This is a genomic window from Vibrio pomeroyi (assembly GCF_024347595.1).
GTDB classification, from domain to species: domain Bacteria; phylum Pseudomonadota; class Gammaproteobacteria; order Enterobacterales; family Vibrionaceae; genus Vibrio; species Vibrio pomeroyi.
In genome coordinates this window covers 403,701-461,371 of record NZ_AP025506.1, presented here as the reverse complement: position 1 = coordinate 461,371, position 57,671 = coordinate 403,701, and the positions used below count along the sequence as shown (strand labels likewise).

The window sequence follows — 57,671 nt, the reverse complement described above, 5'->3', positions numbered from 1 at the left end:
CCACAACCACTACATTTTGAATATTTTGCCAACGTTCCATTTAAACAAGATGCTCTTAATAGTTTTAAAGAGCCTCTATGACAGAGGCTCAATAGGATTAACGAACTTTCAGTGTCGCTAGACCAACCAGTACTAATACCATTGAGATGATCCAGAAGCGCACGATGACGCGCGGTTCAGGCCAGCCTTTAAGCTCGTAGTGGTGATGAATCGGTGCCATACGGAAAATACGTTGACCACGCAATTTGTAAGAGCCCACCTGCAGGATTACTGACAAGGTCTCCATTACAAACACACCGCCCATGATAACCAGTACCAACTCTTGGCGAACCAACACAGCAATCACACCCAGTGCACCACCCAGTGCTAAAGAGCCAACATCGCCCATGAATACTTGTGCTGGGTAAGTGTTAAACCATAGGAAACCAAGGCCAGCACCCACGATAGCAGTACATACCACAACCAGTTCAGAGGTATATGGGATGTATGGAATGTGTAGGTATGCCGCGAAGTTAACGTTACCTGTCGCCCAAGCGATAACAGCGAAGCCAGCCGCAACCATAACCGTTGGCATGATCGCCAAGCCATCTAGACCATCCGTTAGGTTTACCGCATTACTGGTACCCACAATAACAAAGTAAGTTAGTACAATGTACAGTAAACCAAGCTGTGGCATCACATCTTTGAAGAAAGGAACAACCAATTGCGTTGCAGCGGTGTCGTGTCCGTGAGCATACAGAGCAAATGCCACAACCAATGCAATCGCTGACTGCCAGAAATACTTCCAACGCGCAATCAAGCCATCGGTGTTCTTACGAACGACTTTACGATAGTCATCAACAAAGCCAACCGCACCGTAACCGCCAAGAACAACCAACACTGCCCAAACGTAAGGGTTTGAAAGGTCAGCCCACATCAATACTGTAATAATGATGGCAGCAAGTATCATCACACCGCCCATGGTTGGCGTACCACGTTTGCTGAAGTGAGATTCTGGACCGTCATTACGAACAACTTGGCCAATTTGTAGCATTTGCAGACGCTCAATTAAACGAGGTCCCATCCACAGCGACAGACATAAAGCTGTCAAAATACTCGCGATTGCACGAAACGATAGGTATTCGAACAAACGGAAGAAAGAAAAGTGTGGCTGTAGTAGCTCTGCAAGCCAAATTATCATGAAAAGTTCTCCTTTAAAGCAGCGGCTATTTTACTCATTCCTGCACTATTCGCGCCTTTTACCAACAAGGTATGTGACACGTTTTCTGGCAAGCTTAAGTGCTGCTCTATGTGCGCGATCATCGCTTGATGCGTTGCAAAGTGAGTCCCATTACAGACCTCACTAATCACCTTGGTATCATCACCGTAAGTGAGTACATGCTCAAAAGCGAATGGGGCAGCATATTCACCGACTTGACGGTGAAGTGCAAGGCTTTCGTCGCCTAATTCAGCCATATTGCCTAAAATCAACCAACGTTGACCTTTGAAGCTCGACAGCAATTTTGCTGCGGCCTTCATTGCAGGTACGCTGGCGTTATAACTGTCATCTATCAGCTTGATATTCTGACTTAATTGTTGAACTTCAACTCGACCTTTAACCGAGATAAGGTTCGCTAAACCGCTTTTGATTTCCTCAAGCGTGGCACCAAATTGAGTACTTAACGCTGCAGCCGCCAACGCATTTGCCACGTTGTGCTGACCAATAATGCCAAGTTCGACTGCCATTGCACCTTGCGGTGTCTGCATATCAAAGCAAGCTTCACCCTGCTCATTAATGCGAATATTCTTAGCAAAGTAATCCGCCTTGCTGTCACTTTCTGAAAATGTCAGTACGCTTTTATCTGCAAGTACGTCATTCCAAAAGTCACCACCGTTGCTCTCTAGATTAACAATAGCAGTATCACCAGCAGCAAGCCCCTGAAAGATTTCACCTTTCGCTTGCTTAACACCATCGATAGAACCAAAACCTTCTAAGTGTGCCGCTGCGACATTGTTCACCAAAGCAACCTGTGGTTTCACTAGCTGAGTGGTGTAGGCAATTTCACCGATATGGTTAGCGCCTAGTTCGATCACCGCATAGTCATCGCTTGGCTCACTGCGTAGCAGAGTTAGCGGTACACCAATATCATTATTGAAGTTACCCGCTGTAAACAGCACCTTGCCACGTTGTTGTAAAATACTTGCGACCATCTCTTTAACGGTCGTCTTACCGCAGCTACCTGTAATAGCCATAGTTGGGACGTTACATTGCTCGTGAATCCAAGCACTTAGCTGACCTAAAGCAAGTTTAGTGTCTTCAACAACAACTTGAGTAATATTTAGGTCAAGTTTTCGTTCGACTAACAACGCGCTCGCATTAGCCTCTACCGCTTGATGACAAAAGTCATGCGCATCAAAACGTTCACCAACAAGAGCAACAAACAGTGCACCTTCTTCAACGCTTCGAGTGTCAGTAGAAACCGCATTAATAACACTATTGCTCGACTTGCCAGCCTCAATCAGCTGACCGCTCACCGCTGAGCAGATCTGCTCGAGTGATACATCAATCATTATGAAATACCTAAAAGTTGGAGCGCAGACTCTCGATCCGAATAGTGGATCGTTTTGTCTTTCAATACTTGGTAATCCTCATGGCCTTTACCAGCCAAAAGAATAATGTCACTGCTGCCAGCCTGCTCTAGGGCAAATTTAACCGCTTGATAGCGATCGTGCTCGACGAATGCAGATTCAGGTTCGCTTAAGCCAGCTAGCATGTCTTTAACAATCAAAGCAGGATCTTCGCTGCGAGGATTGTCATCTGAAATAATAATTTTGTCGGCGAACTGCTCAGCCGTTACCGCCATCATTGGGCGCTTGCCGGTATCTCGATCACCACCACAGCCAAAGATTGCCCATAGTTTTCCAGAGCAGTGTACACGCAGTGCCGCCAATGCTTTCTCTAGTGCGTCTGGTGTATGTGCGTAATCGACAACGACTTTTGCTTTGTTTGGTACTTGGAACAGTTCCATGCGACCAATCACAGGTTGAAGCTGAGGCGCGGTGTCGACCAAGATTTGCTTGTCGATGCCCAGTGAAAGCAGAGTCGCGAAAGCAACCAACACATTTGATGCGTTGAACTGACCAATTAAAGGAACCGAAAGCTGACCTTGCCCCCAGCTACCATCAAAATTGAGTTTGATGCCTGTCTCTGCATAAGCGACATCAGAGGCCCACACCGACTGTTGGTAACCAGACAACGGAAGCAATGAAACCGCTATCGCATTGGACAAGTCTGACATCCACGCTTTACCTACTTCATCATCTACATTGATCACTGCATGTTTGCATTTATGTTGAGTAAACAGGCTTTTCTTAGCCAGTGCGTACTCTTCCATCGTGCCGTGGTAATCAAGGTGATCACGGCTCAGGTTAGTAAATACACCAACCTCAAAATCCAATGCTTTTACTCGGCCTTGAACCAAACCATGAGAAGAGATTTCCATCGCGGTATAAACGGCTTTTTCTTCAGCCAACTCACTCAGCGTGCGCTGTATTTCAATCGCGCTGCCGGTAGTGTTCGCTGCTGTTTTTAGATTATCTAAGAAGCCATTACCTGTAGTGCCCATTACCGCAGAGCGTTGACCAACGAGATCTAACCACTGAGCAATCAATTGAGTGATGGTGGTTTTGCCATTGGTGCCAGTAACACCAATCAGTTTGGTCGCTTGAGAAGAATAAACTCGACCAGCTAGTTCAGAGAGAATTGAAATTAGCTCTGCTACATAAACAACAGGAACTTCATTTAACCACTCAACCAAGCCATGAGCTTTATCATCACCAGCCTGTGCAATAACGGCTTTCGCACCTTGAGCGACGGCGTTGTCGATAAAGCGACGACCATCAACGGCATGTCCAACAATGGCAACAAAGATATCACCGTCTTTGATAGCACGGCTATCCAACTCCAACTGCTCAACAGCAATCGCATCTAGCTCAGAAGAACTGAAGTCCCCCCAAGGAGAAAGTAAAGATGACAGCGTGAGGCTATTACTCATATTGAATCCTGATTGGCTCTATTCTTGAAATTTGTTTTCATCAGCAGGGACATTGAGTATTTGCAGTGCCCCCTTCATGATTTCAGAAAAAACGGGGGCTGCAACTGAACCGCCATAGTAAAGGTCACCCTGAGGCTCGTTAACCACAACAACCAACGCGACTCTTGGGTCACTAACAGGGGCAAAACCTGCGGTAATCGCAATGTATTCATCACTGTATCCGCCCGCTTCAGCCTTACGAGATGTACCCGTTTTGGCTGCAACTCGGTAACCTGGTACCGCAGCTCTCGTTGCCGTACCGCCTTTTTGAGTCACCCCTTCTAGCATATTCAAAACCAGTTCCGCGTTCTCGCGCTTGATGATCTGCTTAGAAAAGTCTTGGTCGTTACTCTTAATAATATGAATCGGTTCATACATGCCTTTGTTGGCCAACGTCGCATAAGCATGCGCTAACTGCATCGGCGTAACCGACAAGCCATAACCGAATGATAAGGTAGCAATTTCAAACTTAGACCAACGACGTCGATTCGGGAAAATACCACTGGTTTCACCGATTAAGTTCAGACCAGACATCTCGCCCAGACCAACCGAGCTGTACATTCCAAGTAAGGCTTCAAGCGGCATGTTGAGTGCTAATTTCGCCACACCAATGTTGCTCGACTTCTTAAGGATCAAAGCTAAATCGGCCTTACCCACTTTAGAAGAGTCTCGTACACGGCTACCACCGATCTGCATAATGCCATTGCCAGTATCAATAACGATATCTGGGTCTGCGGTACCGTTCTCTAAGGCAGCCAAAACCACAAACGGCTTTACTGTAGAGCCTGGTTCCATCGCATCGGTAAGCACGCGGTTACGCATTTTGAAGCTTTGTAAGTCAGCACGATTGTTCGGGTTGTAAGACGGAGCATTAACCATGGCTAACACGGCACCGGTTTTTACATCCAATAAAATTGCAGAGCCAGAAGTCGCCTTATGATCGGCTACGGCCTGTTTAATCGCTCGATAGGCAATCGCTTGTAATCGTTGATCGATCGTTAATTCAAGAGGCTTACCCTCTTCACGCTCTTCTAGTGCAATATTTTCAACAACACGACCGTAACGGTCTTTACGGATGGTTCGCTTACCCGCCTCACCCGTTAGCCATTTATCATAGCTGCGCTCAACGCCTTCTAGGCCGTGACCATCTATTCCAGTCACACCAATAAGGTGCGCACTGACTTCGCCTGCTGGGTAGTAACGTCGAGATTCAGCTTTAAGGCCAACGCCCACCAGCTTTAGCTCACGAATATATTTAGCCATAGCAGGGCTAACTTGTCTTTGTAGATAAATAAATCGGCGGGATTTGTTGCTAGAGATCTTGTCGATCATCGATTGACGTTCTAAGCCAAGTACATCGGCTAAGGCATACCAACGATCAATTTGAGCCATGCCATTCTTATCGAAAATGGTCTTAGGATCGGCCCATACCGCTTCAACTGGAACACTCACAGCAAGCGGTTCACCATTGCGGTCAGAGATAATACCGCGAGCGGAAGGAATAGCTTTAACACGTACCGAGCGAAGGTCGCCCTGACGAATTAAGTTATCTGGTTCAATGATTTGGATGTAAGCCACACGACCTACGAGTGCAGCAAAGGCAAGAAACACGAAAGCAATAACAACGTTAAAACGCCATTTAATCAGAATGGGATCCGAATCCTTTTCGCTCTTCACACGCTCTTTCGTTGGTTTCTTAACGGTTTTCGCGGGTGCTTTTTCCTTTTTACCGGTCATTTCAGTGTGATCACAACTTCTTTATCAGAGTCTGGACGTTTCATGTCTAGCTCTCGTTTTGCCGATGCTTGAACGCGGCTGTGTTCAGCCAGAGCCGTCTCTTCAAGCATTAAATTTCGCCACTCATCATCAAGCTGTTCTCGCTCCACTAATGCCATGTCTTTTTGCGTGATCGCCTGACGTGACATATGTGTCGTGAGAACGACCCCCATCGCACTCGCAAAGATACAGATAAGAAGCACCAATGGGACCTTGCCCACGGAGATCAAATCAAAAAATATTATCTTGGCTAAGTTTGGCTTGGAGGTCTTCATTGACTATAGCTTTTCTGCGATTCGTAATACTGAGCTACGTGAACGAGTATTTTCATCCACTTCGCCTTTAGATGGTTTGATCGCTTTACCTACTGGCTTAAGATCAGCACTGCCTAGCGCTTTGATCTGCTCTTCAGTCAAAGGCAAGCCGTGTGGAACTTGAGGGCCTTGGCTCTCTTTACGGATAAAGCGTTTCACCATGCGGTCTTCAAGTGAGTGGAAGCTGATAACAGACAAACGGCCTTCAGGAGCAAGAATGCTTGCCGCGCCTTTTAGTGCCGTATCGATCTCTTCAAGTTCACTATTGATATAGATGCGGAATGCTTGGAAAGCACGTGTCGCTGGGTGCTTTTTCTCTTTGAAGCTTTTTGGAGCCACATCAGAGATAAGCTTAGCCAACTGGCCAGTACGTGTTAACGGTTCGTTCTCTTCGTTTTCTTGATAAGCAATAATGCCTTTCGCGATACGACGAGCATGTTTGTCTTCACCGAACTCACGAATAACCCATGTGATGTCATCTAGGTCCGCTTCAACCAACCACTGAGAGACAGGAATGCCTGACGTTGGATCCATACGCATATCAAGCGGACCATCTTTCATAAAGCTAAAGCCACGCTCAGCATCATCTAACTGTGGTGAAGAAACACCTAAATCCAGTAAAACGCCATCCACTTGACCGACTAAGTCGTAACGCTCTGCATATTCAGCCATACCTGAGAAAGGGCCGTGAATAATCGTAAAGCGAGGGTCATCGATCTTTTGTGCTTCTGCAATCGCTTGTGGATCGCGGTCGATACTAAAGAGTCGTCCATTCTCGCCCAGTTTAGACAGGATTGTACGGCTGTGACCACCACGGCCAAAAGTACCATCGATGTAGGTACCGTCAGGTTTGATCGCAAGTCCGTCAATAGATTCGTTAAGCAATACTGAAATATGTTTGAATGCTTCTGTCATAGTCTTCTCAGTGAGTGGATTGAGCCAATAGTTCGGCAATAATTTGTTCTGTTAACGTTTTAGTGTACTGATTTCGCGCTGTATCTCCACCATATTGTGTATAGGCTTTGGGAATTTTTGACCCAAGCTCATATCAGGATGAAGGATTCTAAGGAAATCTAAATAATTTACGTCAATATAAAGCAAAAAACCCATCACTACCGTTAAGTAATGATGGGTTCTTTAGATAGGTGGAGTTGACACATACGCCGGGTTCTGTTCCGCTTGCGCGGCGGTAACCATTCGTCTAGGCCTGCAATCGCTCACAGGCTCAAGCAATCTACCCGCCCCCATACGCGAGCAACGCAATGTGAGGGCCTATTTGATCTTGCTCCGGGTGGAGTTTACCTTGCTACGAACTGTTGCCAGTCGCACGGTGCGCTCTTACCGCACCCTTTCAGCCTTACCTGTGCCTCTTCCGAAGAAATGAGGCCATCGGCGGTCTTCTCTCTGCTGCACTTGTCGTGGGCTCGCGCCCCCCAGACGTTATCTGGCACCCTGCTCTATGGAGCCCGGACGTTCCTCCCCTCTACCAGTCTCCCGAAGGACTTCAACGTCAGTTTCCCGAAGGACCTCAACGTCAGTCTCCCGAAGGACATCAGCAAAGCAGCGATTACCCGTTCAACTCCGAGGGCGGATTGTATAGAGATTAGTGTGCAGTGTCTAGCGAGATCACAAATATGCTGCAAACCGCTAAGTAAACGCATGAATTTCACACAATCCAGACAAAAAAAGAGGAATGAAGGCATTGCCCTCATTCCTCACAAGCTTTGAAATAGCGCTCTGGCGACTTATCCACAGCGCGACTATTTATCTATTTATCTATTTATCTATTTATCTATTTATCTATTTATCTATTTATCTATTTATCTATTTAGAGCTAGCCATCTAGGTGCTCAAGACCCCACTTGTATAACGCGTTCTTTTTCAGGTTGTAGATTTCGGCAGTCATTGCCGCCGCTTTTTTAAGAGGTAACTCTTTGGTTAGGATACCTAGCGTGCGAGTCGCTTCATCTGGCAGTTCAGTGCTCGCTTCTTCACGGTGACCATGAATCAGTAACACCATCTCACCGCGCTTACGGTTCGAATCTTCTTCAATCCACTCAATAAGCTCACCCAGTGGCAATCCTTGAATGGTTTCGAAAGTCTTCGTTAATTCACGAGCCAAGACAACTTCGCGATCTGGGCCTAAGATCTCAAGCATGTCTTGTAGAGAGTCAGAGATGCGGTGCGGTGATTCGTAGAAGATACACGTGCGCTCTGCTTTCGCTATCTCTAGGAACTTATCTTTACGACCTTTGCTCTTTGGCGGTAAAAAGCCTTCAAAACTGAAACGATCAGACGGTAAACCAGACGCACTCAACGCGGTAATCACAGCACAAGCACCAGGAAGTGGCACAACTCTCACACCCGCTTGACGACATTGTGATACAAGATGGTAACCTGGGTCACTGATTAAAGGTGTACCCGCATCAGAGACTAATGCGATAGACTGACCTTCTAATAACCTTTCGACTAGAACTTGCGCTTTAGTTTGTTCATTATGATCATGTAAAGCGAACGTTCTGGTTGATATATTGAAGTGAGCAAGCAGCTTACCCGTGTGGCGTGTGTCTTCGGCTGCAATAACATCGACACTTGATAAAATTTCAATTGCTCTTTGAGTGATATCTCCCAAATTTCCGATTGGGGTTGGCACAATGTAGAGAGTTGGGCTCTCTGTGAGCAAGGTTTTGTTATCTGTCATTTGTTTACCATCACTTCAACGATTAATATAGATACAAATTTATACGGAATTTAAAGAACTCATGGCAACGATGAACCATAAGAGACTCAGTGTACCACGCTTACTAACTCCAATTGCATTAGCAATTACATTGGCGGCTTGTTCTTCAGGCCCTCAAGCACCAACGAGCGTTGATATTACACTAGATCCAGCGCAATCAACTGAAAGTTACATGATGCAGGCGGATAGTAGCAAAGGAAGTCTACAAAACGACTGGTTAATCATGGCGCTTAAGTCTTCTGTGCAAGCTGGAAAAACCGATCAAGCAACGCTGCTTATCAAACGCTTAGCAAAACAAGAGCTCACTGAAGTTCAACAAGCGGAATGGCAATTGGCTCGCGCTCAGCTGTTAGTCAATAACTCACAGCCTGATCAAGCTTATAGCCAACTGAATTTCCAACCTTGGTGGAAACTGCCTAACGAACAGTGGAAAGATTATCACGAGCTACGCGCGAACATCTCAGAGATGAAGAGCGAGTATTTCGAGGCAAGCCGTGAGTTAGTGCTCTATTCAGAGTACCTAGACGCTGACGAAGAGCTTCAACAGCAAAATGCCGACCGTATTTGGCAAAACCTGAATAGCTACTCTCAATACGAGATTCTAGAACTGAAAACATCTCCGACAGAAGATGTGCTTTCAGGCTGGTTACAACTGGCTATCTACATGAAGACGCTGAACTCGAATCTTCCAAACCTACAGGAAACCCTGTCGGATTGGTTAGCCGAGAATCCTCAGCACCCAGCTGCGACTTACACACCTCAAGCGATCACCGACATCTTGGCGCTAGAGATCAGCAAGCCAACCAGCACTGCATTGCTACTACCGCTAACGGGTAAGTACGGCAAGCAAGCACAACTGGTACGTGATGGCTTCATCTTTGCGATGATGAACGACAAAGAACGCGAAGAAGATGCAACGCTGACAGTCATGGATACCAATGTGCAAAGTGCCGCTGAGATTAAAGCGACACTGGAAGAGAACAACGTTGATTTCATTGTGGGTCCGCTGATTAAGAGCAACATCACTAAGCTTCAGCAAGCACAGAAAAACCACGAGAACTCGATTCCGGCTCTAGCTCTGAACATTCCAACGCAACTAGAACCTGATACCAATATTTGCTATCTCGCTCTATCGCCTGAACAAGAAGTCGCTCAAGCAGCGAAGCATCTTTTTGCTCAAGGCTACAAGTACCCGCTTATCCTTGCTCCAAAAGGACGTTTAGGTGATCGCGTTGAACAAGCGTTTAAAGAAGAGTGGAAAAAATACAGCAGCAACGATGTAGCAATCAGCTTCTTCTCAGACAAGCGTCAACTACAGCGTAATGTGAATCAGGTGTTCGGTTTACAAGAGAGCCAACAACGCATCGCTCAAATGGATGGTCTGCTTAACCTTGATCTAGAAACTGAGCCGCGCAGCCGTCGTGACATCGATTCAGTTTACATTGTGGCTAAGAACTCAGAGCTAACGCTGATCAAGCCTTTCATTGAAGTGGCGATTAACCCAGATGCTAGCCAGCCAGCTCTGTTCTCGAACTCACGCAGTAACAGCGGTGATAAGCAGTATGAAGACCTGACAGGTGTGTTCTACAGCGATATCCCACTATTGGTTGAGAACAAGAACGAACTGAACAAAGAGCTAAACGACCTATGGCCTTCATACTCAAATGGCCAAAAACGTCTGCAAGCACTTGGGATGGATGCTTACTACCTAATGGATGCGCTTCCACAGATGAAGGCCGTTCAGGGTTACAGCATTCCTGGTGAAACAGGTGTGCTCACTATCGACAACAACTGTGTTGTTCAACGTGAAATCAGCTGGGCAGAGCATGGGGCTTTTTAGCCGAACGTTCTTGGCGAAACCGACTATCACCCACAAACAGGTGGGTGATAAATACGAGGCCGTGGCAAAATCTTATCTGATTAACCACGGTTTATCGTTAATTCAAGAAAACTTCATAGCAAAATGTGGCGAGATTGATCTTATAATGCGCCATAACAACACGATTGTGTTTGCCGAGGTAAAATACCGCAAGCAAACCCGCTACGGACATGCCGCAGAAATGGTGACAGCCAAGAAGTCACAGAAGCTACTCAAAACAGCTAATGTTTGGCTGATGCAGCAAGGCCTGTCGGTGCACTCTACAGATTTCAGATTTGATATCGTTGCCATTGAAGGGCCGAATGACAATATCAATTGGATTCAAAACGCGATTACCCAAGGATAAACATGCTAGACAGCATTAAAGAAAGTTTTACAGAAAGTATTCAAATCCAAATTGCGGCTGCAGAAGCACTGCCAGACGCAATCACGCATGCCGCTCAAGCCATGGTTGCGACCTTGCTTAACGGAAACAAAATTCTTTGTTGTGGTAATGGTGGTTCGGCGTCGAATGCTCAGCAATTTGTATCGTGCCTACTTAATCGCTTTGAAACCGAGCGCCCTAGCCTTCCAGCAATGGCGTTAATGGCAGACAACACCACGCTAACGGCAGTTGCTAACGACTACCACTATGAAGAGATCTTCTCTAAGCAGGTACGTGCATTTGGTCAAACTGGCGATATCCTGTTAGCTATATCTACCAGCGGTAACAGCAAGAACATCATCAAGGCAATGGAAGCGGCAGTAACTCGTGACATGACGATCATCGCCTTTACGGGTAAAGATGGTGGTGAAATGGCAGGTTTACTTGGTGAACACGATGTAGAGATTCGTATCCCTTCACACCGTACCGCGCGCATTCATGAAGTACACATGGTGACGCTGCACTGCCTATGTGACCTAATCGATCAAGTACTCTTCCCAGCTCACGAAGAGTGATATACGGAGCATCACAATGAAATCATTAACCTCTATGAGGCTGTTTAAGCTGATTAGTGTTTCGCTACTTACACTGTCCCTATCTGGTTGTGCTGGCATTTTCATTGCTGGTGCAGCAACTACTGCAAATCTAGTCACGGACACTCGAACCACCAAAGAAATTTGGAACGACAACAACATCGAATTTGAAGTCGCGGCCATCACCAACAAACAACCTTACCGTGGCAATGTTCGCATCACAGCGAGCTCTTACCGAGGTTCAGTTGTACTGATGGGACAAGCGACCACAGACGCCGAGCGCCGTGCTTTTGAAAGCCAAGCTAAAGATGTAGCTGGTGTAGAGAGCATCCACAATCAGGTTCGAGTTAAACAACCATTGTCGATCAGTGCCATCAGTAACGACAGCTGGATTACTACTAAGGTGAAATCTGCACTACTGGCTAATGCTGAACTGAATGGTATTAAAGTGAAGGTAATTACTGAGGATTCAGAAGTATTCCTGCTTGGATTAGTTTCTCGTGAGCATGCGGATATCGCAACCGAAGTAGCTCGCAATGTCTCCGGTGTAAAACAGGTGATCCGTGCGTTTGAATATGGTGAAGAAGAGACTGCCGTTAACTAGCGTTTTATTTGAAGGCTTGTAGAAAGCAGCGTATTGCACAAAAAGAAAAAGCAGCGACGAGTCGCTGCTTTTTTATTCGGGTTCGTTATTGAACTAACGTTATTTGATAACACGAAGGCTTGGGCGACCTTTTGCTGGACGAGGTGGCTCAGGATCTGAGTCAGGCTCTTCAGCATCTACGTCTGCCGTTGCTACGCTCAAAGATGGGCCTTTTTCTGGTTCTTCAAAAGGAGTTTCTTCAATCCCTTCTTCAAACGCTTCCATGTAAGCCTCTTCAGGTTCAAACATGGTGCCAGCACCGTTCTCACGAGCGTAAATAGCTTGTACTGCGTAAAGTGGCACGATCACAGAGTGTGGACGACCACTAAAGCGTGCACTAAACGTCACGGCTTCGTTACCCAGTTCAAGTTGTCCAACAGCACGAGGCGCGATGTTCAGAATGATCTGACCATCTTGAACAAACTCTTCTGGTACTCTCACACCCGGTAATGTTGCTTCAACAACAAGGTGAGGAGTCAATTCGTTATCAACCAGCCAATCGTAAAATGCACGAAGCATGTATGGACGGCGTGGTGTCATATTTGAAATATCCATAACGCTTAGCGAACGAGTCGCATCTCGCGCTCAGCTTCAGTTAGAGAAGCTAGGAATGAATCACGTTCAAATACGCGGTTCATGTAAACTTTAAGTTCTTTAGAACCAGGGCCAATCAGTTCAATACCAAGCTCAGGTAAACGCCATAGTAGCGGAGCTAGGTAGCAATCAATTAGGCTAAACTCTTCGCTCATGAAGTATTCATACTCAGCGAAGATTGGAGCAAGAGTCAGTAGGTCGTTGCGTAGTTTAACGCGAGCTGCTTCAGATTCTTCAGCGTTGCCTTTAACGATCTTCTCTGCAACTGAATACCAGTTACGCTCAATGCGGTACATCATTAGACGGCTATTACCACGAGCAACCGGGTATACAGGCATCAATGGTGGATGAGGGAAACGCTCATCTAGGTATTCCATGATGATCTTTGAGTCATATAGAGCAAGCTCACGATCAACAAGAGTTGGTACTGATTTGTACGGGTTCAGTTCAACAAGCTCTGCTGGTAGATTTTTCTCATCAACCAACTCAACTTCAACACTTACGCCTTTTTCAGCAAGAACGATGCGCACCTGATGGCTATACATATCAGAAGCACTTGAGAAAAGAGTCATTACAGAACGTTTATTGGCAGCTACAGCCATGGAGCCCTCCAGTACACTTTAAATAAAAACAATGGAGGCCTAAAGCCTCCATTGAACATTAACATAATTTGGGAATTAGCACGGTATTATAGCACAATTAGTGCACATCACGCCAATACTCTTTCTTAAGCAAAATCACGATGATAGTGAAGATGACTAAGAAGGCCATTACCCACCAACCCATAGCGTGACGCTCAAGTTGAACTGGGTCGCCTGAGTAAACCAAAAAGTTAACAAGGTCACGAACCGCTTCGTCGTATTCACCAGAGCTTAGCTCACCAGAACCGTCAGTTTCAGTACCAACAACTACTGTTACCTCTTCACCATCTACCATGTGAGTATCGTAGATTGGTGTCGGGATACCTTGTAGCTCTTCAAGAACGTGCGGCATACCAACACTTGGAAAAACAATGTTGTTCACACCAAATGGACGTGATGGATCTTCATAGAAAGTACGAAGGTACGTGTATAGCCAATCTGCACCACGAACACGAGCAACCAAAGTTAGGTCAGGTGGCGGCGCACCAAACCAACTTGCCGCTTGCTCTGAAGGCATAGCGTTAACCATCAAGCTACCGATTTTCGCTTCAGGGTCGAAAATCAGGTTTTCCTTCATTAGATCAACTGGGATCTCTAAATCATTCGCAACACGTTCATAGCGCTGGTACTGCGTTGAGTGACAAGCAAAACAATAGTTCATGAACATCTTAGCGCCATTTTGCAATGAAGCTTTATCTGTTAAGTCGTTGTTTGCTTTGTCTAATGGTACGTTTGCACCCGCTGCCATCGCCAATGACGGCAACATAGCAAATAAAATTACAATCCACTTTTTCATTTGAATGTCACCCTTTCTGGTAATGGTTTCGTCGCTTCATTTTTACTGTAGAACCACAGTAGAACGAAGAACATGAAGTAACCTAAGCTAAAGATTTGAGCTAGTAGCGTGTATGTTGGCGTTGCTGGAAGCGCACCAAGTACACCAAGCGCAATAAAGCTTATTGTGAATTGGATGATGTTAATCAAATGCAGTTTGCTACGGTAACGGTAAGAGCGCACTTTACAACGGTCGAACCATGGCAGTAGGAATAGCACAACAATCGAAGCACCCATTGCTACCACACCTAGCAGCTTATCAGGAACAGCACGAAGTACAGCGTAGAACGGCGTGAAGTACCAAACTGGAGCAATGTGCTCTGGTGTTTTCAGTGGGTTTGCAGCTTCAAAGTTAGGCGGCTCAAGGAAGTATCCACCCATCTCAGGGTTAAAGAACAGCACATAACAGAACAAGAATAGGAAACCAGCAACACCTACCATATCTTTCACAGTCCCGTATGGGTGGAAAGGAATAGAGTCGATGATGTCGTATTTCTTAGTGTAATCCTTGTGGAATGGGAACTGAGTTTTGTAGTCGTCGCCCATTGTGCCTTTCGGAAGCTTAGTCTCGATGCCGTCTGGGTTGTTCGAACCCACTTCGTGCAGAGCTAGTACGTGAAGTACGATAAGCAACAGAAGAACAATTGGTAGCGCGATAACGTGAAGTGCGAAGAAACGGTTCAGCGTTGCTCCAGAGATGATGTAGTCACCACGGATCCAAAGCGTTAGGTCATCACCGATAACAGGGATCGCACCAAACAGAGAAATGATTACCTGAGCACCCCAGTAAGACATTTGACCCCATGGTAGTAAGTAACCCATGAAAGCCTCAGCCATAAGCACTAAGAAGATCAACATACCGAAGATCCAAAGTAGCTCACGAGGTTTTTGGTAAGAACCGTAAATTAGACCACGGAACATGTGCAGGTAGATAACAACGAAGAATGCCGAAGCCCCCGTCGAGTGCATGTAACGTAGTAGCCAGCCATATTCCACATCACGCATGATGTATTCAACAGAAGCAAATGCACCGTCGCCAGACGGTACGTAGTTCATTGTCAGCCAAATACCTGTAAGGATTTGGTTAACCAACACCAACATTGCCAAAGAACCGAAAAGGTACCAAAAGTTAAAGTTCTTAGGCATTGGGTATTCAGATAAGTGCTTTTTGTAAGCATTCATCGCGGGTATACGTTTTTCTACCCAGTCTAATAGTCCTTGCATTATGCATCTCCCTCGTCAATACCGATAAGGATCTTGGTGTCGCTTAAATACATATGCTTTGGCACAACAAGGTTCAACGGTGCAGGTACGCCTTGGAATACTCGACCAGCCATATCAAATTTCGAACCATGACACGGACAGAAGAAACCAGACTTAACACCCTGAACTTGTTCTGCAAAAGAATCTGGCAGGTAAGTTGGAGAACAACCTAAGTGCGTACAGAAACCAACAGCAACGAAGAATTCCGGCTTAATCGAACGGAATTCGTTCTGTGCGTATTCAGGTTGTTGTTCAGCTTCAGATTGAGGATCACGAAGTTGACCACCGATAGACTTTAGGTTTTCTAATACCGATTCAGCACGGCGTACAACCCATACAGGTTTACCTTGCCACTCGACACGAACCATTTGTCCCGGTTCCAACTTACTGACTTCCACTTCCACCGGCGCGCCCGCAGCTTTCGCCTTGGCACTCGGATTCCATGATTTAATAAAAGGCACGGCTACAGCAGCTGCTCCTAAACCACCAACAACGGCTGTTGTTGCGGTTAAGAAACGCCTGCGACCGTTATTTAAAGGCGCGTTGCTCATCCAAACATTCTCCCATTTGCTCCTTATGGATTGAAATTATTCCGATTAAAGAGCATGGCTAACAAAATATGTATTTAGTTCTATTTATTGACGGCAAATGATAAATAAAACCCTACTTTTTGACAAGATAAAGCTACCTTTTTGTAACAATCATGAGGCAAAGCGCACATTGGGTTACAAAAGCTTTCAAAATATAAGAATTTGGAAATAAAACGAGGGAGGGAAAGCGTTTAGCGGGGGTATAAAAACAAAAAGCCCGGCATATAGCCGAGCTTTGAACCACAATTCCAGTAATAAAACTGGGAGCGTGTACTTTTTCGTAAAGAAAAATTAACGCTTAGAGAATTGAGGTTTACGACGTGCTTTACGTAGACCAACTTTCTTACGTTCAACGCAACGAGCGTCACGAGTAACGTAGCCAGCTGCACGTAGAGCAGGACGTAGAGTTTCATCGTACTCCATAAGAGCGCGAGTGATACCGTGGCGGATTGCGCCAGCTTGACCAGAAATACCACCACCAGAAACAGTGATGTAAAGGTCAAGTTTCTCAGTTAGTTCAACTAGCTCAAGCGGTTGCTTAACAACCATACGAGAAGTTGGACGACCGAAGTAAACATCAAGGCTACGCTTGTTGATTACGATCTCACCAGAGCCTGGTTTGATGAAAACACGAGCTGCTGAGCTTTTGCGACGACCAGTGCCGTAGTATTGATTCTCTGCCATTTTCATAATCCCCTTAGATGTCTAGTACTTGTGGCTGTTGAGCAACATGGTTATGCTCAGTACCAGCGTACACTTTAAGCTTACGGTACATCGCGCGGCCTAGAGGACCACGTGGAAGCATACCTTTAACTGCTAGTTCTAGAACCATTTCTGGTTTCTTAGCAATTAGCTTTTCAAAAGTGATAGTTTTAAGACCACCTGGGAACTCAGAGTGACGGTAGTAAACCTTACCCTTAGCTTTGTTACCAGTTACAGCAACTTTCTCAGCGTTAACAACGATGATGTAATCACCAGTGTCTACGTGAGGAGTGTATTCTGCTTTGTGCTTGCCGCGTAGGCGAGAAGCGATTTCACTTGCTAGACGGCCAAGAGTTTTGCCTTCAGCGTCTACAACATACCAGTCGCGTTTTACAGTTTCTGGTTTAGCAACGAAAGTTTTCATGCTAATAATTACCTATTTAAAAAATTTACACTTAAGGAATACTCGCGTATTCCCACTGTCTAAGAGTTACCATTCATCACCCCTTCGAGTGTTGGAAAACTCTTGGCATAACGTGATTTTACTCATCGCTAGAGGCCCGCAGTAACGGTAGGTCGCAGGATTATAGAGAAGAGCGAAGAAAAAATCACCTCTTTTTGAACAAAATCACGATTTTTTTAATTCTATTTCTTATTCGAGATAATCAGAGCTAACTTAAGTGTTCTTTTGCCAAATATTCATGGCTCTGCATTTCGATTAGACGCGACTGACAACGTTTAAATTCAAACTCTAGCTGGCCATGGGTATACAATTTTTCTAGCTCAACTTCCGCTGAAATAATCAATTTCACATTACGCTCGTAGAACTCATCCACCAACGCAATAAAGCGTCTCGCTGCATCATCTGAAGTCGCGCCCATTTGCAGTACATCAGCCAACAGAACGGTATGGTAGACACGAGAGAGCTCGATGTAGTCATTTTGGCTACGAGCCGACTGACAAAGCTGAGCAAAAGTACCATGCAGTACGCCATCACTCGCTTCAACGACATCCAGTTGGCGGTGATTGACCTCAATTTGTTTCAACTTCTCTTTATCTTCACCGACTAATTGTGCGTAATATTTTTCTAAGTTGATATTCGCTTGGCTATCCAATGGGTAATGATAAATTTCAGCCTGCTCTAGGGTACGTAGGCGATAATCAATGCCGCTATCAACATTAAGAATGTGGCAGTTATCTTGAATCAGCTTAATTGCTGGCAAGAAACGCGCGCGTTGCAAACCATTGCGATACAGATCTGCCGGCGGAATGTTTGACGTTGCCACCAAGATAACGTTACGAGCGAATAACTCTTGGAACAAAGTTCCTAGGATCATGGCATCCGTGATATCAGAAACAAAGAATTCATCGAAGCAGATAATATCCGCCTCTTCTTTTAATTTATCCGCGACCAAAGGCAATGGATCACTGACGTTACCGAGTGCCTTCAACTCATCATGCACTCGATACATAAAGCGGTGAAAGTGAACTCGCATTTTTTTAGTGGTCGGTAAAGCATCGTAGAACGTATCCATTAGATAAGTTTTACCGCGCCCTACACCCCCCCAAAAATAGAGACCTTTCGGTGGCTGTGGCAGTTCTGGCTTTTTACCCATTAATTTCTGGAATCGAGTCAGTTGAGGAATGGGCGTATTCATGTAATCTTGGAATTGATGAAAGAGTTCATCTAAAGATTTAACTGCTTGCTCTTGTGCTGGATCTCTTTGAAATCCATGTTCTTTTATATCTTGTTCGTATTTTTTGATGGGATTCATGACGACATTTCCACAATGAAAGCGATATTCAGACAGCAAATAAAAATGGGCTCAGACAGCACGAGAGATTAAGTAATGCGGTGAATAATGCAGCACTAAACTGCTAACTAGCGCACACGCATTTCTCTTTATACTGCGGCTTTCTCATAGTACCATGGAGCCGTAGCACGTGTAACTAAGCAGTAACAAACATGTTAAAAAACAATAATAAGGAGCTGTTATGCCTTGGATGTATGCCGTTGCCGGTTTACTAGTCGGAGTTATTTTAGGGGTCGCTATTTCTCGTCTTATGACACCTGAATACAAAAAACAAAAGAACGTACAGAAAGAATTGGATAGCGCAAAGTTTGCCCTGGAACAGCAGCGACAAGAGCTGGCTGACCACTTTGCGAAATCAGCAGAAATGTTGGACACCTTAGGTAAGGACTACACGAAACTGTACCAACACATGGAAAAAACAAGCTCAGAGCTGATTCCTAACCTGCCAGAGCAAGACAACCCGTTTGTGAAAACAGCCGCGGCTCATTCGGACAAGTCGCAAGATAAACCTTCAATTAAAGAAGCGACACTTGAGGAACAACCGAAAGATTACGCGAATGGCGCAACCGGTTTATTTACAGAACAGAAGAAAGAGATCATTGATGCTCCTGATGTAGTGACAGCAAAAGCATCATAAACATTTAACACTTCTGTGAACTTTACAAAGGTTTTTGAGTCATAACTTTCACTCAGGTCATTTGAAACTTCTCATACTTATTACACGTAGTGAGAGGGGTAAGACCTTAACTAGAGAGGAGTTTATGATGAAAAAACCTTTGCTTGCTTTATCAGTACTGACTTTAAGCTTAAGTTCAATCATCACCCCCATTCAAGCAACGGCCGCACTACCATTAAGTGTGGGTAACGAACAATTACCAAGCCTAGCGCCCATGCTTGAACAAGTGACCCCCGCTGTGGTTAGTATTGCCGTAGAAGGCAAACAGGTACAACGTCAGCAAATCCCTGAACAATTTCAATTCTTTTTTGGTCCCGAACAAACACGAGAGCGCCCATTCCGCGGATTAGGCTCTGGTGTCATCATTGATGCCAAGAAAGGCCACATCGTGACTAACTATCATGTGATTAATGGTGCCGACGATATCAAAGTAAAACTTTATGATGGTCGAGAATACGATGCCGAGCTTATCGGTGGTGACCAGATGTCTGATATCGCACTGCTTAAACTCGAAAAAGCCAAGAACCTTACCCAGATAAAAGTCGCAGACTCAGACAAGCTAAGAGTCGGTGATTTCAGTGTCGCAATTGGTAACCCGTTTGGACTTGGGCAAACCGTGACATCAGGTATTGTTTCTGCGCTCGGTCGCAGCGGCCTGAATCTAGAGAACTTTGAGAACTTCATTCAAACCGATGCAGCAATCAACAGCGGTAACTCTGGTGGCGCACTAGTGAACCTCAACGGTGAACTGATTGGTATCAACACTGCCATTCTTGGCCCTAACGGAGGTAATGTCGGTATCGGCTTTGCAATTCCATCCAATATGATGAAAAACCTGACAGAACAAATCCTCGATTTCGGTGAAGTAAAACGTGGCATGCTTGGTGTTCAAGGCGGAGAAGTGACCTCTGAATTGGCAGAAGCACTAGGTTATGAATCCAGTAAAGGGGCCTTTGTTAGCCAAATTGTACCTGACAGTGCCGCAGACAAAGCAGGCCTGAAAGCGGGCGATATTATTGTCTCTATCAACGGTAAGCGCATTGATACCTTTAGTGAACTGAGAGCCAAAGTGGCAACTCTGGGTGCGGGTAAGCAGATCGAGCTTGGTGTGGTTCGCGATGGAAAGAGTAAGACCTTTGACGTAACTCTTGGTGAATCAACCAACAATAAGACACAAGCTGAAAAACTGCATGAAGGGCTTGCTGGCGCTGAGCTTACCAACACAACAGACAGCGACTCAGCAACAGGCGTGAAGGTGTCAAGTGTTGCTCAAGGCTCACCAGCAGAAGCTTACCAACTTCTTAAAGACGACATCATTATTGGCGTCAATCGCCAAACCGTTAAGAACCTTGCTGAATTTAGAGAGATTCTTGAGAAACAGCCGGGCGTACTAGCGCTAAATATCCAACGTGGCGACAGAACTATCTACCTCGTTATTAGATAGCCATACGTCAACGTAATAACAGGGAGGCTCGGTAAGTTTGCTTTAAACTTACTCAGTCTCCCTTTTCTTTAGATGAATCAAAATGCTATGCTTCACTAGTAATCAAGTCAGTCATCCATCTACGGAGGCTTCACACCTTACTTGTTGAAGAGGGAAACATGCTGTCCTTTCTATTTCGTTCTATTTCCCTTGGACTTGTTTCAGCGGCGCTTATTCTTCTTGCATTTCCAAGCTTGAGACCCGCTATTGTTTCTGATGTTACCAGCCCTAAGGTGGACAACATCGGTTCACTTCAGATTTCATTTAACCAAGCTGTACGCCGCGCGGCACCAGCAGTGGTTAACATTTATAGCCGAAAATACGCAGAAAGCGATCGCAACAAACTACTGACTCAAGGTTTGGGTTCAGGGGTAATTGTCAGCGAAAAAGGCTATATCATTACCAACTTCCACGTGGTTGCTCAAGCTGACCAAATCGTAGTGGCACTTCAAGATGGCCGAGTCGCTGCTGCACAACTTGTCGGTTCAGACAAGCGCACCGATATCGCGATACTGAGAGTCAGCGGTGACAATCTACCCGTAATCCCATTAAACCCAAGCTACAAAGCCAATGTCGGTGATGTGGTACTGGCGATCGGTAACCCATATAACCTAGGTCAAACGACTACCTTTGGCATCATCTCCGCAACCGGCCGCTCTTCGATCAGTGCAGATGGACATCAAGCCTTTATCCAAACCGATGCGGCAATCAATGAAGGTAACTCTGGTGGTGCACTGGTTAATTCACAAGGTGAGTTAGTTGGCATCAACACCGCTTCTTTCCAGCAAGCTACGGATATGGAAACCTACGGAATCTCGTTTGCTATTCCTTACCCACTGGCTAATAAAATCATGGAGAAGATCATCGCTGATGGTCGTGTGATTCGTGGTTATATCGGTATCGACGGACAAGACATCAATTCAGTCACGTCACGTTTACTTGGTACTAAGAATATCGGCGGGATTGTTGTACTGGGTATAGACCCGAACGGGCCTGCAGCTGATGCAGGCTTTGAAGCGCAAGATATCATCGTTAGCATCAACAACACCCAAGTTAATGGACGTCAGAGCGTGATGGATATTGTTACTGATTTACGTCCGGGTACGGTTATTGATGTCGGTATTCTGCGCCAAGGTGAGAACAAGACGCTTAAGGTCACCATCGCTGAAGATACTCGTTTGTAGGCTAAGAGCGCTTACAGGTAACCGTTAAAGTACGAATACAAAAGTATACAGATACAAAAAACCCAGCTCTCAGGCTGGGTTTTCTTTTATCCGAAGATGGTATCAAGTTTATCTATGATTCACTTGGCTCATCGATATCGATACGAGTCACTCGCTGTAATCCTCTCGGCAGTAAACCACCACGACGACCACGTTCACCACGGAAGTTTTCAAGATCCGATGGTTTCAAACCAAGCTTACGTTTACCCGCGTAGATAGTCAGCGTTGCATTCTCTGGGATGGCCATCAAGTGTGATACAAACTCTTCACGCTCTTTTGCTTTCGCAGAAGGGATGTTGATGATCTTGTTACCCTTACCTTTGCTCAGTTGAGGTAGGTCTTTAATCGGGAACAACAACATACGTCCTTGGTTAGTAATCGCTAGAATCTGGTTACTGTCCAAATCAGCAATCGGGCTCGGCATCATCACTTCAGAAGACTGTGGCAAGTTAACTAACGCTTTACCGCTCTTGTTCTTCGAAAGCAGATCACTGCCCTTACAAACAAAGCCGTATCCGGCATCAGAACCGACTAACCATAGCTGCTCATTCTCTCCCATCACCACTTGGCGAATAGAAGTACCAGGGCTCACATTCAGGCGGCCTGTAATCGGCTCACCTTGGCTTCGTGCCGACGGTAATGAATGAGATTCAAGGGAGTAGCTTCGGCCATCACTACCAAGGAACACCGCTTGTTGATTACTCTTACCCTTAGCGCTCGCTAAGAATTTATCACCAGACTTGTAGTTCAAGCCCTCAGCGTCAACCTCATGTCCTTTAGCATGACGAATCCAACCTTTCTCAGACAGCACAACCGTGATTGGCTCACTAGGAACAAGGTCACGCTCTGTTAGCGCTTTTGCTTCTGCACGTTCAACCAATGGAGAACGACGATCGTCACCATATTTCTCGGCATCCGCTTGGATTTCTTTCTTGATCAGGGTGTTTAGACGACGCTCAGAACCCAGTAGTTTTTCAAGCTTATCGCGTTCCGCTTCAAGCTCTTCTTGCTCGGCACGAATCTTAAACTCTTCTAACTTAGCTAAGTTACGAAGTTTAATGTCTAAGATAGCGTTCGCTTGTGTCTCAGTAATATTGAAGCGGCTCATCAGCACAGGACATGGTTCGTCTTCTGTACGAATGATTTCAATCACTTCATCAATATTAAGGTAAGCAACCAGCAAGCCTTCTAAGATGTGTAGGCGAGCTAATACTTTGTCTAGACGGTACTGCAGACGACGACGAACGGTTGTGCGTCGGAACTCAATCCACTCTTTCAGGATTTGAACCAGACCTTTAACTTGAGGACGATTGTCTAAGCCAATCATGTTCAAGTTAACACGGAAGTTCTTCTCTAGATCCGTCGAAGCAAATAGGTGACTCATCAGTTGATCACAATCGATACGATTCGAACGAGGAACCACTACGATACGCGTTGGGTTCTCGTGATCAGATTCATCACGCAGATCGTCAACCATTGGTAGCTTTTTAGCTCGCATTTGGTTCGCGATTTGCTCAAGCAACTTAGCGCCTGATACTTGATGAGGCAGAGCTGTGATAACAATATCAGAGCCTTCTTTATGCCAAACTGCGCGCATCTTGATGCTGCCACGGCCTGTTTTGTAGATCTTTTCGATATCCGACTTCGGAGAGATGATCTCAGCTTCTGTTGGATAGTCAGGACCTTGCACGCTTTCCATGATGTCCGATAGCTCAGATTTAGGGCTATCAATCAGCTTAATGGTTGCGTCCGCAATCTCACGCACGTTGTGTGGTGGAATGTCGGTAGCCATACCTACCGCGATACCCGTGATACCGTTCAGTAGGATATGAGGTAGACGTGCTGGCAACATTTGTGGCTCTTTCATCGTGCCATCAAAGTTTGGTTGCCATTCAACCGTGCCTTGACCTAATTCACCCAGCAGAACTTCAGCAAACTTAGACAGTTTCGCTTCGGTATAACGCATTGCAGCAAATGATTTCGGATCATCCGGAGCACCCCAGTTACCTTGACCATCTACCAGTGGGTAGCGGTAAGAGAACGGCTGCGCCATCAGTACCATAGCTTCGTAACAAGCAGAGTCACCGTGCGGGTGATACTTACCTAGTACGTCACCAACGGTACGTGCTGATTTTTTATATTTCGAAGCGGCAGATAAACCAAGCTCAGACATCGCATAGATAATACGGCGCTGTACAGGCTTAAGGCCGTCACCAATATAAGGCAATGCACGATCCATGATCACGTACATTGAGTAGTTTAAGTAGGCGTCTTCGGTGAACTTGCGCATTGGCAACTGTTCAACGCCATCAAATGTAATTTCGTTAGACATCCATTATACCTCGGCCATATCACCGTTAGTCTGTAGCCATGTGCGGCGATCATCAGCACGCTTTTTACCTAGCAGCATGTCCATCATCTCAAGAGTCGCTTCGTTGTCATCAATGGTTAATTGAACAAGGCGACGAGTGTTTGGATCCATGGTGGTTTCGCGCAACTGAAGTGGGTTCATCTCACCCAGACCTTTGAATCGTTGTACGTTGATTTTGGATTTCTTCTTAGACAAACGCTCAAGCACGCCATCTTTTTCATCGTCATCCAATGCGTAGAAAACCTCTTTACCACAGTCGATACGATACAGTGGCGGCATTGCTACATAGATATGACCCGCTTCAACTAATGCGCTGAAGTGACGAGTGAATAACGCACATAGAAGTGTTGCGATGTGAAGACCATCCGAGTCCGCATCGGCAAGGATACAGATCTTACCGTAACGCAGGCCTGATAAATCGTCGTTGTCAGGGTCAATGCCCAAAGCAACTGAGATGTCGTGCACTTCTTGTGAAGCCAGAACTTGGTCCGCTGACACTTCCCACGTATTTAGAATCTTACCGCGCAGTGGCATTACCGCTTGGAACTCACGATCACGAGCTTGCTTAGCAGAACCACCCGCCGAGTCCCCTTCCACGAAGAAGATTTCGGTACGGCTTAAATCTTGAACCGAACAGTCCGTTAGCTTACCCGGCAGAGCTGGGCCTGATGCGATCTTCTTACGCACAACCTTTTTGCTCGCGCGCATACGGCGGTGAGCATTGGCAATACAAGCTTCAGCCAGTTGCTCTGCCAGTTGCGGTTTTTCATTCAACCATAGGCTGAAGGCATCTTTTACGACACCAGAAACAAACGCTGCGGTTTGACGAGACGATAGACGCTCTTTTGTTTGACCAGCAAACTGAGGGTCTTGCATCTTCACCGACAGAACGTATGAACAACGATCGAAGATGTCGTCACCCGTTAGCTTTACACCACGTGGCAGTAGATTGCGGAATTCACAGAACTCACGCATTGCATCAAGCAGACCTTGGCGAAGACCGTTTACGTGTGTACCACCTTGCTTGGTCGGTACCAAGTTAACGTAACTCTCGGTGATCATATCACCGCCTTCTGGTTGCCAGATAATAGCCCAGTTAGCCATTTCCGTTTCAGCCACGAATTCACCCACATAAGGTTCTTCTGGTAGCAGGGTATAACCTTTCACGCCTTCAGCAAGGTAGTCTTTTAGACCATCTTCATAGAACCATTTATGCTCTTCACCGCCAACTTTGTCGACAAAGGTGATTTCTAAACCTGGGCAAAGTACTGCTTTTGCTCGTAGGTTATTGATAAGGCGAAGTGTCGAAAATTTTGGGCTGTCAAAGTACTTTGGATCAGGCCAGAAATGTACTGATGTACCGCTGTTACGATGACCACAAGTACCTGTTACAGTCAGTTCTGTTACTGCATGACCACCTTCAAGTGCGATCTCATGAACCTGACCTTCTCGGCGAACGGTCACTTCAACACGTTTTGATAGTGCGTTTACAACAGAGATACCAACCCCGTGCAAACCACCAGAGAACTTGTAGTTGTTGTTTGAGAATTTACCGCCAGAGTGGAGCTTGGTTAAGATCAGCTCAACACCTGAGATCCCTTTTTCAGGGTGGATATCAACGGGCATACCACGGCCGTCATCGGTAACTTCTAACGATTGGTCTGCATGAAGCACAACTTTGATCTTCTTAGCGTGTCCCGCTAGTGCTTCATCGACCGAGTTATCAATGACTTCTTGGGCAAGGTGGTTAGGTCTTTCTGTCTCGGTATACATTCCCGGGCGGTGTCGCACAGGGTCGAGACCTTCAAGTACCTCGAGGTCTTTTGCATTATATTGTTCAGTCATAATACGGAGTTTACTCAAAAAGTTTGCGTCAGTTCGCTGGCTCTAGTTTCACTAAAGCAGAATCATTACTATGAACCGTCATAGTAGAGCGAACGAGCGAAGTATTGGGGAATATAGTCTGGAAGCTGAGTAATGATGTCAAGCTAGTTCAAAAACTAAGACATCAAACTATGATATTTCACCACTGATAGATGAAATAACAGGCAAACAAGAGAAAATCACTCGATTGGTGGAACAGATTAAAGATTTAGAAAGGTGATGATTTGCTGCGGGTAGCGTTCAAAATCAACAAAGCTATGATCCCCACCCTCTTCTACTGTCTGTGTTGCACCTTGGTACTTCTCTACCGCTTGTCGGTAATCCAGAACTTCGTCTTCCGTTTGCTGAAGCAGCCAAAAGTCGCTCGGCTTTTCGATAGCCGGCACATCTAACGCCTTCAATTCATCAATATGCTTTGTTTCCAGTACATATCGTTCATCTGTGTATGGGTTTACTTGTTCACCTAAATAGTCAGCCAACAACTCATAAGGCTTCACTGCAGGGTTAACCACAACCGCTTTAAAACCATAGTGACTATTAAGCCATGTTGAAAGGTAGCCACCCAACGAGCTGCCGACTAATGCGATCTGGTACTGATCTTTATATTGCTCCACTAGCGTTTGCAAATGAAGTGCCGCTTGCTGAGGAAAACTCGGCAGTTGAGGGGTAATCACCTTGATATCAGCGCGATACTCTGCACAGTAATCTGCCATCACCGTCGCCTTGTGGGAACGCGATGAGCTGTTAAAGCCGTGAATATAAAGAAGCAGTGATGGCTTAACTGTTTGTTTATCGGTGCCAGTCATTAATAACCGCCTGCAGCAAAGTCAGGTAGGAATTGCCCATGAGGTAAACGGCGAACTTGCGTGGTCACCGTGCCATCTTGATGCAATTCAATCTCTCGCCAACCAGGAGACAAAGTATCCACCGCAAAGTCATTCGAGTTAGGTTTGAATTGAACACAAGTCGACGGTGTTGCCATGACTTGTACACCATGATGGTCTCGATTCATGTCTTGGTGAACATGACCACACAACACGGCTTTCACATTGGTGTGTTGTTGAACCACATCCCAAAACTGGTCAGCATCTTTAAGGTTATGTTGATCCAACCATGCACTACCAACCAATAACGGATGATGGTGCAGTAGAACCAAGGTATTGCGCTCTGGGAATTCTGATAGTTTTTGCTCGAGTAGATCGAGCTGTTGATCACTGAGTCGCCCGTGAGGTACACCCACGACTTGCGAGTCCAACATCACCATCTGCCAGTTATCACCTAGCAAGACATGCTCAACGCATTGAATTTGTGGAGATGGTAATACGCTGCCCATATTCGGTTTGAAGTCATGGTTGCCCGGAAGCCAATAACAAGGCTTTTCTAAAGGCTGAATCCCTGACTCAAATTTCTGGTAAGACTCAGCACTGTGATCTTGCGAGATATCACCCGTCGCTAAGATCGCTTGATAGTCAAAGCCCTGACTAACAATGCCATCGACTACAGCACGAAAGCTATCTTGAGTGTTGATGCTTAATAAGCTGCCATTGCTCGGCGCAAATAAATGCGTGTCCGTTAGCTGCACAAGCTTAATACTGCTCTCATCAAATTTTGAAGTGTGTGATAATTCCAAAATAACAAATCCAGATACGTTACTGTTTAGACTTTAAAGTGTTCTTAAAGAGGCTCAATTAAAAGGTAATTGGGGTTCGGCTGATACCAGTTTTTAAACAAAACGTTAACCATTCCCCAAGAAATTTATTCAATTGAAATTTCTCGTCCTTTTGCAGAAGCTTAGTGTTGGGATAATCATATTTCGCTTTGACACGCGAAAAATCCCCGCTAGCGCACACTTCAGCAACTCGAGCGTCGTGATATAGCCTGACAGACATTTTTGGCAAAGGAAACACTGGCATCGCATCACTCTGACATATATCTATTAATGTGGTGTATTTTGTGACCTCATTCACTGTCAATTGATACACCATATTAACGGCTTGGTAACAGCGCACGTCACCAACCTCATGCCCAACCGGTAACAAAGCATTAAGTTTGGCATAGTTAGTCTCGTAAACTCGCATCAATTCAGCAAGATCAACATGATACGGTTTTTTGACCGCTATATTTGGCATGACGTTAATCTATCCACTCTGACTGTAATTCTTGGTAATTCAATTGTAGCCACTGTAGCGCAATGATCGTGGCTCCATTTTCAAACACACCGTCTTTTACTAACTGATAAGCGGCTTCGCGACTCATCACTTGCACACGAATGTCTTCACCTTCGTAATCCAGTCCATGCACTCCTTTTGCAGTCGTTGCATCAACACAGCCAACAAAAACGTCGAGCTTTTCTGAGCAACCACCAGATGAAGGGTAATACGAAGTAATAGGCAACACAGATCCGACTTCGACTCCCGCTTCTTCCATCGCCTCGCGACGAGCTACGTCTTGCGGTGATTCATCGGTATCAATGATCCCGGCAACAATTTCGTATTGCCATGGGTTCTCATGCTCTAAGGCACCGACACGGATCTGTTCGACGATCACCACTTCATCACGCACAGGATCATAAGGTAGCAAAGCGGCAGCATGACCACGCTCAAACATCTCACGCTGTATTGGTTGGCTCCAGCCGCCCTCAAACAGTCTATGTTTAAATGTGTACTTAACCATTTTGAAAAAACCACGAAACAGCGTCTCTTTTGAGACTATTTCCACATCTTGCGGAGTAAACTCATGTCGTTGATTGTCATACTGTTGCATTTGGTACCTCACTAAGTGATCTTTATAGTTTACTCATTGTCCGAGTTAACTACCAAGGATAAGGTTCAACTTTTTATATAAAATTTATAATTAAAGTTAAGTTTTAAAAAATAAATATTGCACAAGTGGACAGTTAACTGTAAAAAAGTGCAAAGTTTCGAGTAAATTACCACCAAACTGGGTTAAACTCTTTTAAAGAAAATTCCATAAAAGGCAGGAATAGGAAAATGAAAAAACTGCTTCCACTATTTATCAGTGCAGCAATTGGCAGCCTGAGTTCGTCAGCTTTTGCTGATACGCTAGCTGAAGTTTACGACCAAGCAAAACAGAACGATCCACAACTTCTTCGTTCAGCAGCGCAGCGCGATGCCGCTTTTGAAGCAGTAACGTCAAGCCGTAGCTCTTTGTTACCGCAAATCAATTTGACTGCGAACTACGACATTAATCGTGGTGACTATAAAGACGCAAGCAATGACAACAACCAATGGGGTGTTGGCATTGGTTTCAGTCAAGAGCTTTACCAGCGTTCTTCTTGGATCACTCTAGATACGGCAGAGAAAACTGCTCGTCAATCTGATTCAGCTTACGCGGCAGAACAACAAGCTTTGATCCTTCGTGTTGCGACAGCATACTTCGAAGTACTTCGCGCTCAAGATAACCTAGAGTTTGTTCGTGCAGAAAAAGCAGCGGTTGCTCGTCAACTAGAACAAACTAAGCAACGTTTTGAAGTTGGTCTTTCAGCAATCACCGATGTACACGATGCACAAGCTCAGTACGATGGCGTTTTGGCTGATGAAGTTCTTGCAGAGAACGACCTAACGAATAGCTACGAAGGTCTACGTGAGATTACAGGTCAGGAACACTCTAACCTAAGCATCCTAGATACTGATCGTTTCTCAGCAAGCAAATCTTCTGAGTCTGCTGTTGCACTTGTTGAACAAGCAGAACAAAAGAACCTTAGCTTACTTGCTGCACGTATCTCTCAAGACGTAGCAAAAGATAACATCTCTCTAGCTAGCTCTGGTCACCTACCAAGCTTAACTTTAGATGGTAGCTACGGTCTTGCAGAACAGACCGACAGCTCTAACAGCACAAACGATTACGACTCTGACAACCTAAACATTGGCTTGAACTTAGTTGTGCCTCTATACACGGGTGGTAACACAACTTCTTTGACTAAACAAGCTGAATACAACTACGTTGCAGCAAGTGAAGATCTAGAAGCGACTTACCGTAGCGTTGTGAAAGACGTACGTGCATTCAACAACAACATCAGTGCTTCGATTGGTGCTCTACGCGCTTACGAACAATCTGTAGTGTCTGCTCAGTCTGCTCTAGAAGCAACAGAAGCTGGTTTTGATGTTGGTACTCGTACTATCGTAGACGTACTAGATTCGACTCGTCGTCTATACGATGCGAACAAAAACCTTTCAGATGCTCGTTACAACTACATCCTAAGTGTGCTTCAGCTTCGCCAAGCGGTTGGTACGCTAAGCGAACAAGACATTGTTGATGTAAACGCAGGTCTAAAAGTAGCAAGTAAGTAATTCAGAATAGCTTACGTTACAGTTACAAAAATGCCGCTCATTGAGCGGCATTTTTATTATCTATTCAAAAGCTAACATAGAAGCAAAAAGACCGAAGGTTAGCCTCGGCCGCCTTTGATCGCTTTAATGATTTCAGTAGTCGAGCAACCGTCTTCAAAGTTAAGCACTTTGACTTCCCCGCCAGCAGCAATCACTTCTGCGCCACCAGCAATCTCTTCAGGTTTGTAATCGCCACCTTTAACTAGGATGCTTGGCAGAACTTCAGAGATCAAACGTTGAGGCGTATCCTCAGAAAACGGAACCACCCAATCAACCGCACCTAAACCAGCCAGAACCGCCATACGACGATCGGTAGGGTTCACAGGGCGACCAGGGCCCTTTAAGCGTTTCACTGAATCGTCAGTATTTACTGCAACGATCAAACGATCGCCTAATTCAGCAGCGTGGTTCATGTAAGAAACATGGCCAGCATGCAAAATATCAAAACAGCCGTTAGTCATCACCACTTTCTCGCCTTTAGCACGAGCACGCTTCACCGCTTCGACCAGTGCCGCTTCAGAGATCACGCCATAGTCTGTATCTTGGCTACCGTGAATCGCTTCCGCTAATTCAATCGTAGACAGTGTTGATGTACCTAGCTTACCGACAACTACACCAGCAGCCGCATTCGCTAATGCACACGCCTCATCCAGTGGCTTACCCGCGGCAACAGACGCAGCAAGGACAGAGATAACCGTATCGCCAGCACCTGTCACGTCATACACTTCTTTCGCTTGAGTCGGCAAATGGAATGGTGCCAGACCTTTACGTAGTAGCGTCATACCATGCTCACTACGAGTCACCAACAAAGCTTCGAAGTCATACTTCTCAATCAAAGCGATACCTTTCTCGATAAGGTCTTCTTCTGATTTAACCTTACCAGCCACCAGCTCGAACTCTGCCATGTTTGGCGTAAGCAGAGTCGCACCACGATAACGTTCTAAATCAGCACCTTTCGGATCGATAAATACAGGAACGTTGGCCGCGCGCGCTTTTTGAATAAAGCTCTGCACATGCTCCAATGCACCTTTCGCGTAATCAGACAGGATTACAGAGCGAACATTAGGAAGCGCTTGTTCCATGCGAGATAAAACCAGTTCAGGATCCGTATTTTCAAATTTGTCTTCAAAATCAAGACGGATCAACTGTTGACCACGGCTCATCACTCGTAGCTTAGTGATCGTTGGGTAGTCTTCTAGCTCAACGAAATCACACTTAACCTTAAGTGCGCCCAAGGTGTTTTTTAACACCTCGGCTGGTTCATCTTTACCAGTTAAACCAACAACATGAGCATGACCACCAAGAGAGGCAATGTTCATTGCAACGTTGGCAGCACCACCAGGGCGCTCTTCGTTATTTTCTACTTTTACAACGGGTACAGGTGCTTCTGGTGAAATACGGCCAGTTGGACCATACCAGTAACGATCAAGCATGACGTCACCGACAATAAGAACACCTGATTGGCTGTAGTCAGGTAGAATTGGTTTCATTGTTGAACTCCAAAAATCGAATCTGGCTAGAGTCTAGCACACTGATTACAGTGGCTAAACCATATAAAAATGAGTAAAACCTATCTCGATAGGCACTGTGACAGATAAGCAAAAGACAACTTATGCTTCCATCCACTGCTTCCAAGCTTGAACTACATGTTCTCTTTCCATTTCGAACTTATCAATCGCCACATCCGCATCTAGGTTGAGTAGATTACGGTGATGGATTTCATCCCTTAGCGTTGTATAGGCGTTGGTCAATGCCATGCCTTGTTGCTCGTCCATGATTCCTTGTGACAACAGGCTTTCAAAGATTCGTACATTGTCACACCAGCGAGTCAGCTTAGGCTTCTCATTGCTGTATCGCAGTACTAAGTATTGAGCTAAGAACTCAACATCGGTAATACCACCCGCATCTTGTTTAAGCATGAATCGATCGGCTTTTTTACCACCAAGATGACCGCGCATTTTTTCACGCATATCCACAACAGACTTTTTAAGTGTCGCTTCATCACGAGCCAAGCACAGCACTTCATGACGTGTTTTATTGAACGCAGACGCCAACAGATCATCACCATAAATCATGCGAGCACGAGTCAGTGCTTGATGCTCCCACGTCCACGCATCATTGTGCTGATACTCATCAAAGGCATCAGTTGGGCTAACCAACAAACCTGAAGCGCCCGAAGGTCTCAGGCGAGTATCAACTTCGTACAAAATTCCAGAAGCGGTTCTGGTCGAGAAAATATGAATAATGCGCTGAGCCAACCTTAGATAAAACTGGCGTCCATCGATCTCTTTCTTACCATCAGTATAGATGTGTACCGGACAGTCGTGCATAAACACAATGTCTAGGTCTGAGTTGTAGCCAAGCTCCCAACCACCGACCTTGCCGTAACCAACAACCGCAAAACCGCGACCTTCGCGATCTTTCACATGAGTTGGTTCGCCGAATTTAGCCGACACCTGCAGCCAAGCTTGGTTAACGCCTGCCTCTACAATCGCTTCGGCCAAGTAAGTAAGGTGATCGCTGACCTTCATCACAGGCAGTACGCCCGCAATATCAGCCGCAGCAATTCTCAAGATACAGGTCTGTTTAAACTGACGCAGACCTTCCATCTGCTGCTCCATATCGTCTTCAGGAATACGGGCAAGATAGTCACGCAGTTCCGTCTTGTAAGACTCGAGCGGCACTGGGTTATAAAGCTGTTGAGGATCAATAAGTTCATCTAACAGGATTGGATAGCGACCAAGCTGCTCCGAGATCATCGGACTAGCGGTACACAAACGCACAAGCTGAGTCAACGCAGCAGGGTGTTCATCCAATAGCTCTAGGTAAGTGGTGCGTGTGACGATTTTATGCAGTAGATGAAGCACTCGAGACAAGCCAAACTCCGCATCCTTAGCGGTATACAAAGCTTGAAAGACTTTTGGCATCAGTCGATTGAGAACTTCGCGTCCTCGTGGGCCTAAGGTCTTCTTCGCCAAGTCTGCTTTAAATTGGATGATAGTTTTCGCCGCCTCTGGTGGGTTGGCGATAGCAATATCATGCTCTAGCACATGCTCAATAACGTCCGGCTTATGCGCCATATCCCACAATTCACTAAAGTGACTCGCGATAGGGTTTGCGTCTTCTTCATCAACCCCTATTAGGTCTTCAAACACGGTGTGTACATTGGCCATATGAGCGCGAGTTGCGGTAATCAAGCTATCCCAATCAGAAAACTGCATCGCGACCGCGAGCTGCAATTGTTCGAATTCCCCATCAGGCAAGGTTTGAGTTTGTTTGTCAGCCATCGCTTGAAGTAGGTTTTCAAGACGACGTAAAAATAGGTAAGCATCACGCAGGTGACCCACCTCTTCTGACTCGAGTAAATGCAGTGACTCGATAGCCGTGAGGGTTTCTAACAGCCCTCGACCTCGAAGGCTAGGTTCACGCCCACCACGAATCAATTGGAAAACTTGCGCGATAAACTCAACTTCACGAATACCACCAGAACCCAGCTTGATGTTGTTTGATAAGCCACGACGGCGCACTTCGCTGCTGATCATTGACTTCATACGACGCAAAGATTGAATCGCACTGAAATCGATATAACGACGGAAGACAAACGGGCGAAGCATCTGGCGAAGCTCTTGATATTCAGGGTACATTTCGCTACCCATCACTCGCGCTTTGACCATGGCATAGCGTTCCCAGTCACGTCCCTGTTCTTGATAGTAATCTTCCAGTGCTGCATAGCTCATCACCAATGGGCCACTCTCACCGAATGGGCGCAGGCGCATGTCGACTCGATAACAGAACCCATCAAACGTTTGCTGATCGAGCGCCTTGATAATACGCTGCCCTAAGCGCGTGAAGAACTGCGCATTGGCAATACTGCGTCTTGCACCTTGGGTTTCACCGTTCTCAGGATAGGTAAAAATCAGGTCGATATCAGAAGAGAAATTTAGCTCACCGCCACCAAGCTTACCCATGCCAATAATCAGCATCGGCTGCGCTTCGCCTTGTTCATTGCAAGGTGTGCCCCACTCTTTACAACAAATATCGTACTGCCATTGATAGGTCTCGAAGATCATCGCCTCAGCCAGCATCGATAGATGATTTAGACTTTGCTCTAACTCCCAAGAACCCATGAAGTCACGCCACGCAATATAAGTCATTTCTCGGTTGCGGAATTGGCGCAACACACGCTGACCGCTCATCTCATCAGCGCAACCAGAAAGTAGCTCTGCCAACCGTCCACGATACCCTTCTGCACGTTCTGCGAATGCCAACATCTCCGGTAAGGTCGTAGATAAGATCGTGTCGCGTTGTAAACAATCCCCCACAAAACAGCTCAACCCTAATACACGTTTGAGATCCTCAATAAGCGGCTCAGACCAAGTATTAATGGCTTCACTTTGATGTTCTAACAATTGATCAAAAGCAGACTGTGAGTGAATGACGAGTTGAGAAGGCAATGGCATGTTTCTTCCTTGTATAAGCTGCGCGACGAACGTTCGGTTATCGGTTCTAGTCTTCAATAGCGAGTTTTAAAACTAAAGCTAAGTTATACCAAAGTTACGCCAATAAAAAACGCCCACATTAGCAATGTGGGCGTTTTATCGGTTAACTTATCGAGTTAGGCCTTTCTCTCTAGAAAACAGGCTCTAGCAACAAGGATTTAGAACTCAAAGCTATACCTTAAATTGCTTAATCTTACCGTCGAGTTCTTGCGCGTTACTTTCCATAAGTTGAGAAGTTTCAAGCAGCTCGCCAACCACGACAACAGAAGCTTCAACCAGCTCACGAACATTGGTCAGATTAACGCTCATCTCTTCAGCAACACTGCTTTGTTGGCCTGCAGCGGTTGCGATTTGGAAGTTCATGTCATTGATTTGGTTTACTTGGCTTACGATACCATCTAGCTCAGAGCCCGCATTGGTCACCAGATCCACACCTTCAGCCGCTTCCACAACACTCTTTTCCATCAGCTCTACAGCCGAATTCGCACTGGTTTGTAGGTGGCTGATCATGTCTTGAATTTCTACCGTCGCTTGTTGCGTACGTTGTGCAAGGTTACGAACCTCATCAGCAACAACCGCAAAACCACGACCCGCTTCACCAGCACGCGCCGCTTCAATCGCTGCGTTTAGTGCCAGTAAGTTGGTTTGTTCTGAAATGCCTTGGATAGTACCCACAACGCTGCCGATTGAATCCACGCGCTCTTCAACTTGGTTTACCGCTGCCGCTGAAGCTGCGATATCTGAAGACAGTTCACTCATCTTAGACACAGAACCCTGAACGAACTTCTGACCCGTCAATGCTTGGCCTGATGCCTGCTCTGTTAGAGAAGAAGCACTTTGTGCATGTTCAGCCACCGTTTGAACCGTAGAGGTCATCTCGCTCATTGCCGTTGCCAGCTGATCGATCTCGTTGAACTCTTCTTGCGCCGACTCTTTGGTTTCAGACATGCTAATGGTCATCACTTCAGTCAAAGCAAACAGTTCATCTGAGGATGCAACCTGAGCTTTAACCATGTCATGCAGTTGCACTCGTGTTTTCTCAAGCTCTCGTGCCACGTCGCCATATTCATCTTTACAATCCATGTGAATTGGCACTGACAGGTTCTTGTTTGCCATGGTTTTGATTGCATCGTTTAGGTATTGGGTTTGGCGCAGCATCACACGTGCCGCCGCTAATAGAAGAACCACAAACACAATGATCATCAAGGCTGTTTGCCAAACCACTTGAACTAGGTAAGTCTCGTAATGCTGCTGTGCAACTTGCGCATTGTTCGTTACTGCAAGCAATGAATCGTAAAACGTGCTCGCGTCCCATAACTGCTTCGAAATGATCAAGATAGTGCTGAATATCATCAGCATGACCATTTTTGGAACGAGACGAACGTCAGAGATTACCCTTTCCCACGGCTTGAATGACAGTTTAGTCATTGTCAGTTCTCCATTAACTCTTATATATTGATGGCTTCTATATCCGCGAGATGGCTATTGGAGTCACAGTTCGCGATTTATTTTGAGCCTCGTATGAATGTTAAATAGTATCAAAGACACAACCAAGCCGATGAGCTTATTATCACTGATTCTCTCTTTCTTAGCGTTATTTGTGATCTCTGGCTTGTTGTTTGCGCCGATTGATAAAGAATCGAAACAAGTCCTTATCGGCCTCGATTTTATAATCTGTAGTGTTTTTCTTTTTCAGCTCACGATTGATCTATTCAGATCACAAAACAAGAAAGAATACCTAAAAGTACACTGGATCGATTTCTTAGCAAGCATCCCTATGATCGAACCGCTTCGTTTCGCTCGCATTTTTCAGATCCTGCGTGTCATTCTCGTTCTGCGTTCAAGTAAGCGAGTATTCAGAGAGCTATTTCGCAATCGTAAAGAGACCACCTTCGCCTCGATCATTCTGCTATTGGTGATCTTACTGACTATCGGCGCTGGCACGATCTTGCTGTTAGAACACAAAGATCCCAATGCCAACATCACTACGGGTCATGATGCTTTATGGTGGGCGTTTGTGACCATTAGTACTGTAGGCTATGGCGACCATTACCCAGTGACGACTTCGGGTCAGTTAGTGGCTTCGATGGTGATCATCTGCGGAGTAGGTGTATTCGGTATGATTTCAGGTTTGATTACTTCTCTGATTACCTCTCCGACTGATCTTCAAAATCAGCAACGAGAAAACAAAGAGCGCAAGTTAGATAAGATTTTAGAACAGCAACAACTGATACTTGAACGGCTAGATGCTCTGGAAAAACAAACAAAAAAATAGGGCCGAAGCCCTATTTTCAAATTCATACTTATATTGATACTGGTGTTGAGGTTAGTCTTGCCAGTATGGCTCAACTTCTACACTGATTTGGCGCGTCTGCTCCATCGCATGCAGGATAGATACCTCTTGACGAGCCAACCAGCGCTCTAGCTGAACCTTCTCATCGCCTTCTAACTTCTCAGTTAACGGCTCTAATGTTTTGAGTGCCAGCAAGTCATCAATACCTTGCACCATGTCAGCCCATGGCAGACGGAAGCTATTACGCTCCTCGTCATCGTACAAGCTCGCGAACCCCACACCCGAGTATAGATTGCGCATCAAACGGTATTGCTGATCAATATACGCTTGGCTAGTCATCACACGTTCAGGTGGGAAAGCTTCCATCAAGTCCGCCCATGTGCGATCAAGCTGCTTAACCGAAAACCATTCGATACCACGAGCCATTTGCTCACGCGCTTTTTCATCTAAGAAAGGCTGCCAACCACGAGACAGGATCCAACGACTCAGGTCTAGCAATAAACCAGTGTAACGAGCCGAACTCAGCAAGGTAAGCAAGTCTTCACGATCTGGAAGTTGCTCTTGCATCTCTTTTAGCTCAGCCACCAAGAACTTACGCGCATCGAGTTTGCGCAGCACATGGCCTTTATCTTCCAGCAAATCTTCAAAGTGGTCATAGCTTTTTAGCCACTCAAGCTCTTGCTCAAGCCACTTTAACTCTTGACGTAAAATCGCACTTGCTCGTCTTGGAACAATGCCGCCATAGATAGTGAAGGTTTGGCGAATAAAACTCAGCGAGTGACTGATCTCATGCAGCGCTTCAATCGATTGACGCTCAGTGAAGATCTGCTCGTGATAATGCCAATGAGCGAGAGCATGCTCTAAAGATTGAATGAAACACGATTCAACGGTATCACTTTTGTCAGTATCAACTAAGGTCAAAGGAGTAACTTCATCTCCTTGATAACCTTGAGCAAGACGGTAACCCTTAGCTGCTTTGCTGAGATTGCCTAGGCGCATGCCGCCTTGCTCGCAGAATTGACGAGACAGTGTAAATAGAGCATCGGTTTGACCGGATTTAAGTTCTAATTCGACTTCGCAAATTGGCTCTTGCTGGTCACCAGATTCAACAAAGCCTTGGTCAAAAGCCACTTCAACTTGGCTACCATCTGGCATACCAATCAACCACTGCTCACGAGTGAAGTTAGTAGAGAACAGAGGTGTAAGCTCAGCTTGCAGCGTTTCGATATCTTTACCTGCTGGCCAGATATCTTCTGGGTGCAGAGCGAGCTTAGGCTCATTGCTGTCATGCTCAGCGTTGTATTCCGGCCTTTGATGCAAGCCAGCAACGACACGTCCTGCGGTCTTTACGGTTTGTACAAATACGTCATCAAAGCGTCGAATGCGTAAGCCTGTATCGTGCTTACGTAGCCAGTTGTCAGGGGTGTCAAAGTAGATGTTACCTAGCTCGCGACAACTGTGCTGAAGTACTTTAGTTTCAGCAATTTTATTGCGTAAAGTCTCTGAAAAATCAGGAGAAACAAAAAACTTCAGTTCTATCTCGGTTTCCATAGTTATACCTTTCTGTGAAGATAGGGACAGGATATTGCCAATTTAAAAACTCGGCAAGTCAGAAATATCGCCCTTATGATGATCTAAAACAGTTTTAATGAGAGATTGATTAGGTTAACATGCGCGACTTTGTAGCCATCGCTTAACATTTCACCATGAATATGGTGTATGTTGTTTTAAGGTTATTATTTATTAGGTTGGATGACCATGCCAGTAAATACAATTATGGGGTTATTTGCAAAGTCCCCAATTAAACCTTTGCAGCGTCACGTAGTATGCGTGAACGAATGTTGTTCTCACCTGGTTAATTTCTTTGAAGTTTCTTCAAAGGGTGACTGGGAAAAAGCAGCTGAAATTCGAGCTCAAATTTCTCACCTTGAGAAAGAAGCTGACGTACTAAAACGTGAAATTCGCCTTAAACTTCCTCGTGGTTTGTTTATGCCGGTTGATCGCACCGATATGTTGGAGCTATTAACGCAGCAAGACAAACTTGCAAACCTAGCGAAAGACATTGCTGGCCGTGTATATGGTCGTCAACTTGTCATTCCTGCTCCTCTACAAGAAAATTTCATCGCTTACGTTAAACGTTGTCTAGATGCAGCGAACCAAGCACAAAACGTAATCAATGAACTAGACGAATTACTTGAAACTGGCTTTAAAGGCCGCGAAGTAACACTCGTTGCTGAAATGATTCATCAATTAGATGTAATTGAAGATGACACGGATGCGATGCAGATCGAACTACGCCAACAATTGATGGCGATCGAAGACGGTCTGAATCCAGTTGATATCATGTTCTTATACAAAATTCTTGAATGGGTTGGTGGTATTGCAGATCAAGCACAGCGTGTAGGCGCTCGTCTTGAAGTAATGCTTTCTCGATCTTAAATCATACGTTAACCATATAACGAAGAGCACTTTTTGAACAAACCACTTATGCGCTGAGTATTTCTCTCGCTGAGCGGTTTTTTGCGTCTAAATTTGCTCCGCTTGTTATCAAACAACTAGGTATTACGATGGATATCCTTGCTAACTACGGCACTGTCCTGATTATTGTTGCAGCAGCTTTCGGTTTCTTGATGGCTATTGGTATTGGTGCAAATGACGTTGCGAACGCAATGGGCACCTCAGTAGGCTCTAAAGCTCTAACCGTTAAACAAGCGATCATTATCGCAATGATCTTTGAATTCGCTGGTGCATATCTTGCCGGTGGCGAAGTTACCGATACGATCCGTAAAGGTGTTATCGAAACATCTCTATTCGCTCATCAACCAGATGTACTTGTGTTCGGTATGATGTCTGCACTTCTAGCTGCAGGTACATGGCTACTTCTAGCTTCATACATGGGCTGGCCTGTTTCTACTACTCACTCAATCATCGGTGCAATCATCGGTTTTGCTTGTATCTCTGTAGGTACAGAAGCAGTTGACTGGAACAGTGTTCAAGGCATTGTGGGCAGTTGGATTATCACACCTGTTATTTCCGGCTTCTTTGCTTACGTGATATTTGTGAGTGCGCAGCGACTGATCTTTGATACGGAAAACCCGCTATTCAATGCGAAGCGTTTTGTACCGGTATACATGTTCATTACTACAATGGTCATTGCACTTGTAACTATCAAGAAAGGTCTTAAGCACGTAGGTCTTCACCTAAGCAACACTGAAGCATGGGTTTGGGCTGCTGGCGTTTCTGCTCTTGTTATGATCGGCGGTTACCTATACATCCAGAAGAAATTCGCTAACCGCGAAGAAGACCACGGCTTTGCTGGCGTTGAAGGCATCTTCTCTGTACTAATGGTTATCACAGCTTGTGCGATGGCTTTCGCACACGGTTCAAACGACGTTGCAAACGCGATTGGTCCACTATCAGCTGTTGTATCTACGGTTGAGCACATGGGTGAAATCACAGGTAAGAGCACTATCGCATGGTGGATTCTTCCTCTAGGTGGCTTCGGTATCGTTGTTGGTCTTGCAACAATGGGTCATAAAGTAATGGCAACCGTTGGTACTGGTATTACAGAATTAACACCAAGCCGTGGCTTTGCTGCACAACTTGCAACTGCATGTACGGTTGTACTTGCTTCAGGTACTGGCCTTCCAATCTCTACTACACAAACACTTGTTGGTGCGGTATTGGGTGTTGGTTTTGCTCGTGGTATCGCAGCACTGAACTTAGGCGTTGTACGTAATATCGTAGCTTCTTGGATTGTGACACTACCTGCAGGTGCTCTACTTGCTGTTGTGTTCTTCTACGGAATTCAAGCTGCGTTTACTATGTAATCGCGACTGCGTTAGTGATAACTAGCGTCAGAATAGTGTGAGCTTCAGTAACGATATGTAAATGCCATGTCATTATTGACTCAAACGCACAGAAAGGGAGGCTTTGCCTCCCTTCTTTGTTGCACCGCATAAAGAAACTAAATATTATTTGCTAATTGAGGCTGACTCATCCGCCTACCCAATTTGAATCGTTAAGGGATTTACTGTGAAAAAACTGATTAGCTTAGTTTTGTTCGCAATGCTTGCGGCTCCAGCTGCCTTTGCACAAGACCGTTATATTGCTGACAAACTATTTACTTATATGCATTCTGGCCCAAACAATACCTTCCGTATCATCGGTAGTGTTGACGCTGGTGAGAAGATTACATACCTACAAACTAACAAGAGCACGGGTTACACCCAAATTCAAGACAACCGCGGCCGTAAAGGCTGGGTTGAAAGTAAGTTTGTAAGCACTCAAGAAAGCATGGCTCTGCGCATGCCTAAGCTAGAGAAAGAACTGACTGAAGTAAAAGGCAAGCTAGCAAACGCTCGTCAAAGTGCTGACAGTGAAAAAGCTGGCCTAGCGAGCTCTCTAGATTCTCGTAACAAGCAAATTGCTGAACTTGAACAGAACTACAGCGAAATTAGCCAACAGCTAACAAGCTCTCAAACAGAAAACCGTGAACTACGCGCTAAGCTAGACACGCAGAAAGATGACCTACTGCTGAAGTACTTCATGTACGGTGGTGGTGTTGCTGGTATCGGTCTACTTCTAGGCCTTGTTCTACCACACATCATGCCTCGTCGCAGAAAGTCACCAAACGGCTGGGCGTAAGCTAACCGCTTTACTTGCCTTTCACTAAGGTAAATCCAGTAGCGAATATCAAAAAGGAGCACCGAGGTGCTCCTTTTTATTTGTCTTGAATTTCTACTCAGCTACCATGCCAATTGCAACATCACTAACCTTTCCATTCGTACAATGCGGGAATTTCTATCTTCTGCTGATTGAACTCAATAACCACTGATTGCGGTTTAATCTCGAGTAACTGAATATCTTGGTCGATCCAGTCTCCTTGTGCCACTTCGTGACCATTCACTTTTACCCAACGCTTGGTTTCACTGCTTGAATACATGTGAGTCTGTAGATCTAACTTAGGTAGCACTCCAGACAAGCTATTGGTATGCGTTTCTAACTCGATGACCTGCGACCCCGCTTGTCCGGCAGGCCTAGAGTCCATCGGTTCAGGCGCATCATTTTGTTGCTCCCCCATGATGGATTCAAGCTTCAATGCCAAATCGGGTGGTAGCTCGGTCAGATCCAACCCTTGCAGCAAATCACTATCGGCTTGTAGGTCAGCACTCTCATCATTCGCACTTGATTGAACCGTTGGTTGGGTTGGTACCGGTTCTGCATTCGCTGTTGTTTGCGGTGTGCTATCGGTATTGGCCATCGCAACGGTTGTTCCACCCGCAACATTGTTGCTTTCCAGCTCAATCTGCGCATACACCTCTTGGCGCGGTAATGCTTTTAACGCTTTGCTTGTCGGAGCAACACGCACAGCAAACAAGGCATCATCTTCTGGAGGCTCGACAGCTGTTGCTTCACTCTTTGTTCCAGCAGCAACGGTTTTCGGTTCAAGCTCTGGCTTAGGCTTTGACTCTGTCATCACAGCATTAACAGATTGGTTGGCTAAGTGTGTCTGTGTCTGGCTATACGATTGATAGACCAGAACCCCACCTACCAGCAAGGAAGGAACTAAAATTAGGAGCAGCCCCATCGCTAACGATGAACCTCGTTTGTTGCTCATCCCTTTAGCAGAGCTAGGCACATGATGATTCTGGTAGCCTTTGAAGCTTGGTTTGCTAAGAGAGTGCTGATTCAGAGACGACTGTTTCCCAGAAGAGTGTTTAAGCTCATGCATAATACGTGACATTAGCTTGCCCCTCCTTCCAGTGACATCAATTTAGGGGAATCAAGCTGCGCTAATCTTTGCAGTCTTGCGAGTGTGCGTTTACCAGCGATGCCATCGACAGACATCCCTTGCCAAATCTGAAAGGCTTCCACCTTCATTTTTAACTCATTATCAAACACATCACTGCCAGACACCACTTCACCTAAGACTTCTGAAAGCAGTAAATCCAACATAGCAATCGCCTCACCTTGATAGCCCTCTTTAAGGGTCTCTCTTAACGGCTGCTTCCAAATCGCGACATAGTCGCCTTGCCATACTTGTTCTAAGGATTGCTTTGGCATCGCCAATAGCTTTTCGTTAACGAGCAGTTCGACTGAATCCTCAGACACACCATAGAGAACAGCAAATACAGGCTCTTGGTCTATTTCTAGATTGAGCACTACTGGCACGCCGAGCTCTAACAGAGACGCTAAATCAGAATGATGCTGTTCACACACAAAAACACTCTGTGGCTCACTTAAACACAAGCCATCACGCAAAGAGGATTGATATCCCCAAAGGGTGTAGAGATCTTTAATCGCAAGAGAACGGTTGGTTCCCTGCATCAAGTGTTGTTGGATATGTTTTGGCAGCACGAACTTGGTTGGCTTAGGTTCTTCAACCAATTTGGGAGTATCGGCTACTAGTGAGCGCTGAGCGTGTGCCACCACCTCAGTTTTGGCTTCACTTTCCGTCTCTGCAGGTAACCATGAATCGATATAGGATGGTGCGAAATTAAAGGTCGCAATGGCAAGACCGACACTTAATGTAGCAATACCTGCATACTGAAACATTTTTGGCGCTATACCGGTGCCACGAGGCTTCTCAACATGATACACATCCGCCTGAAAAGCCATAACCTGTTGGCAGGCTCTGCTGACGGTTTCATTGCTTGGTAACTGCTCTCCGTCATGAAAAGCCAATTGCAGCGCTTTATCACACACCAAGTTAATCAACCTTGGAATACCATGAGTGTATTGGGCGATCAGCTTGATGGAGCGATTCGAAAACAGCATCTGTTCGCCACCCGCCGTTTCCAAACGAAACGCGATGTACTTGCCGGTTTCTTCCGTATTTAGAGGCAATAGGTGATAGCGACCAGTAATGCGCTGCGCTAGCTGACGTAGTTGTGTGGTTTGTAGGTGTTGTTGCAATTCCGGTTGACCAACCAGCAACACCTTTAACAGCTTACGACTGTCGGTTTCCAAATTGGTTAGAAGGCGCAGCTGTTCCAACACATCGGCAGCGAGGTGTTGCGCTTCATCAATGACCAATAAGGTTTGAATACCGTCTGCATGGCTATCAAGCAGGAAATGATGAATAGCCTGACTCAGCTGCTTAAGCGATGCTTGTTCAGGGTAGTCGACCTCAAACTCATCACAGATAGCTTCAAGCAAATCGGTGTTGGAAAATGTAGGGTTGAGTATAAGGCCAGCTTGAGTCTGATTATCGAGTGAAGACAACATCGCTTTGGCGACGGTTGTTTTACCTGTGCCTACCTCACCAGTAAGCATCGCAAAGCCCCCACCCTCGCCTAAACCGGCTTGTAGATTCTGCATCGCTTCTTGATGACGATGACTCAAAAACAAATAACGAGAATTTGGTACAATCGAAAATGGCATCTCAACGAAGCCAAAATATTCCTTATACATGTGCTGCCCTATAATTACGATTAATGGAAAGTACCATTGCTTGCCGTAAAGTCCAGCAGTGATAAAACATTTCGAGGTGATAAGTTGCAAATATACGATAGCCTACCAAAAGAGAATGGGCTACAGCGCTATCTAGTCGGTGGGGCGGTGCGCGATAAGCTACTCAATATTAACAGCTATGATAAAGATTGGGTCGTGGTCGGCAGTACCCCTCAACAGATGGAAAGCCTTGGCTTCACTGCGGTGGGTAAAGACTTCCCGGTATTCCTGCATCCAAAAACCAAGGAAGAGCACGCACTGGCTCGCACTGAGAGAAAATCAGGCTCTGGTTACACAGGCTTCGAATGTTACTTCGCGCCGGATGTTAGCTTGAAAGAAGATCTCATGCGCCGCGATCTAACGATCAACGCCATCGCTCAAGATGACGAAGGCAACCTACACGATCCTTATCACGGCCAGCAAGATCTCTCCGATCGTATTCTTAGACACGTATCCGATGCCTTTGTTGAAGATCCACTTCGTGTGCTGCGTGTAGCTCGTTTCGCTGCCAAGCTTCACCACTTAAGCTTTACGATTGCACCTGAAACCATGTTGATGATGAGTGAAATCGTTCAATCTGGTGAACTCGCACATCTTACGGCAGAGCGTGTTTGGCAAGAGTGGCACAAGTCTCTTAGCACACCGCACCCAGAAGTGTTCCTTTCAGTGCTGAGAGAATGCGGAGCACTCGCGGTTGTTTTGCCAGAGATTGACGCTCTATTTGGTGTCCCTCAACCTGAGAAATGGCACCCTGAAATCGACACAGGTATTCACACGCTGATGGTGGCTCAACAAGCAGCGCGACTAAGCCCATCTTTACCAGTGCGCTTTGCGGCTCAAGTGCATGACTTAGGTAAAGGCGTGACACCACAAGCTGAGTGGCCAAGCCACAAAATGCACTGCCATACTGGCGTGAAGATCATCAAGAAGCTTTGTGAACGAGTAAGAGTGCCCAATGAATTCAGAGATCTCGCACTGTTAGTGTGTGAACAGCACTCGAATATCCACCGTGCAGGTGAGCTCAAGCCAACCACCTTCCTTAAGGTTCTGAACAAGTTCGATGTTTGGCGTAAACCAGACAGGCTCAACGACATTCTGCTTTGCTGCCAAGCCGACCACGCTGGTCGTAAAGGGCTAGAAGATCAACCTTATCCTCAAAAAGCTCGTTTTGAAGCGGCCTATAAAGCAGCGCTGCAAGTCGAAGTTAAGGCTATTATTGCCGATGGCTTTCAAGGTAAAGATATTCGAGAAGAGCAAGAGAAGCGCAGAGCAGCGGCAATTGAAAGCGCCCTCGCAGAACTCGCTAATCACTAATCTTCAGTGCGCTGATAAACACGCATGAAAAAGCCCGCGATTAAGCGGGCTTTTGTTTCAATCTTTACGACGAGATTGTTGTCTGCGTCTGTTATTGCATCATTAAGAAAGCAAACAGACCACAACCTAGAATTAGGCGGTAGATAACAAATGGTGTCATGCCCATACGAGAGATAAGCTTCAAGAAGAAGTGAATACAGATATAAGCACTGATGAAAGACACCGCAACGCCCGTTAGCAGAGTGCCAACATGGATTGGGTCACCGCTTGTCACCAACTTAAGACCTAAGTAACCACCAGCCAAAGTGATGATTGGGATAGACATCAAGAAAGAGAATCGAGCTGCCGCTTCACGAGTAAAGCCAAGGTAAAGCGCTGCAGTAATGGTTGCGCCAGAACGAGATGTGCCCGGGATGATCGCCATTGCTTGAGCAAGACCAATGAACAAGGCTTTTTTCCAACCCGCTTGGTATTCGTCATCACGTAGGCTTGAGTTCTTGTCCACCCACCATAGCAACAGACCAAAGACGATAGTGGTTGTCGCAATCACCCACGCGCTACGCAGGTAAAGCTCAACAATGTCTTTCATTAACAGCCCAAAGATACATGCAGGAATCGTCGCGAGAATGATCATCCATGCTAGCTTCGCTTCTTTGCTGCGATCGCCTTTAAATACCGAACCAAAGAAAGCACTCAAAAGAGACACCACTTCTTTACGGAAATAGATAACCACGGCAGCCAAAGTACCAACATGGACCGCGACATCAAAAGCCAAGCCTTGATCTTCCCAGCCTAAAACAGCAGAAGGAAGGATTAAGTGTGCAGAACTGGAAATAGGTAGAAACTCAGTAAAGCCTTGCACCAACGCCAATATAAACGCTTCAAAATAACTCATTACTTACCTTAAAAATTATAGTTTTATATCTACAACAGAGAGCGAGTCTAATTGCTGCATCTTCTGCCATATTTCACTGACGGTTCGTCCGTCTTGCGGGATCACTCTCGCAGGACAGAGATCATAAAGTGGTTGTGTTACAAAAGGATATTTATAGATATCACTGCGTGGTAATTCTGGTTCGCGCTCAGAAACCACGTCTCCAAACAGCACAATATCAAGATCGAGCTTTCGATCTTGAAGTTTGTGCGCATCTTGAGAGCGACCCCATTTAAACTCAATTTTACGAAGTTGCTGTGAAAATTCAGTCAATGAAAGTGATGTGTCGAGCTCTATCACAAAGTTATAAAACGGGTGGCTATTAAAACCCACAGGCTCACAGTGATAGATTTTAGAGCATTTAAGGTTAATCCCTAACGATTGAAGCTCTGTCCATGCCACCCTTGCATGCTTGTCGCGATCTATGTTCGTGCCAACACCAACATAGGCTACTGTCATGCTTGACCTCGTTCGATGATCACGCCAACAGCTTTTGCTTGTGGAACGGCACCCGGCTTCGCTAAGCGGATCTTAATCCAAGGCACAGAGAATTTAGTCATGATTAACTCAGCGACTTCTTCTGCCACACGCTCAACCAGTAGGAAGCGACCATTAGCAATATGGTCAAGCACAGCGGTACTCACGGTTGAGTAATCCAAAGCGTCAACAACATCATCACTCTTACCGGCTGGGCGGTTGTCATGAGCCATTTCAATATCAAGCACCAGTTTTTGTTTGATCTCTTGTTCCCAATCGTAAACACCGATCGTTGTAATTACTTCTAACTGTTCAATGAAAACTTTATCCAGTGCCATGACTTGTCCTTTTAGAGGTCGGATACCCATATTGGGGAAAAAAACGTATTATTTGCGTAATTCGAGATATGATATCAATTACTCTTGGATTGAGCATTATTTTCCCATCGTTAGGCTTATAACCGTTTAAGGACAGACATGACCCCATTGGCACTTATCATGATCATTGCTGCCTACTTACTAGGTTCAATCTCTAGTGCGGTCTTGATATGCCGAGTCTTGAGGCTCCCTGACCCAAGAACGGTGGGCTCGAATAATCCCGGAGCAACCAACGTGTTACGTGTCGGCGGTAAAGGTGCTGCCGCGTCAGTACTGCTTTGCGACATGCTCAAAGGCACCATACCGGTCTGGCTTGGCTATTACCTCAAGATCGACCCAATCATTTTAGGCGTTGTTGCCATTGCAGCCTGTCTTGGCCATATGTATCCGATCTTCTTCCATTTCAAAGGTGGTAAAGGTGTCGCAACCGCACTTGGCGCTATCGCCCCAATAGGATTCGATCTAACGGGAATGATCATGGCGACGTGGTTAGTGGTCGCGTTTTTGTTTCGTTACTCTTCTTTGGCAGCACTGGTCACCGTACTACTTGCACCTTTCTACGCTTGGTTAGTCAAACCGCAATACACACTGCCCGTGGCCATGTTGTGCTGTTTGATAGTGCTACGTCACCACCAGAATATCCGCCGACTACTCGATGGCAGCGAGCCAAAACTCGGACAAAAAAAATCGGCTTAACCTTATATACCCGTTTGAATATAAAGATTTAAGCCGACAAATTTTCGCTATCGAGAGTGCTTATAGCAGGTGCTTACCTAAAAAGCCTTTTAGCATCGTATTTACGAACTCTGGTTGCTCTAGCGAACTAATATGACCTGCGCCAGGAATCACCACTAGCTCACTCCCTGTAATGCAATCGTGCATTAGGTATGATTCAAGCACTGGGCGCGGCTTATCTTCTTGACCTACCGCAATCAACACAGGCAATGCAAAGTTCTCTACTGATTCGATCATGTCACGACGGCCAAAGACCATTCGACCGATGCGAGCCACTTCTTCCGCTTTATCACCCTGAAGTTCAGATAACTGCTGAGTAAAACCTTCAACCAAATCTGGTGTGTTGGTTTGAGCATCGTTTGCGAAGAACAGTGGCACCACAGCTTCAACAATCGGTTGAGGAACCATCTTAGTTTGAGTGATGGTGTCTAACATGTTGAAGTATTTAGCGTGCGCAACTTCTGGCTCTAGACCCACAAAGGTATCCATTAATACCAGTGACTGAATTCGCGTAGGTGCTAATTCGGCAAGCTCCGTTCCCCACATACCTCCAACCGATAAACCAACAACTGAAAACTTATCGATGTTTAGGTGATCAAGCAGTGCCAAAACATGTTGAGCGTAATCTTTCAGGTTACGCATTGCACTCGGTGCCGCTTCAGATTCACCATGAGACCAAAGCTCAGGTACAATACAACGGTACTGAGTTTTCAACGCCTCAATCTGCGGCTTCCACATCGCGCTATCCCAAAGGTAGCTGTGACCCAATACAACAACCGGGCCCTCACCTTCATCTAGGTACGCCATCGATTGATTGTCTACAGTGAACTTGTTCATCTTCTTCCCTAATCTCTATCAGCAATAATTTATCGACATATAGTCGGTAAGCTAGGATATAAAAACGGCCGCACTAGGCGACCGTTTATCGAAACATCTTGATGTATTAAGCAATTGGCTCTAATTGGTCAATCGGCCAACGTGGTGTAGCTTGAACTGAAAGGTCAGCGGTTTCACCATTTTTCAGGCGCTGCATACCCGCATAAGCGATCATGGCACCGTTATCAGTACAGAACTCGGTGCGTGGGTAGTACACCTCACCACCAATTTTCTTAGCAAGCGCTTCAAGCTCAACACGCAGTTGCTTGTTTGCACTTACACCACCAGCAATCACTATACGTTTCATGCCTGTCTGTTCCAAGGCACGCTTACACTTGATTACCAAGGTGCCACAAACCGCTTCTTGGAATGCGTAAGCAATGTCCGCGCGAGTTTGATCATCGTTGTCATTGTCACGAATCGTATTCGCTGCAAATGTTTTTAGACCAGAGAAACTCATGTCGAGCCCCGGACGATCGGTCATAGGACGAGGGAACTTAAAGCGACCTGGCGTTCCTTTCTCTGCTAATCGAGAAAGCAACGGGCCACCTGGGTAATCTAAGCCCATCAGCTTAGCCGTTTTATCAAAGGCTTCACCCGCCGCATCATCAATCGATTCGCCAAGGATCTTGTATTCACCAATACCTTTCACTTCAACCATCATGGTGTGACCGCCAGAAACCAGCAGTGCCACAAATGGGAACGGCGGTGGATTATCTTCTAGCATTGGCGCAAGAAGGTGACCTTCCATGTGGTGAACAGGTACTGCCGGTACGCCCCAAGCGTAAGCAATACTGCGGCCAATCGTTGCGCCAACAAGCAATGCGCCAACCAAACCTGGGCCAGCCGTGTAAGCCACACCATCAATATCTTTCGATGTTAGGTTAGCTTCCGCTAAAGCGGCTTTAATCAGTGGAATGGTCTTTTTCACGTGGTCACGTGAAGCAAGCTCAGGTACCACACCACCGTAATCGGCGTGCAGTTTTACTTGGCTATATAATTGATGAGAAAGCAGCCCCTGCTCATCATCATAAATTGCGATTCCTGTTTCATCACAAGAGGTTTCAATACCAATAATGCGCATAATTTTCTCGGCACGCTTTCGTCTAAAATGGGAAATTAGCGCAATATTACCCTGCCTAAGCTCTTCAAACAAATATTGTACAGACTATAATCGACAAAGTGCTTTACAAAGCTACTGTGATCGGATTAAAATTCCGCACCATTTTTGATCAAGCTGGTTAATGGCCAAACGCGAATAGAGAGTTAGCTCGATGGGTAACTTCTCTGATTTGGTACTGAGTAGCCAGCGATAATGAATAACCCCTGAGGTGAAAGGCATATGCCAATAGTTAAAGTACGTGAAAACGAACCGTTCGACGTTGCACTACGTCGTTTCAAGCGCTCTTGTGAAAAAGCAGGTATCCTTTCTGAAGTTCGCCGTCGCGAGCATTACGAAAAGCCAACTACAGTTCGCAAACGCGCTAAAGCAGCAGCTCAAAAGCGTCACGCTAAGAAGCTAGCTCGCGAAAACGCACGTCGCGTTCGCCTGTACTAATAACTTAATCCATAAGGACTGAGTTATGGCTCTTATTGAACAACTCAAAGAAGAGCAAAAATTAGCGATGAAAGCCAAGGACAAACCGCGCCTTGGCACTATCCGCTTAGCTCTTTCAGCAATTAAGCAACGTGAAGTTGACGAACGGATCACTCTGAACGACGACGACATTCTTGCTGTATTAGTTAAAATGGTTAAGCAACGTCGCGATTCTGTTGCTCAATATGAATCGGCAAATCGTCAAGATCTTGCTGACGTGGAAAAAGCAGAAATTGCTGTACTTGAAGGCTTTATGCCTCAACCGCTAACTGATGAAGAAGTTATTGCACTACTTGATAGCGCAATTGCAGAAGCTCAACCTGCGGGCATGCAAGACATGGGTAAAGTAATGGCTATCTTGAAACCACAAATTCAAGGGCGTGCAGATATGGGTAAAGTTAGTGGTTTAGTTCGTTCTAAACTCGCTTAATCCCAAATCAAATTGCAACAAGCCGTGCAATCCTTCGGAACGCACGGCTTGTTTGTATCTGTAACCTATTCAAACTATTATTATCCACACTCTCAGTTAGTGCATTTTTCTAAGGTTTTATGGCAGGACACATCCCGCGTAGTTTCATCGATGATCTCCTAGCTCGTCTCGACATTGTCGACATTGTGGACGCACGCGTGAAACTTAAGAAAAAAGGCAAAAACTATGGTGCTTGTTGCCCATTCCACAACGAAAAGACCCCTTCTTTTAGCGTAAGCCAAGAAAAACAGTTTTATCACTGCTTTGGTTGTGGCGTACACGGTAATGCTATCGACTTCATTATGGAGTTCGAACGTCTCGATTTTGTTGAAGCCATTGAAGAACTAGCTTCTTACTTAGGGCTCGATGTTCCTAGAGAACAGCGCAGCGGCGAGATATCAACAACACCTAGAGCCAACAGCGAACAAAAACGTAACCTATATGATTTGATGGGCGGCATCAGCCAGTTCTATCGCTCTCAGCTGAAAATATCAGCCAACAAACCAGCGATTGAATACCTAAAGAATCGCGGCCTATCTGGCGAAATCGTCCAGAAGTTTGGCATTGGTTATGTGGCGGATGAGTGGGACTTAGTTCGTAAGAACTTTGGCCAACAGAAAGAAGCCCAAGACATGCTCGTGACCGGCGGCATGTTAATAGAGAACGATAAAGGTAACCGATACGACCGATTCCGTGGACGCGTGATGTTCCCGATTCGCGATCGTCGCGGCCGTGTGATTGGTTTTGGTGGTCGTGTCTTAGAAGACGGAACACCAAAATATCTGAACTCACCGGAAACACCTATCTTCCATAAAGGTAAAGAGCTTTACGGCCTTTATGAAGTGTTGCAAGCCTACCGTGAACCGCCGCAAGTACTTGTGGTTGAAGGTTACATGGATGTCGTAGCTCTTGCGCAATACGGTGTCGATTATTCAGTGGCATCACTGGGTACCTCAACAACTGGCGACCACATTCAAATGTTGTTCCGCCAAACCAGCACTGTGGTTTGTTGTTACGATGGTGACCGAGCAGGTAAAGAAGCCGCGTGGCGTGCATTAGAAAATGCCCTTGAGTACCTGAAAACGGGGAACACACTCAAGTTTCTATTCTTGCCAGACGGTGAAGACCCAGATAGCTATATAAGAGAGCACGGCAAAGCCGCTTTCGAACAGCTCGTTCATAATGCGACGCCGCTTTCGACCTATTTGTTCGATAACCTGATTGAAATACATAAGTTGAACTTGGGAACAACGGAAGGAAAATCGGCACTGCGTGCACACGCTAGCGCCTTGATTAACAAAATTCCTGACAGTTACTTCCAAGAACTGCTCGAAAAACTGCTCGATGAGCGGACTGGATTTGATAACCAATTGCGACGTGCACGAGTTCATACACAGAACCCGACACCTCAACCGCATAAAGAGCTGAAGCGCACTCCAATGCGTGAAGTTATCGCTTTGCTTATCCAAAATCCGAGCTATGCTGATATGGTACCGGATTTATCAAGTGTCAAAGGCTTACAGTTGCCTGGACTAAGTTTATTCGTCGAAGTACTTGATAAATGCCACGAGCATCCCCATATCAACACAGGCCAATTATTAGAGCATTGGCGACACAATAAACATGAGGCTCTTCTGTCTCGTCTCGCGAGCTGGGAAATCCCCCTCGACGAAGACAATCAAGAAGACATATTTTTAGACTCATTGGACAATATACTTGCCCAGTGCGTTGAAAAACAAATTGAAAACCTGCAGGCCAAAGCAAGAAGCGTCGGTTTATCAGCCGAAGAAAAAAGGGAGCTACTAGCTTTAATGCTAGATCTAAAAGCGTAACCCTGTTTGATTAGTCAGCATTTAATAAATTTGTTAACATAATTGGTTTGCATTTGAGAATGCAACGTCCTTCACCAGACCTGAAGTTGGATATCATCTATGGATCAAAATCCGCAGTCACAGCTTAAATTACTTGTTATTAAAGGCAAGGAACAAGGCTATCTGACCTACGCCGAAGTAAACGACCACCTACCTGCAGAAATCGTGGATTCTGAACAGGTAGAAGACATCATTCAAATGATTAACGACATGGGTATCAAGGTAGTTGAAACTGCACCTGATGCTGATGATCTAGCACTTAATGATGACGATGCCAATATAGATGAAGATGCAGCCGAAGCTGCAGCTGCTGCGCTTTCAAGCGTAGAAAGCGAGATTGGCCGTACTACTGACCCAGTTCGTATGTACATGCGTGAAATGGGTACGGTTGAACTACTGACTCGTGAAGGCGAAATCGACATTGCGAAACGTATTGAAGATGGTATCAATACGGTTCAACTTTCTGTTGCTGAGTACCCAGGCACTATTCCATACATCTTGGAACAGTTTGACCGCGTACAAGCAGAAGAGATTCGCTTAACAGACCTAATCAATGGCTTTGTTGACCCAGATGACGATGGCACTGCTGCGCCAACGGCAACTCACATCGGTTCAGAACTTGCTGAAACAGATCTGGAAGACGAAGACAAAGAAGACGCTGAAGACGACGAGGAAGAGGAAGAAGAAGATACAGGTATTGATCCTGAGCTTGCTCTTGAGAAGTTCACAGCACTTCGTACTAGCTACCAGAATCGTCAACTAGCGATCAACGAGTACGGCCATGAAAGCCCGAAAGCTATGCTTGCAACAACAATGATGCAAGACGTATTCAAAGAGTTTCGTCTTACACCAAAACAGTTTGATTACCTAGTAAACGAACTGCGTAACTCTATGGATCGTGTACGTACCCAAGAACGCCTAATCATGCGTCAAACGGTTGAGTACGGCAAAATGCCGAAGAAATCTTTCATTGCTCTATTTACTGGCAACGAATCTAGCGAAGCATGGTTGGATGAAGTTCTTGCTTCTGACAAGCCATACGCAGAAAAGATCAAACGTAACGAGAATGACATCCGTCGCTCAATCCAAAAACTGGATATGATCGAGAAAGAGACGTCTCTTACTGTTCAAAGCATTAAAGACATCAGCCGTCGTATGTCTATCGGTGAAGCGAAAGCTCGTCGTGCGAAGAAAGAGATGGTTGAAGCGAACTTACGTCTAGTAATCTCGATTGCTAAGAAGTACACAAACCGTGGTCTACAATTCCTGGATCTAATCCAAGAAGGTAACATCGGTCTGATGAAAGCCGTAGATAAGTTTGAATACCGTCGTGGTTACAAGTTCTCTACTTACGCTACTTGGTGGATCCGTCAAGCAATCACTCGTTCGATTGCCGACCAAGCTCGCACTATCCGTATTCCGGTTCACATGATCGAAACGATCAACAAACTAAACCGTATCTCTCGTCAAATGCTACAAGAGATGGGTCGTGAACCACTTCCGGAAGAGTTGGCTGAACGCATGCAAATGCCTGAAGACAAGATCCGTAAAGTACTGAAAATCGCTAAAGAGCCAATCTCAATGGAGACACCAATCGGTGACGACGAAGATTCGCACCTAGGTGATTTCATCGAGGATACAACGCTAGAACTACCTCTAGACTCTGCAACGGCAACAAGCCTACGCGGTGCAACGAAAGACGTTCTTGCTGGCCTAACACCTCGTGAAGCTAAAGTACTGCGTATGCGTTTCGGTATCGACATGAACACTGACCACACTCTCGAAGAAGTTGGTAAGCAGTTCGACGTAACTCGTGAACGTATCCGTCAGATCGAAGCAAAAGCACTGCGTAAACTTCGTCACCCAAGCCGCTCAGAAACTCTGCGTAGCTTCCTAGACGAGTAATCGCACACTCAAGTGTGGTTAGCTTTTAAGCATAAATAAGAAAAGGTGAGCGTTGGCTCACCTTTTTTTTATCCGTGTGATTTAAGTGGCTAAGATGTAAGCGGAATTGCCCCTTATAGTGTCTAGACACCACTGAATGCTTCCCCTATAATCTATGCCCTACGGCCCCTTAGCTCAGTGGTTAGAGCGCACGACTCATAATCGTTCGGTCCCCAGTTCAAATCTGGGAGGGGCCACCAAATTAGAAAAGCCAGAACAGTTCATGCTGCTCTGGCTTTTTGCTTTTCTGGAATAGTACAAATCACACCCTGCACTTCTAAAGAATAACGAATCGTCCCGCACACAATTCCAATTGCTTCTCTGTGACTAAGCTTACTTTTCTTTTATAGAAAAATCGGCAATATGAATGTACACAAATCAATCAATTGTTCAGGGAAGACACATGAAAGACGAAACGCTCTCGATTCACTTCGGCTACGAAACTGATCCAACGACTAAATCGGTAGCAACACCTATCTATCAAACCGTCGCGTATGAATTCGATGATGCACAACACGGTGCCGACCTATTTAACCTTGCAGTACCCGGCAACATCTACACTCGTATAATGAACCCGACCAATGATGTGCTAGAAAAGCGCATGGCTGCCTTAGAAGGTGGTATTGCAGGTTTAGTGGTAAGTGCGGGCAGTGCCGCGATTAACTACGCGATTCAAACCTTGGCACAGATCGGTGACAACATCGTCTCGACACCTCAACTTTACGGCGGCACGTACACCCTATTTGCTCATATGCTACCCAACCAAGGGATCGAAGTTCGCTTTGCTAAAGATGACAAACCAGAAAGCTTAGCGGCGCTGATCGATGAAAAAACCAAGGCGGTTTACTGTGAAAGTATTGGTAACCCAGCGGGTAATATTATCGACTTAGAGCGTGTCGCAGAACTTGCTCACGCGCAGGGTGTACCCGTGATTGTCGATAACACAGTCGCGACACCAGTGCTTTGCAAGCCTATCGATTTTGGCGCTGACATCGTAGTGCACTCACTAACCAAATACGTTGGTGGTCACGGAACAACATTAGGTGGCGTGATTGTCGACTCAGGCAAGTTCCCATGGGCAGAACACAAAGATCGCTTCCCTGTGTTTAATCAGCCAGAGCCTTCTTATCACGGTGTGGTTTATACCGAAGCCTTTGGTGAAGCTGCGTTTATTGGTCGCGCTAGAACGGTTCCACTACGCAATACAGGCGCCGCACTGTCGCCAATGAATGCTTTCATGCTGATGCAAGGCTTAGAGACGTTGTCGCTACGCATGGAGCGACACACAGAGAATGCATTGAAAGTAGCTGAATATCTCAAACAACACGAGAAGGTCAGTTGGGTAAGCTACGCAGGCTTGTCGAGTTCAGAATTCTACCCGCTTGCTGAAAAATACATGCAAGGTAAGCCATCGGCTATTTTATCTTTTGGCTTGAAGGACGGCTATGAAGCAGGTGTTCGCTTCTACGACGCGCTGCAAATCTTTAAGCGCCTAGTGAACATTGGTGACGCCAAGTCTCTTGCTTGTCATCCTGCATCTACAACACACCGTCAACTAAGTGAAGCGGAACAAAAACGGGCTGGCGTGTCACCAGAGATGATTCGCCTTTCTGTAGGGATTGAGCACATCGAAGATATCTTAGCTGACCTAGAGCAAGCTCTTAACGCTTAAGACTTATAAGTAACACTAGAAGATAAGTGTGCAAAGTAACAGGTACAAAAATGTATGGTCCGCCCCGTTATTGCAACTACAATTAAGTAATAACGGAGTTGGTTTGCGCTAATGTATTCGGAGTCCTTGTTGGGAGCACTAGCTTCCCAGCTCCACGATGATATCCGCGCCAGATTATCCTTAAAAAGCCTAAAGCATTGATTGCTATTTTTTGTGTCAGGTTCTTAATCTGGCCGATTGACCGTTTTTGTCATCACGTTCATTGGCGTTGCAAACTTGGTTATAGCTAAACAGCCTTAAAAGCTTGGCGGTGGTATAACACCGCCCAAGCTATCCTCACTAGCTTGTTGGC

The 57,671-nt window shown here is 45.7% G+C and carries 53 protein-coding genes, 1 tRNA gene and 1 other RNA gene (2 of these 55 cut by a window edge); 20 read left to right on the top strand and 35 right to left on the bottom strand.

Annotated features, from left to right (window positions below):
• The 9 genes from murD to rsmI form a co-directional block, all read right to left on the bottom strand.
• On the bottom strand, positions 1-40 hold the 5' end (the start) of the coding sequence (murD, locus tag OCV12_RS02085) for a UDP-N-acetylmuramoyl-L-alanine--D-glutamate ligase (protein WP_261885241.1). Its footprint begins 1,277 nt before the window's first position; only the first 40 of its 1,317 coding nucleotides appear in the window; it begins with the start codon at positions 38-40; its stop codon lies off the left edge, out of view.
• Positions 41-97: 57 nt separating this feature from the next.
• Positions 98-1,180: a phospho-N-acetylmuramoyl-pentapeptide-transferase gene (mraY, locus tag OCV12_RS02080; protein WP_048658030.1), complete on the bottom strand. Its 1,083-nt coding sequence runs from the start codon at positions 1,178-1,180 to the stop codon at positions 98-100.
• Positions 1,177-2,550, bottom strand: coding sequence for a UDP-N-acetylmuramoyl-tripeptide--D-alanyl-D-alanine ligase (locus OCV12_RS02075; protein WP_261885240.1), 1,374 nt, complete (start codon positions 2,548-2,550; stop codon positions 1,177-1,179). Before OCV12_RS02075 ends, mraY begins: the two co-directional genes overlap by 4 nt.
• Positions 2,550-4,034, bottom strand: coding sequence for a UDP-N-acetylmuramoyl-L-alanyl-D-glutamate--2,6-diaminopimelate ligase (gene murE / locus OCV12_RS02070; protein WP_261885239.1), 1,485 nt, complete (start codon positions 4,032-4,034; stop codon positions 2,550-2,552). Before murE ends, OCV12_RS02075 begins: the two co-directional genes overlap by 1 nt.
• A gap of 18 nt (positions 4,035-4,052) precedes the next feature.
• Positions 4,053-5,810, bottom strand: coding sequence for a penicillin-binding transpeptidase domain-containing protein (locus tag OCV12_RS02065; RefSeq protein WP_132762223.1), 1,758 nt, complete (start codon positions 5,808-5,810; stop codon positions 4,053-4,055).
• Positions 5,807-6,124, bottom strand: coding sequence for a cell division protein FtsL (gene ftsL, locus OCV12_RS02060; RefSeq protein WP_048662657.1), 318 nt, complete (start codon positions 6,122-6,124; stop codon positions 5,807-5,809). The genes OCV12_RS02065 and ftsL overlap by 4 nt, the downstream gene beginning before the upstream one ends.
• Positions 6,125-6,127: 3 nt before the next feature.
• A complete protein-coding gene (gene rsmH, locus OCV12_RS02055; RefSeq protein ID WP_017629354.1) occupies positions 6,128-7,078 on the bottom strand; it encodes a 16S rRNA (cytosine(1402)-N(4))-methyltransferase RsmH in 951 nt (316 codons plus the stop codon).
• A gap of 228 nt (positions 7,079-7,306) precedes the next feature.
• An RNA gene (rnpB, locus tag OCV12_RS02050) (RNase P RNA component class A) lies at positions 7,307-7,746 on the bottom strand.
• A gap of 251 nt (positions 7,747-7,997) precedes the next feature.
• Positions 7,998-8,864, bottom strand: coding sequence for a 16S rRNA (cytidine(1402)-2'-O)-methyltransferase (gene rsmI / locus OCV12_RS02045; protein ID WP_017062903.1), 867 nt, complete (start codon positions 8,862-8,864; stop codon positions 7,998-8,000).
• 61 nt (positions 8,865-8,925) lie between these two features.
• On the opposite strand from rsmI, the gene OCV12_RS02040 reads away from it, so the two are divergent.
• The 4 genes from OCV12_RS02040 to OCV12_RS02025 are packed head-to-tail and all read left to right on the top strand — an operon-like array spanning position 8,926 to position 12,343.
• Positions 8,926-10,743 carry a penicillin-binding protein activator gene (locus OCV12_RS02040; RefSeq protein ID WP_261885238.1) on the top strand — a complete coding sequence of 606 codons (1,818 nt, stop codon included), beginning with the start codon at positions 8,926-8,928 and terminating at the stop codon, positions 10,741-10,743.
• Positions 10,730-11,128: a YraN family protein gene (locus tag OCV12_RS02035; protein WP_123301480.1), complete on the top strand. Its 399-nt coding sequence runs from the start codon at positions 10,730-10,732 to the stop codon at positions 11,126-11,128. Before OCV12_RS02040 ends, OCV12_RS02035 begins: the two co-directional genes overlap by 14 nt.
• A gap of 2 nt (positions 11,129-11,130) precedes the next feature.
• Positions 11,131-11,721, top strand: coding sequence for a phosphoheptose isomerase (locus OCV12_RS02030; RefSeq protein WP_010434705.1), 591 nt, complete (start codon positions 11,131-11,133; stop codon positions 11,719-11,721).
• A 16-nt stretch (positions 11,722-11,737) separates the two neighbouring features.
• On the top strand, positions 11,738-12,343 hold the full coding sequence (locus OCV12_RS02025) for a BON domain-containing protein (protein WP_176680896.1): 606 nt from the start codon (positions 11,738-11,740) through the stop codon (positions 12,341-12,343).
• A 99-nt stretch (positions 12,344-12,442) separates the two neighbouring features.
• Here OCV12_RS02025 and sspB read toward each other — a convergent pair whose 3' ends face one another.
• From sspB to zapE, 8 genes are all read right to left on the bottom strand, one after another.
• Positions 12,443-12,937, bottom strand: a complete 495-nt coding sequence (sspB, locus tag OCV12_RS02020) for a ClpXP protease specificity-enhancing factor (protein ID WP_164913282.1) — start codon at positions 12,935-12,937, stop codon at positions 12,443-12,445.
• Positions 12,938-12,942: 5 nt separating this feature from the next.
• Complete coding sequence (gene sspA / locus OCV12_RS02015; RefSeq protein WP_017629359.1) at positions 12,943-13,578, bottom strand: stringent starvation protein SspA; 636 nt, start codon at positions 13,576-13,578, stop codon at positions 12,943-12,945.
• A gap of 97 nt (positions 13,579-13,675) precedes the next feature.
• Entirely contained in the window at positions 13,676-14,413 is a 738-nt protein-coding gene (locus OCV12_RS02010; RefSeq protein WP_017629360.1) for a cytochrome c1, read from the bottom strand.
• Positions 14,410-15,675, bottom strand: coding sequence for a cytochrome b (locus tag OCV12_RS02005; protein WP_017629361.1), 1,266 nt, complete (start codon positions 15,673-15,675; stop codon positions 14,410-14,412). Before OCV12_RS02005 ends, OCV12_RS02010 begins: the two co-directional genes overlap by 4 nt.
• Entirely contained in the window at positions 15,675-16,265 is a 591-nt protein-coding gene (gene petA, locus OCV12_RS02000; protein WP_004740757.1) for a ubiquinol-cytochrome c reductase iron-sulfur subunit, read from the bottom strand. Before petA ends, OCV12_RS02005 begins: the two co-directional genes overlap by 1 nt.
• Before the next feature lie 330 nt (positions 16,266-16,595).
• Positions 16,596-16,988 carry a 30S ribosomal protein S9 gene (rpsI, locus tag OCV12_RS01995; protein WP_004740758.1) on the bottom strand — a complete coding sequence of 131 codons (393 nt, stop codon included), beginning with the start codon at positions 16,986-16,988 and terminating at the stop codon, positions 16,596-16,598.
• Positions 16,989-17,001: 13 nt separating this feature from the next.
• The gene (gene rplM / locus OCV12_RS01990; protein ID WP_010434689.1) at positions 17,002-17,430 is read right to left on the bottom strand and encodes a 50S ribosomal protein L13; all 429 of its coding nucleotides are present in this window, start codon (positions 17,428-17,430) and stop codon (positions 17,002-17,004) included.
• A 247-nt stretch (positions 17,431-17,677) separates the two neighbouring features.
• Complete coding sequence (zapE, locus tag OCV12_RS01985; RefSeq protein WP_239848585.1) at positions 17,678-18,781, bottom strand: cell division protein ZapE; 1,104 nt, start codon at positions 18,779-18,781, stop codon at positions 17,678-17,680.
• Positions 18,782-19,001: 220 nt separating this feature from the next.
• Here zapE and zapG point away from each other — a divergent pair, with 220 nt between their 5' ends.
• The 3 genes from zapG (at position 19,002) to degS (ending at position 22,163) form a co-directional block, all read left to right on the top strand.
• Positions 19,002-19,457: a Z-ring associated protein ZapG gene (gene zapG, locus OCV12_RS01980; protein ID WP_017629363.1), complete on the top strand. Its 456-nt coding sequence runs from the start codon at positions 19,002-19,004 to the stop codon at positions 19,455-19,457.
• A gap of 127 nt (positions 19,458-19,584) precedes the next feature.
• Positions 19,585-20,940: a Do family serine endopeptidase gene (locus OCV12_RS01975; protein WP_261885918.1), complete on the top strand. Its 1,356-nt coding sequence runs from the start codon at positions 19,585-19,587 to the stop codon at positions 20,938-20,940.
• Between the two features lie 158 nt (positions 20,941-21,098).
• Positions 21,099-22,163 (top strand): outer membrane-stress sensor serine endopeptidase DegS, encoded by a 1,065-nt coding sequence (gene degS, locus OCV12_RS01970; RefSeq protein ID WP_176680892.1) that lies wholly within the window; start codon positions 21,099-21,101, stop codon positions 22,161-22,163.
• Between the two features lie 112 nt (positions 22,164-22,275).
• On the opposite strand, the gene parC is transcribed toward degS, so the two are convergent.
• The 6 genes from parC to nudF form a co-directional block, all read right to left on the bottom strand.
• Entirely contained in the window at positions 22,276-24,534 is a 2,259-nt protein-coding gene (gene parC / locus OCV12_RS01965) for a DNA topoisomerase IV subunit A (protein ID WP_017629366.1), read from the bottom strand.
• Between the two features lie 3 nt (positions 24,535-24,537).
• Positions 24,538-26,418, bottom strand: a complete 1,881-nt coding sequence (parE, locus tag OCV12_RS01960; RefSeq protein ID WP_017629367.1) for a DNA topoisomerase IV subunit B — start codon at positions 26,416-26,418, stop codon at positions 24,538-24,540.
• 239 nt (positions 26,419-26,657) lie between these two features.
• On the bottom strand, positions 26,658-27,263 hold the full coding sequence (gene yqiA, locus OCV12_RS01955) for an esterase YqiA (protein ID WP_261885237.1): 606 nt from the start codon (positions 27,261-27,263) through the stop codon (positions 26,658-26,660).
• Positions 27,263-28,087, bottom strand: coding sequence for a 3',5'-cyclic-AMP phosphodiesterase (cpdA, locus tag OCV12_RS01950; protein WP_017629369.1), 825 nt, complete (start codon positions 28,085-28,087; stop codon positions 27,263-27,265). Before cpdA ends, yqiA begins: the two co-directional genes overlap by 1 nt.
• A gap of 58 nt (positions 28,088-28,145) precedes the next feature.
• The gene (locus tag OCV12_RS01945; protein WP_004736016.1) at positions 28,146-28,586 is read right to left on the bottom strand and encodes a DUF1249 family protein; all 441 of its coding nucleotides are present in this window, start codon (positions 28,584-28,586) and stop codon (positions 28,146-28,148) included.
• Positions 28,587-28,590: 4 nt separating this feature from the next.
• Positions 28,591-29,220, bottom strand: coding sequence for an ADP-ribose diphosphatase (nudF, locus tag OCV12_RS01940; protein WP_017629370.1), 630 nt, complete (start codon positions 29,218-29,220; stop codon positions 28,591-28,593).
• Positions 29,221-29,447: 227 nt separating this feature from the next.
• On the opposite strand from nudF, the gene tolC reads away from it, so the two are divergent.
• Positions 29,448-30,767, top strand: a complete 1,320-nt coding sequence (tolC, locus tag OCV12_RS01935; RefSeq protein ID WP_132762217.1) for an outer membrane channel protein TolC — start codon at positions 29,448-29,450, stop codon at positions 30,765-30,767.
• A 98-nt stretch (positions 30,768-30,865) separates the two neighbouring features.
• On the opposite strand, the gene hldE is transcribed toward tolC, so the two are convergent.
• The 3 genes from hldE to OCV12_RS01920 all read right to left on the bottom strand — a co-directional run bounded on the left by hldE (position 30,866) and on the right by OCV12_RS01920 (position 36,733).
• Positions 30,866-32,296 (bottom strand): bifunctional D-glycero-beta-D-manno-heptose-7-phosphate kinase/D-glycero-beta-D-manno-heptose 1-phosphate adenylyltransferase HldE, encoded by a 1,431-nt coding sequence (hldE, locus tag OCV12_RS01930; protein ID WP_261885236.1) that lies wholly within the window; start codon positions 32,294-32,296, stop codon positions 30,866-30,868.
• A 120-nt stretch (positions 32,297-32,416) separates the two neighbouring features.
• Complete coding sequence (glnE, locus tag OCV12_RS01925; RefSeq protein ID WP_261885235.1) at positions 32,417-35,266, bottom strand: bifunctional [glutamate--ammonia ligase]-adenylyl-L-tyrosine phosphorylase/[glutamate--ammonia-ligase] adenylyltransferase; 2,850 nt, start codon at positions 35,264-35,266, stop codon at positions 32,417-32,419.
• A gap of 210 nt (positions 35,267-35,476) precedes the next feature.
• A complete protein-coding gene (locus OCV12_RS01920; RefSeq protein ID WP_261885234.1) occupies positions 35,477-36,733 on the bottom strand; it encodes a methyl-accepting chemotaxis protein in 1,257 nt (418 codons plus the stop codon).
• 97 nt (positions 36,734-36,830) lie between these two features.
• On the opposite strand from OCV12_RS01920, the gene OCV12_RS01915 reads away from it, so the two are divergent.
• Positions 36,831-37,580: a potassium channel family protein gene (locus tag OCV12_RS01915; protein ID WP_261885233.1), complete on the top strand. Its 750-nt coding sequence runs from the start codon at positions 36,831-36,833 to the stop codon at positions 37,578-37,580.
• A gap of 51 nt (positions 37,581-37,631) precedes the next feature.
• Here OCV12_RS01915 and OCV12_RS01910 read toward each other — a convergent pair whose 3' ends face one another.
• Complete coding sequence (locus OCV12_RS01910) at positions 37,632-39,149, bottom strand: CYTH and CHAD domain-containing protein (protein WP_017629375.1); 1,518 nt, start codon at positions 39,147-39,149, stop codon at positions 37,632-37,634.
• Positions 39,150-39,356: 207 nt separating this feature from the next.
• On the opposite strand from OCV12_RS01910, the gene OCV12_RS01905 reads away from it, so the two are divergent.
• From OCV12_RS01905 to OCV12_RS01895, 3 genes are all read left to right on the top strand, one after another.
• Positions 39,357-40,037, top strand: coding sequence for a TIGR00153 family protein (locus OCV12_RS01905; protein WP_017629376.1), 681 nt, complete (start codon positions 39,357-39,359; stop codon positions 40,035-40,037).
• Positions 40,038-40,165: 128 nt separating this feature from the next.
• A complete protein-coding gene (locus tag OCV12_RS01900) occupies positions 40,166-41,428 on the top strand; it encodes an inorganic phosphate transporter (RefSeq protein WP_176680882.1) in 1,263 nt (420 codons plus the stop codon).
• 205 nt (positions 41,429-41,633) lie between these two features.
• Positions 41,634-42,245 carry a TIGR04211 family SH3 domain-containing protein gene (locus tag OCV12_RS01895; RefSeq protein WP_017629377.1) on the top strand — a complete coding sequence of 204 codons (612 nt, stop codon included), beginning with the start codon at positions 41,634-41,636 and terminating at the stop codon, positions 42,243-42,245.
• A 124-nt stretch (positions 42,246-42,369) separates the two neighbouring features.
• On the opposite strand, the gene OCV12_RS01890 is transcribed toward OCV12_RS01895, so the two are convergent.
• Together OCV12_RS01890 and OCV12_RS01885 are read right to left on the bottom strand one after the other, a co-directional pair.
• On the bottom strand, positions 42,370-43,344 hold the full coding sequence (locus OCV12_RS01890) for a general secretion pathway protein GspB (protein WP_261885232.1): 975 nt from the start codon (positions 43,342-43,344) through the stop codon (positions 42,370-42,372).
• A complete protein-coding gene (locus OCV12_RS01885) occupies positions 43,344-45,014 on the bottom strand; it encodes an ExeA family protein (RefSeq protein ID WP_261885231.1) in 1,671 nt (556 codons plus the stop codon). Before OCV12_RS01885 ends, OCV12_RS01890 begins: the two co-directional genes overlap by 1 nt.
• A 36-nt stretch (positions 45,015-45,050) precedes the next feature.
• Between OCV12_RS01885 and OCV12_RS01880 the strand changes: the two genes are divergently transcribed.
• A complete protein-coding gene (locus tag OCV12_RS01880; RefSeq protein ID WP_261885230.1) occupies positions 45,051-46,367 on the top strand; it encodes a multifunctional CCA addition/repair protein in 1,317 nt (438 codons plus the stop codon).
• A gap of 91 nt (positions 46,368-46,458) precedes the next feature.
• Here the strand turns inward: OCV12_RS01880 and OCV12_RS01875 are convergent, their stop codons facing one another.
• Genes OCV12_RS01875 through folB form a run of 3 tightly spaced genes read right to left on the bottom strand, consistent with a single transcriptional unit; the run spans position 46,459 to position 48,116 of the window.
• A complete protein-coding gene (locus OCV12_RS01875) occupies positions 46,459-47,262 on the bottom strand; it encodes an undecaprenyl-diphosphate phosphatase (protein WP_239848597.1) in 804 nt (267 codons plus the stop codon).
• A 15-nt stretch (positions 47,263-47,277) separates the two neighbouring features.
• Positions 47,278-47,760 (bottom strand): 2-amino-4-hydroxy-6-hydroxymethyldihydropteridine diphosphokinase, encoded by a 483-nt coding sequence (folK, locus tag OCV12_RS01870; protein ID WP_123287345.1) that lies wholly within the window; start codon positions 47,758-47,760, stop codon positions 47,278-47,280.
• The gene (gene folB, locus OCV12_RS01865) at positions 47,757-48,116 is read right to left on the bottom strand and encodes a dihydroneopterin aldolase (protein ID WP_017629383.1); all 360 of its coding nucleotides are present in this window, start codon (positions 48,114-48,116) and stop codon (positions 47,757-47,759) included. Before folB ends, folK begins: the two co-directional genes overlap by 4 nt.
• 138 nt (positions 48,117-48,254) lie before the next feature.
• On the opposite strand from folB, the gene plsY reads away from it, so the two are divergent.
• Complete coding sequence (gene plsY, locus OCV12_RS01860; RefSeq protein WP_017629384.1) at positions 48,255-48,851, top strand: glycerol-3-phosphate 1-O-acyltransferase PlsY; 597 nt, start codon at positions 48,255-48,257, stop codon at positions 48,849-48,851.
• A 60-nt stretch (positions 48,852-48,911) separates the two neighbouring features.
• On the opposite strand, the gene OCV12_RS01855 is transcribed toward plsY, so the two are convergent.
• Positions 48,912-49,727: an alpha/beta fold hydrolase gene (locus OCV12_RS01855; protein ID WP_261885229.1), complete on the bottom strand. Its 816-nt coding sequence runs from the start codon at positions 49,725-49,727 to the stop codon at positions 48,912-48,914.
• Between the two features lie 106 nt (positions 49,728-49,833).
• Positions 49,834-50,850 (bottom strand): tRNA (adenosine(37)-N6)-threonylcarbamoyltransferase complex transferase subunit TsaD, encoded by a 1,017-nt coding sequence (tsaD, locus tag OCV12_RS01850; protein ID WP_017629386.1) that lies wholly within the window; start codon positions 50,848-50,850, stop codon positions 49,834-49,836.
• 258 nt (positions 50,851-51,108) lie between these two features.
• On the opposite strand from tsaD, the gene rpsU reads away from it, so the two are divergent.
• From rpsU to OCV12_RS01820, 6 genes are all read left to right on the top strand, one after another.
• Positions 51,109-51,324 carry a 30S ribosomal protein S21 gene (gene rpsU / locus OCV12_RS01845; RefSeq protein ID WP_004396009.1) on the top strand — a complete coding sequence of 72 codons (216 nt, stop codon included), beginning with the start codon at positions 51,109-51,111 and terminating at the stop codon, positions 51,322-51,324.
• Between the two features lie 25 nt (positions 51,325-51,349).
• Positions 51,350-51,793, top strand: a complete 444-nt coding sequence (locus tag OCV12_RS01840) for a GatB/YqeY domain-containing protein (RefSeq protein WP_123326438.1) — start codon at positions 51,350-51,352, stop codon at positions 51,791-51,793.
• Positions 51,794-51,912: 119 nt separating this feature from the next.
• Positions 51,913-53,664: a DNA primase gene (gene dnaG, locus OCV12_RS01835; RefSeq protein WP_176680876.1), complete on the top strand. Its 1,752-nt coding sequence runs from the start codon at positions 51,913-51,915 to the stop codon at positions 53,662-53,664.
• Between the two features lie 99 nt (positions 53,665-53,763).
• The gene (gene rpoD / locus OCV12_RS01830) at positions 53,764-55,608 is read left to right on the top strand and encodes an RNA polymerase sigma factor RpoD (protein ID WP_017629389.1); all 1,845 of its coding nucleotides are present in this window, start codon (positions 53,764-53,766) and stop codon (positions 55,606-55,608) included.
• 163 nt (positions 55,609-55,771) lie between these two features.
• Positions 55,772-55,847: transfer RNA gene (locus tag OCV12_RS01825), tRNA-Ile, on the top strand.
• A 203-nt stretch (positions 55,848-56,050) separates the two neighbouring features.
• Entirely contained in the window at positions 56,051-57,319 is a 1,269-nt protein-coding gene (locus OCV12_RS01820) for an O-acetylhomoserine aminocarboxypropyltransferase/cysteine synthase family protein (protein WP_261885228.1), read from the top strand.
• Between the two features lie 286 nt (positions 57,320-57,605).
• Here the strand turns inward: OCV12_RS01820 and OCV12_RS01815 are convergent, their stop codons facing one another.
• Positions 57,606-57,671 carry the 3' end of an IS110 family RNA-guided transposase gene (locus tag OCV12_RS01815; protein WP_261885227.1) on the bottom strand. Its footprint extends 948 nt past the window's final position, so the window shows 66 of its 1,014 coding nt (coding positions 949-1,014); its start codon lies beyond the right edge, outside the window; its stop codon occupies positions 57,606-57,608.

What these genes read in the sequence shown, in the direction of transcription:
- OCV12_RS01900 (WP_176680882.1), top strand. Translation starts at nt 40,166, where the DNA reads ATGGATATCCTTGCTAACTACGGCACTGTCCTGATTATTGTTGCAGCA.
- OCV12_RS02030 (WP_010434705.1), top strand. Translation starts at nt 11,131, where the DNA reads ATGCTAGACAGCATTAAAGAAAGTTTTACAGAAAGTATTCAAATCCAA.
- OCV12_RS02035 (WP_123301480.1), top strand. Translation starts at nt 10,730, where the DNA reads ATGGGGCTTTTTAGCCGAACGTTCTTGGCGAAACCGACTATCACCCAC.
- nudF (WP_017629370.1), bottom strand. Translation starts at nt 29,220, where the DNA reads ATGCAACAGTATGACAATCAACGACATGAGTTTACTCCGCAAGATGTG.
- OCV12_RS01945 (WP_004736016.1), bottom strand. Translation starts at nt 28,586, where the DNA reads ATGCCAAATATAGCGGTCAAAAAACCGTATCATGTTGATCTTGCTGAA.
- glnE (WP_261885235.1), bottom strand. Translation starts at nt 35,266, where the DNA reads ATGCCATTGCCTTCTCAACTCGTCATTCACTCACAGTCTGCTTTTGAT.
- OCV12_RS01855 (WP_261885229.1), bottom strand. Translation starts at nt 49,727, where the DNA reads ATGAACAAGTTCACTGTAGACAATCAATCGATGGCGTACCTAGATGAA.
- murE (WP_261885239.1), bottom strand. Translation starts at nt 4,034, where the DNA reads ATGAGTAATAGCCTCACGCTGTCATCTTTACTTTCTCCTTGGGGGGAC.
- parC (WP_017629366.1), bottom strand. Translation starts at nt 24,534, where the DNA reads ATGTCTAACGAAATTACATTTGATGGCGTTGAACAGTTGCCAATGCGC.
- ftsL (WP_048662657.1), bottom strand. Translation starts at nt 6,124, where the DNA reads ATGAAGACCTCCAAGCCAAACTTAGCCAAGATAATATTTTTTGATTTG.
- OCV12_RS01840 (WP_123326438.1), top strand. Translation starts at nt 51,350, where the DNA reads ATGGCTCTTATTGAACAACTCAAAGAAGAGCAAAAATTAGCGATGAAA.
- OCV12_RS01885 (WP_261885231.1), bottom strand. Translation starts at nt 45,014, where the DNA reads ATGTATAAGGAATATTTTGGCTTCGTTGAGATGCCATTTTCGATTGTA.
- rpsU (WP_004396009.1), top strand. Translation starts at nt 51,109, where the DNA reads ATGCCAATAGTTAAAGTACGTGAAAACGAACCGTTCGACGTTGCACTA.
- OCV12_RS01975 (WP_261885918.1), top strand. Translation starts at nt 19,585, where the DNA reads ATGAAAAAACCTTTGCTTGCTTTATCAGTACTGACTTTAAGCTTAAGT.
- folB (WP_017629383.1), bottom strand. Translation starts at nt 48,116, where the DNA reads ATGGCACTGGATAAAGTTTTCATTGAACAGTTAGAAGTAATTACAACG.
- petA (WP_004740757.1), bottom strand. Translation starts at nt 16,265, where the DNA reads ATGAGCAACGCGCCTTTAAATAACGGTCGCAGGCGTTTCTTAACCGCA.
- OCV12_RS01910 (WP_017629375.1), bottom strand. Translation starts at nt 39,149, where the DNA reads ATGGAAACCGAGATAGAACTGAAGTTTTTTGTTTCTCCTGATTTTTCA.
- OCV12_RS02075 (WP_261885240.1), bottom strand. Translation starts at nt 2,550, where the DNA reads ATGATTGATGTATCACTCGAGCAGATCTGCTCAGCGGTGAGCGGTCAG.
- dnaG (WP_176680876.1), top strand. Translation starts at nt 51,913, where the DNA reads ATGGCAGGACACATCCCGCGTAGTTTCATCGATGATCTCCTAGCTCGT.
- tolC (WP_132762217.1), top strand. Translation starts at nt 29,448, where the DNA reads ATGAAAAAACTGCTTCCACTATTTATCAGTGCAGCAATTGGCAGCCTG.
- zapE (WP_239848585.1), bottom strand. Translation starts at nt 18,781, where the DNA reads ATGAATCCCATCAAAAAATACGAACAAGATATAAAAGAACATGGATTT.
- OCV12_RS01920 (WP_261885234.1), bottom strand. Translation starts at nt 36,733, where the DNA reads ATGACTAAACTGTCATTCAAGCCGTGGGAAAGGGTAATCTCTGACGTT.
- rplM (WP_010434689.1), bottom strand. Translation starts at nt 17,430, where the DNA reads ATGAAAACTTTCGTTGCTAAACCAGAAACTGTAAAACGCGACTGGTAT.
- rpsI (WP_004740758.1), bottom strand. Translation starts at nt 16,988, where the DNA reads ATGGCAGAGAATCAATACTACGGCACTGGTCGTCGCAAAAGCTCAGCA.
- OCV12_RS02040 (WP_261885238.1), top strand. Translation starts at nt 8,926, where the DNA reads ATGGCAACGATGAACCATAAGAGACTCAGTGTACCACGCTTACTAACT.
- plsY (WP_017629384.1), top strand. Translation starts at nt 48,255, where the DNA reads ATGACCCCATTGGCACTTATCATGATCATTGCTGCCTACTTACTAGGT.
- yqiA (WP_261885237.1), bottom strand. Translation starts at nt 27,263, where the DNA reads ATGACTGGCACCGATAAACAAACAGTTAAGCCATCACTGCTTCTTTAT.
- OCV12_RS01905 (WP_017629376.1), top strand. Translation starts at nt 39,357, where the DNA reads ATGCCAGTAAATACAATTATGGGGTTATTTGCAAAGTCCCCAATTAAA.
- rsmI (WP_017062903.1), bottom strand. Translation starts at nt 8,864, where the DNA reads ATGACAGATAACAAAACCTTGCTCACAGAGAGCCCAACTCTCTACATT.
- OCV12_RS01875 (WP_239848597.1), bottom strand. Translation starts at nt 47,262, where the DNA reads ATGAGTTATTTTGAAGCGTTTATATTGGCGTTGGTGCAAGGCTTTACT.
- degS (WP_176680892.1), top strand. Translation starts at nt 21,099, where the DNA reads ATGCTGTCCTTTCTATTTCGTTCTATTTCCCTTGGACTTGTTTCAGCG.
- OCV12_RS02005 (WP_017629361.1), bottom strand. Translation starts at nt 15,675, where the DNA reads ATGCAAGGACTATTAGACTGGGTAGAAAAACGTATACCCGCGATGAAT.
- OCV12_RS02025 (WP_176680896.1), top strand. Translation starts at nt 11,738, where the DNA reads ATGAAATCATTAACCTCTATGAGGCTGTTTAAGCTGATTAGTGTTTCG.
- sspA (WP_017629359.1), bottom strand. Translation starts at nt 13,578, where the DNA reads ATGGCTGTAGCTGCCAATAAACGTTCTGTAATGACTCTTTTCTCAAGT.
- mraY (WP_048658030.1), bottom strand. Translation starts at nt 1,180, where the DNA reads ATGATAATTTGGCTTGCAGAGCTACTACAGCCACACTTTTCTTTCTTC.
- sspB (WP_164913282.1), bottom strand. Translation starts at nt 12,937, where the DNA reads ATGGATATTTCAAATATGACACCACGCCGTCCATACATGCTTCGTGCA.
- zapG (WP_017629363.1), top strand. Translation starts at nt 19,002, where the DNA reads ATGCCTTGGATGTATGCCGTTGCCGGTTTACTAGTCGGAGTTATTTTA.
- tsaD (WP_017629386.1), bottom strand. Translation starts at nt 50,850, where the DNA reads ATGCGCATTATTGGTATTGAAACCTCTTGTGATGAAACAGGAATCGCA.
- hldE (WP_261885236.1), bottom strand. Translation starts at nt 32,296, where the DNA reads ATGAAACCAATTCTACCTGACTACAGCCAATCAGGTGTTCTTATTGTC.
- OCV12_RS01820 (WP_261885228.1), top strand. Translation starts at nt 56,051, where the DNA reads ATGAAAGACGAAACGCTCTCGATTCACTTCGGCTACGAAACTGATCCA.
- OCV12_RS01915 (WP_261885233.1), top strand. Translation starts at nt 36,831, where the DNA reads ATGTTAAATAGTATCAAAGACACAACCAAGCCGATGAGCTTATTATCA.
- rpoD (WP_017629389.1), top strand. Translation starts at nt 53,764, where the DNA reads ATGGATCAAAATCCGCAGTCACAGCTTAAATTACTTGTTATTAAAGGC.
- rsmH (WP_017629354.1), bottom strand. Translation starts at nt 7,078, where the DNA reads ATGACAGAAGCATTCAAACATATTTCAGTATTGCTTAACGAATCTATT.
- OCV12_RS02065 (WP_132762223.1), bottom strand. Translation starts at nt 5,810, where the DNA reads ATGACCGGTAAAAAGGAAAAAGCACCCGCGAAAACCGTTAAGAAACCA.
- OCV12_RS02010 (WP_017629360.1), bottom strand. Translation starts at nt 14,413, where the DNA reads ATGAAAAAGTGGATTGTAATTTTATTTGCTATGTTGCCGTCATTGGCG.
- folK (WP_123287345.1), bottom strand. Translation starts at nt 47,760, where the DNA reads ATGACAGTAGCCTATGTTGGTGTTGGCACGAACATAGATCGCGACAAG.
- parE (WP_017629367.1), bottom strand. Translation starts at nt 26,418, where the DNA reads ATGACTGAACAATATAATGCAAAAGACCTCGAGGTACTTGAAGGTCTC.
- OCV12_RS01890 (WP_261885232.1), bottom strand. Translation starts at nt 43,344, where the DNA reads ATGTCACGTATTATGCATGAGCTTAAACACTCTTCTGGGAAACAGTCG.